This is a genomic window from Stenotrophomonas sp. STEN038 (assembly GCF_056759895.1).
In genome coordinates this window covers 1-47,080 of record NZ_JBRRDW010000037.1, presented here as the reverse complement: position 1 = coordinate 47,080, position 47,080 = coordinate 1, and the positions used below count along the sequence as shown (strand labels likewise).

Sequence of the window (47,080 nt, the reverse complement as noted above, 5' to 3'; positions counted from 1 at the left end):
ATTTGTAGGCTTGCCGGGTCTTGCTGGTGATCTTGCCTGCAGACATGACTGTCTCCCAATGCTACCCCCAACAGAGGCTAGCTCTGTCTAGGAAATCCTGGGAACTCCAGTCATGCACGTTGTGTAGCCCGGTTAAGCGCAGCGCACCCGGGAGGTTGGGTCTCTTGGTGTTTCAGGTTGCTTGCGGACGGCCCCGGGTGCGCTGTGCTTACCCGGGCTACGTTTATGCCGGGCTGCGGCAGTTGCCTGACTGTCTGCTTGGCCGGCCGTCTAAATGAACGGCTTTGCGCTTCAACCGGCTTTTCAACCGTTTCACTCCGCTTTCCGCGCCCGGCAGGCTATCTTTGCCGCGGGTCGCTGGCGACCCATTCATTTCGCGGTGGTTCCGGCCTGGCGCGGTGCGCTTCCGGGGCTGTTGGGTCTTTCAGGAGAGTGAAGTGGCAAAAGTAGGGAAGCGGCGTCTGGGCAGTGTTGTGCGTGGCGTCGGTCGGGTCCTGTTGGCGTTCTTGTGCCTGTGCATCGGTATCTGGGGCGGGTTTGCGCTGTGGTACCAGTTCCCCGGCAATGTGGTGGCCAAGGTCGTGGCGATCCTGGTGTGGTGCGTGCCCAGTATCTGGGCGATCCGCGCGGGCTTCGGCCCAGTGCGGCGCTGGCATTCGCTGGCGGTGTTCGGCGCGCTGTTCGCGGTAATGCTGATCTGGTGGGCGACGCTCGACCCGCAGCAGGACCGGGCCTGGGCCGATGACGTGGCGCAGCCGCTGCATGCGCGCATCGAGGGTGACCGCCTGATCATCGACAACGTGCGCAATTTCCATTGGCGTACCGAAACCGACTACGACGTACGCTGGGAAGCGCGTGAGTACGATCTGTCGCAGGTACAATCGGTGGACATGATCCTGTCCTATTGGATGGGCCCGGCGATTGCGCACACGCTGGTGTCGTTCGGTTTCGCCGATGGCCGCCAACTGGTGTTCTCGCTGGAGATCCGCAAGGAGCAGGGCGAGTCGTTCTCGGCGCTGGGTGGCTTCTTCCGCAAGTTCGAGTCGGTGCTGGTGGCCTCGGATGAGCGCGACATCGTGCTGACGCGCAGCAATGTGCGTGGCGAGGATGTCTATCTGTACCGCCTGCACGGGCTGAGCCGGGACAAGATGCGCGATCTGCTGCGCTTCTACGTCGACCGCGCGCAGCAGCTGGAACAGGCGCCGCGCTTCTACAACACGCTGACCAGCAACTGCACCACGGTGGTGTTCGAGCTGATGCGCCGCATCCAGCCCAACCTGCCGCTGGACTACCGCTTGCTGGCCTCCGGCTATCTGGCCGAGTACGCCGCCGACGTCGGTGGGCTGACCCCGGGCGTGCCGCTGGCGACTCTGCAACAATCAGGGCGTATAACGCTGCGTGCACGCGAAGCGGGCGATGTGGCTGATTTCTCTTCCCGGATACGCGCTGGCGTACCCGGCATTCCCGCACCAGGAACCAACCCATGACCCACACCCCGCAGACATGGATACGCCGGCTGCTGCCGGTGGTCGCGGTAATGGCGCTGCTGCTGTCCAGCGGCTGCGCCATGGTGAAGATGAAAGCGGTGAGCAACACCGATTATGTGATGCTCAAGCGTGGCGACATTCTCAGCACTGGCAAGCTCAGTGCCTTGTCGCAGGAGTCGTTGTCGGTCATTGGCTTGACCGAAAGTGATTGCAGCAAGGACCTGCCCACCTGCCGGCAGACGGTCACCACCAACGATGGCCTGCAGTCCGAGCAGCGCCTGTCCACGTTGGCCGAGCTGTGGATGCAGGAAGCCCTGGCGCTCACCCCAAAGGCCAAAGGCAATGAACCCATCGAGTTGCCGCCGGCAGCCTTGAATGCCTGGCTGGAAACCGCGCGCTACTCCTATTTGTACCTGTTCTTCAGCGGCCGCAGTCCGGCGCAACGCGCCCTGGAAGACCGGCTCACCCAGGTGCGGGATTACTACAACTACGCGACCGAGCAGGCCGCGTCGGTGGTGTTCCAGCGCACCCGCGCGCGGGCCTTGGAAGGCGAGGACATCAACCTGCCGGTGCGGGTGGACGAGTGGACCATCAGTGCGAAGTTCGACCAGCTCAAGCTCGAAGGCGTGCCCAGGCAGCTGGTGGCCGCATCCTCGGTGAGCTTTGCCGGGCTGCGCAGCTCCTACCGTCGCGATGGCTTTGGTGCCGAGCTGGTGGCGATGATGGAAGCGCCCACGCTGGCGCAGGCGATTGAAGTGGAGGAGCGCAAGCAGGATCTGCCGGTCTACAGCGAGATGCCTGCGGTCAACGTGACCGCCGTGCTGAACTTCAGCGGCAATACGCTGGAAGAAATACTGGCAACCCGGCAGGTGCAGTTGGAGGCCTATTCGCCCGACCTCAGCAGCATCCAGATGCGCGGCCAGGAAGTGCCGCTGGCAGCCAACTTCACCGCCGCCTATGGCCTGTGGCTGGCCCAGTCCGGGTTTGCCACCGAGTCACTGCGCACCTTGTTCGGCCGCGGCGAAGGCATCCGCGAGCCGCACATCTACTTGATGCAGCCCTACGATCCGAACAAGCGCATCATCTTCATGCTGCACGGCCTGGCCAGCAGCCCGGAGGCCTGGGTGAATCTTGCCAACGAGATCATGGGCGACGAGGAGATGCGCGAGCATTACCAGGTGTGGTCGGTGTATTACCCGACCAATGCGCCGATCGCCTTGAACCGTTACACCATCAGCAAGGCCTTCAACAGCACGCTGCATCACTTCGACCCGAAGGGCACCGCGCCGGCATCGCATGACATGGTGTTCATCGGCCACAGCATGGGCGGCGTGATTGCGCGCTTGATGCTCAGTGACTCGGGCGATGTGCTGTGGGAAAACACCCGCCAGCGCTACAACCTGCAGGGCGAGCGGCTGGCGCGGGTGGAAGCCAAGCTCGGGCCGGTGCTGCACTTCACCCCGCAGCCGAACGTGGAGCGGGCGATCTTCCTGGCTTCGCCGCACAAGGGCACGGATGCCGCTGGCAACCGGCTCGGCCGTTTGATCGGCAGACTGGTGCGCTTGCCGCTGACCATTCTTGGTGCCTTCGGTGATGCCTTCATGGCGCTGCAGGACCCGGGCGAAACCGATGGCAAGAAGCCCAAGGAGCCGGTGATCACCAACAGCATCGAGAACCTCAAGGCCAGCGATCCCTTCATCGAGGCGTCTTCGGCGCTGCCGATCCAGCCGGGCCTGAAGTACCACTCCATCATCGCCAAGCGCAAAGCCGATGTGCCGACCGCCCAGTCCGACGATGGGCTGGTGCCGTACTGGAGCGCGCATCTGGATGGTGCGCTGTCGGAGAAGGTGATCGAGTCCGGCCACAGCGTGCAGGAAACACCGGAAGCGGTGCTGGAAGTGCGCCGCATCCTGCGCAAGGACCTGCTGGAAGTGGAAGGCGTGGACGCCGCGCACTGAGCCTGCGCCGGGCTGCATGCAGCCCGGGCAAAGGATCAAGCCGGAGATCGTCGCGCAGAGTTGCGACGCAGGAGATTGTTGAGCTGCGTGATCGAACGCTGCTCAGCCGATGCGGCGACCAACCACGGTTGCCAATCCGGCCAACAGCAGCGTCACCGCGAAGCACAGCAGGTAGCCGCTGGTTTCATTGCCGCCAACGGTTGCGGCGAACAGCGAGCCGGAGATCGCCAGCGTCGAGGCGACGGCGATGCCTTCGCTCAGCTGCAGTGCAGAGCTGTTGGCACCTTGCTCGTGCGGCGCCGACAGCGACAAGGTCAGCACCGACAGGCTGGGGTAGATCAGGCCCATGCCCAGCCCGGTCAGCGCCCAGCCGGCAAGCGCCAGCATCAAGGGCACGCCCGGATACAGCGTGAGCACGGAAATCAGCAGGCCTGCCAGCATCAGCCAAGTGCCGGCCTGCAGCATGTGCGTACGCCGCCAGCCGAAGTGCTGGTGGCCTTGCATCCACGAGCCGGAGAACCAGCCCAGCGCACCCAGGCTGAGCGCTGCGCCGGCCCACAGCGGCGACAGGTCACGCTCGCGCTGCAGCAGCAGTGGCAGGAAGGCCTCGGCGCCAAAGAAGGCCGAGGCGGCAATGCCACGCAAGGCAATCACGCTGGGCAGGCCGCGGCGCAGCAGCAAGGTGCCGCTGGGCAGCAGATGACGCGCACAGAAGATCAGTGCAATCACTGCCGCCGTCATCACCGCCAGCGCCTGTGCGCCTTGCAGCTGTCCGCCGATATACAGCAACAGTGCGGCCAGCGCCGTGCCCATCGCCCAGCGCACCACTGGCCGCTGCTCGACATCGCGACGGATGCTGGTTTGGGTACTGCGCAAGGCCGGCAACAGCAGCCAGGCCGCCGGCAAGGCCAACACCGGCACGATGAGGAAGACCCAGCGCCAGCTCAGGTGCTGCACGATCAGGCCGCTCAGGCCGGGGCCGATCAGTGAAGGCACCACCCAGCCGGCGGAGAATGCGGCGAACACTTTCGGTCGCAGCACTTCCGGATAGGTGCGCGCGACCAGCACATACAGTGATACCGAAATCGCGCCGATGCCGACGCCTTGCAGCAGGCGGCCGACGATCAGTACATCCATGCGCGGCGCCAAACCGGCCAGCAACAGGCCAATCAGGAAGCTGCCCAGGCCCAGCCACAAAGGCCGTGCCGGGCCTTGCTGGTCACACATGCGGCCAGCCAGGGTCATGCCGATCACGCTGGTGGCCAGTGCGCCGCCGAAGGCCAGCGCGTACAGGCGCAGCCCGTCCAGAGCCTCGGCCACGCTGGGCATGGCGGCCGCCACGGCCAGCGCTTCGAAGGCGATCAGCGAGATCAGCGCGACCATGCCGAAGGTGGTGGCACGGTATTGCGGGGCGAGGATGGAGGTGCTGGCCGGTGGGGCCGAGGCGATGCTTTGGGAACTCATGATGCGGCGCTGCTGCTTGAGTTGCGGCTGGGGGGCGTGCAGCATCACACCTCAACCATGGTTGAGGTCAAGTGATGTCCACGCGGGAACTGAGTGTAGGTGAAGTGGCCCGGCGCAGCGGTGTTGCGGTGTCGGCCTTGCACTTCTATGAGCGCAAGGGACTGATCCACAGCCAGCGCACGGCCGGTAACCAGCGAAGATTCCAGAGTGATGTGCTGCGGCGACTGGCGCTGATCCAGGCCGCACAGCGGGTGGGCATGCCGCTGCAGGCGGTGGCCGAGCGCCTGGCGGAACTGCCGGAAGGGCGCGCGCCCACAAAGGCTGACTGGGCGAAGATGTCGGCGCGCTGGCGCAAGGAACTGGACGAGCGCATCGCAACGCTGCAGTTCATGCGTGACCAGCTCAGCGACTGCATCGGTTGCGGCTGTCTGTCGCTCAAACGCTGCGGTCTGCTGAATCCGCAGGACGTGCTGGGGCAGCGTGGCGAAGGCCCGCAACGCGTGGGCTAGCGTTGCAAGACGGTATCGGCAAGCTGCCGGGTATCGGACGACACACCAGCAGTGTCTGCTGCCCGGGCCACAGTGCGTGGCCCGGATGGATCAGATTTCCGCTTCGATCGCCGGCATCGCCAGACGCGAGCGGGTCAGTACCATGCCGAGGTTGGCGGTACGGCGGCAGACGAACACCATCACGTAGTCAGGGTAGCGCTTGCCGCGCATGAAGACGTGGATCAGGTTTTCGCTGTTGACGATGATTTCCTGGAAGTAGTGCGCGCCTTCCTGGTCTTCCAGACCGCGTGCGCGGCGGAACATCTGCTCGATGCTGCGGATGTTCGGACCTTGGTACAGATCGGCGGTAGCGGCGGCGACCAGATCCAGCACTTCGCGCGGATGTGAGTCGACGGTGCGTACCGACAGCAGCATGCCGGAGCTGATATCGACGTAGCCGGCGGCCACGCATTCGGGGATGGAGGCGACGGATTGCTGCAGGGTGGTGTCGAGCGACATGGGGGAATCCTTGCGGAAGGGGGAGAAAAAGGGAAAGCGATGCCCGCAGGCCGCAGTGCGGCCCGGCATCACTCAGGGGGTGATCAGTCGCAGGCGCGGATCAGCAGGTTTTCTTCCAGCGCATGCAGCAGGTCTTCCTGCTCCTGCGACTGCACGAAACCCGGATCCAGCGTGCGCAGGCGGCGCAGTGCCTCATTGGCGGTGAGCCCTTCGCGGATCAGCCACGCGGCCAACACCATGCCAGTTCGGCCTAGGCCGGCCAGGCAATGCACCGCGACGACTTCGCCTTCGCGCAGCATCACCTCGATCTTGGCCAGTAGCAGCTTGGCCCACAGCAAGGGTGGTGCACCGCGGTCAACGATGCCCAGGTGATAGCTGCGCAGCCCGTAGGGGGCCAGTCGCTCGGCCGACATCTCGCGTTCGGTCAGGTTGACCAGCACGGTCACGCCCATGCCACGCAGCAACGCCAGATCGTGATCGATGGCGAATACCACGCCGGGCATCGGGCAGCCGGCGAGTTTGCCCGGCACCAGCCAATGGAAGCCGTTTGGGCCGCGCCGTGACGGCGTGGCGGACAGACGGACCGGTGCAGGTGTCGGCATTGGCACTGGCATTGGCATTGGACGAGGCGCTTCCACTGCAGGCGCGGCAGGCGGGCTTGGGGCTTTCTCAGTGATGACAACGGGCGCAGGTGCGACAACGCCATCGGCCAGTTCTTCGGCACGCGCATCCGGCGCCGGCACATGGCAGCTGCCGGTGCGCAGGAACTGCGCCAGCACCGGGTGTTGCCCGCTATTGGCGAAGAAGGCATCCACCGGCGCATCAACCTGCACCTTGCCGCCGGCCAGCAGGATCACCCGCGAAGCCAGACGTCGGGCCTGACCTTGATGGTGCAGGCTGACCAGGCAGCAGTGGTTGGCAGACAGACGTTCAATCAGCGTGAGCACTGCTTGGGCATCAGCCGGCTCCAGCTCACTGGTCGGCTCGTCGATCAACAGCAGCGCGCTACCGCTGAAGGCGGCGCGCAGGATGGCGACCTGGCGGGCGAGTCCGCGCGGTAGATCGATCACCCTGTGCTGCAGATGTGCGGCCACCGCAGTGGCGCCCAGCGCTTGCAGGCGCGCGTCGATTTCTTCGCGCAATGACTGCGGCTTGTTACCCGATTGCGGGCGCAGCGCAGCGCTGAGGTTCTCCAGCACGCTGAAGCCAAGCTCGCGTGCATGCTGTTGCACCAGTACCGGCGGCTGCGTTGCAGCCTCCAGTGGCGCGCCCTGGAACAGCAGCGTGCCCCAGCGCTCGCCATGCGCGTTGCTCTGGCCGGACAAGGCCTGCAGCAATGAAGACTTGCCGGTGCCACCCGGGCCCATCAACACCACGATGCCGGGACCGCTGATGTTCAGATCAATGCAGGCCAACACGGTGCGTTGGCCACGGCTCATGCCCCAGCCTTGCAGCTGCAGCAACGGGGTAGGGGAGTTATGGACTGGCAAGGACGTCACTCTGCCCGTCGCAAGCCACGTTTCTGAGGCCTGCGCGGAATTGGAAAGGCGGTCAGTATGGTTTGTGTTAATTCCATGTCAATTTGACTTTGTGATGTGCGCGGGCAGGGCGCATCAGCCGTGCAGGCTGCGACGTGATCGCAGCTGCGGGGTCATATCAAATTGATTGGGAAAGGAAATGCGTGCTTTTCCAGCAGCATTTCCAACGAGATTTGCAACGGCGAATACGGCGCTGAAACAACAAACAAGACGATGCCTATTGTTTCGGCGGGATTCAGAAATTTCGCTCGAAGCGAACGTTTCCCGCACCTGCATCCGCGCTTATCTGCAGATCCACGCGCAGTTGATCGCGTGGATTCGCGTCGAGCACACCGATCAGATCGGTATAGGAACCGGTACGCACCGCACGCAAGTCAATCTGTTGGCGCTTGCCGGAAAGGTCTGTGGCGATGGCTTGTACCTTGCCTTCGGCTGGAAGTTCTTCGCCTTGTTCCAGTTGTCGTAGTGCAACCACCAACAGTGCGCGGTCGGCTTCGCGTTGCACCTGGTAGCTGCGGGCGACTGCGTCATTCATGGCCAGCGTTGGCAGCAGGTTGTAGTGCACGCGCAGCTTGCCGAGGTCAGCGTGGCTGGGTTGCGCTTGTTGGATGATGGCTGCGCGCGGGGAGGGTTCCGCGGAGCAGGCGGCAAGGGTGAGCAGCAGGGTGGAGGACAGCGTTAGGGCGAACCGGGGCATGGTGGAGCTCCTGGGCTGCGGTGTTTGTTGATGGATGAGGGCTTCAAGATTGCTTGAAAGCTACAAGGCTTCGCCTTGCTCCCCAACCCCCGCTCCGCGCCCCGGCACTTGCGCCAGCGCAAGGGCGTTCGATGGGCAGCGAACCGGTGGTTCGCAAGCTGCCCCTCTCACCCCACAAGGGGAGAGGGGCTTGGTATTGCTTGCGACTGGCAGCGTTCTTGCTGCTCAATCGTTCGCAGCAGAAAGCTCCTTGCCGCGCTTGGCTGCCGCATCAATGGCTTTCGCGGTCAGTGCTTCAAAGCCGCCGGCCTGGAAGGTTTCGATGGCCGCCTGGGTTGTGCCGCCCGGGGAAGTCACGCGGCGGCGCAGTTCGGCCGGGGCTTCGCCGGCTTCGGTCAGCATGCGTGCGGCACCGAGGACGGTATCCAGTACCAGCATGCGGGCCGCGTCCGCCGGCAGGCCTTGTTCCAGTGCTGCGGCTTCCATCGCTTCGGCGAGCAGGAATACATAAGCCGGGCCGCTGCCGGAGACAGCGGTTACAGCGTCCATCAGTCCCTCGCTCTCGATCCAGACGGTGCGGCCGGCGCTGGCAAGGACCTGCTCGGTCTGCGCGCGCTGGGCGGCGGAGACGCGTGGGTTGGCGAACAGGCCGGTGACGCCGGCACCGAGCAGGGCGGGGGTGTTGGGCATGGCGCGGACGATGGCCTGGTCGCCACCCAGCCAGCGTTCGAGCTGCGCAGCGGTGATGCCGGCGGCGATCGAGGCGACCACCGGCTGCTGTGCGGCGGCGACGGGACTCAAGGCCTCGCAGACGGTACGCATCACCTGCGGCTTGACCGCCATCAACCACAGCCCGGCATGAGCGGCGGCGGCTTCGGCCGCGTTGTAGGTATGCACGCCGAAGTCCTGCGCCAGTGCCTCGCGCAGGGCGGCGACCGGCTCGGCGACATGGATGCGGTTGGCGGCCATGCCGCGTCGCAGCAAACCGGCGATCAGGCTGCGCGCCATGTTGCCGCCGCCGATGAAGGCGATATCAGTGTCCGGGAGCTGGGTGTCGGGGAGGTCTGCGTACGGGCTGCTGGTCATCAATCCAATCTCGGTGCAATCAAGGGGAGGGGCGTTGGCCGAACAAGGCGGTGCCGACCCGGACCATGGTCGAGCCGGCGGCGATGGCTTCGGCAAAGTCACTGCTCATGCCCATCGAAAGTGTATCGACCTGCGGGTGTTGCGCGGCCAGGTCGGTAAACAAGGCCTGCATGCGTGCGAACGCGGCTTGCCGTTTAGCTGCTTCAGGGAAGGGGGCAGGGATCGCCATCAGCCCGCGCAGCCAGAGCCGTGGCTCATTGGCAATGGCATCGGCCAGCGCGGCGACCTGCGCCGGGGCGCAGCCATGCTTGCTGTCCTCATCGTCGATGTTGACCTGGATCAGCACGTTGAGGGGGGGCAAAGCGGCCGGGCGGTGCTTGGCCAGGGCGCTGACCAGCTTGGTCCGGTCCACCGTCTGCACCCAGTCGAAGACCTGGGCGGCCAGCTCGGCCTTGTTGGACTGCAGGTGGCCGATCAGGTGCCACTCCAGGCCCAGTTCGGCCAGTTCGGTGATCTTGGCGGCTGCCTCCTGCACATAGTTTTCACCAAAGGCGCGCTGTCCTTGGGCGGCCAGAGCGGCCACCGCAGCGGCCGGCTGCAGCTTGGACACGGCCAGCAGGCGGACTGCCCGGGAGGGGCTGGAAGCAGCGTCGATCTGCTGCCGGAGGGTGGCCAACGACACGGTTTGCAAAGCATCTACCTCTTACGTGGGAAGGCTTATACTGCCCGCTAGGGGAAACACCTTACATATACTCGCAACGCAGGGGACAGAGCGCGTATGGACATCGCTGAACTTTTGGCGTTCTCGGTCAAGAACAAGGCCTCGGACTTACATCTTTCCGCCGGCCTGCCGCCGATGATCCGTGTGGACGGTGACGTCCGCCGCATCAACATCCCGGCCCTGGACCACAAACAAGTGCACGCGCTGGTGTACGACATCATGTCGGACAAGCAGCGGCGTGATTACGAAGAGTTCCTCGAGGTCGACTTCTCGTTCGAGATTCCCTCGCTGGCGCGCTTCCGTGTCAATGCGTTCAACCAGAACCGTGGTGCCGGTGCGGTGTTCCGTACCATTCCCTCGGAAGTGCTGACGCTGGAAGACCTGGCCTGCCCGCCGATCTTCCGTGAGTTGATCGAGCAGCCGCAGGGGCTGATCCTGGTCACCGGCCCGACCGGTTCGGGCAAGTCGACCACGCTGGCGGCGATGATCGACCACATCAACAAGAACGAATACGGTCACATCCTCACCGTCGAGGACCCGATCGAATTCGTGCACACCTCGCAGAAGTGCCTGATCAACCAGCGCGAAGTGCACCGTGACACGCACGGCTTCAACGAGGCCCTGCGCTCGGCCTTGCGTGAAGACCCGGACATCATCCTGGTCGGCGAATTGCGTGATCTTGAGACCATCCGCCTGGCACTGACCGCGGCAGAAACCGGTCACCTGGTGTTCGGCACCCTGCATACCAGCTCGGCGGCCAAGACCATCGACCGTATCATCGACGTGTTCCCGGCTGGCGAAAAGCCGATGGTGCGCTCGATGCTGTCCGAGTCGCTGCGTGCGGTGATTTCGCAGGCACTGCTCAAGCGCGTCGGCGGCGGCCGCGTGGCCTCGCACGAAATCATGGTGGCAACACCGGCGATCCGTAACCTGATCCGCGAAGACAAGGTGGCGCAGATGTACTCGTCCATCCAGACCGGCCAGCAGGTGGGCATGCAGACGCTGGATCAGAACCTGCAGGATCTGGTCAAGCGCAGTCTGGTCACGCGCAACCAGGCCAAGGAATACGCCAAGGACAAGCGTCTGTTCGAGTAATTCCAGGTTTCGGGATTAGAGATTCGGAATTCGGGATTCGCAAAAGCCGGAATCGACGGGGCGCCGTGGAGTCATCCCACGCCCTGTCCCGGCTCTCCATCGGGAGCCAGACATGAGCACTATTGATTTCACCTCGTTCCTCAAACTGATGGCGCACCAGAAGGCGTCGGACCTTTTCATCACCGCCGGCATGCCGCCGTCGATGAAGGTCAACGGCAAGCTGTCGCCGATCACCCAGACACCGCTGACGGCGCAGCAAAGCCGCGACATGGTGCTCAACGTGATGACGCCGTCGCAGCGCGAGGAGTTTGAAAAGACCCACGAATGCAACTTCGCCATCGGCGTCTCCGGCGTGGGCCGTTTCCGTGTGAGCTGCTTCTACCAGCGCAACCAGGTGGGCATGGTGCTGCGTCGCATCGAGACGCGCATTCCCACCGTGGAAGAGCTGAACCTGCCGCCGGTGGTCAAGACGCTGGCCATGACCAAGCGCGGCATCATCCTGTTCGTCGGCGCCACCGGTACCGGCAAGTCGACTTCGCTGGCCGCAATGATCGGTTACCGAAACCAGAACTCGACCGGCCACATCATCACCATCGAAGACCCGATCGAATTCGTGCACAAGCACGAAGGCTGCATCGTCACCCAGCGCGAAGTCGGCATCGACACCGACAGCTGGGAAGCAGCACTGAAGAACACCCTGCGACAGGCGCCGGACGTGATCATGATCGGCGAAATCCGTACCCGCGAGGGCATGGACCACGCGGTGGCATTTGCAGAAACCGGCCACCTGGTGCTGGCCACGCTGCACGCCAACAACGCCAACCAGGCGATGGACCGCATCATCAACTTCTTCCCGGAAGATCGCCGCAATCAGCTGCTGATGGATTTGTCGCTGAACCTGAAAGGCGTGGTCGCACAGCAGCTGGTGCCGACCCCGGACGGCAAGAGCCGCCGGGTGGCGATGGAAATCCTGCTGGGCACGCCGCTGGTGCAGGACTACATCCGCGACGGCGAAGTGCACAAGCTCAAGGAAGTGATGAAGGATTCCGTGCAACTGGGCATGAAAACCTTCGATCAGAGCCTGTTCGAGCTGTACCAGGCCGGCGAGATCAGCTACGACGACGCCTTGCGTTACGCCGATTCGCAGAACGAAGTGCGCCTGCGCATCAAGCTGTCGCAGGGCGGCGACGCCAAGACTTTGTCGCAGGGTCTGGATGGCGTGGAGATTGCCGAGGTTCGCTGAGTCTGGCTGGTTTGGTTGTTTGAAAAGCCGCTCCTTTTGGGGGCGGCTTTTTTGTTGGGGGGAGGGGGGAAGATCAAGAGCACCCCTCCCGAACCCTCCCCTTCGCTACGCGAAAGGGAGGGGCCAAGGCCGAGCGAAAGCGAAAGCCGAAGCCGAAGCCGAAGCCGAAGCCGAAATCTTGGCGGAGGCCGCTCTTCTCCCTCCCTTTCGCGTAGCGAAGGGGAGGGCCGGGGAGGGGTGCTTTTGCTTTTGCTTACAGCTCGCGCTCAAACCATCACCATCCAGGCAAATTACCGCCCCATCCAAGCAGGCCCAATCGCCGTAATCTTCACCATCACCGGGCAATCCTCCCGGTGCGCGCCCGGCAGATACCCCAGGCTCATCAAAAATTCCCCGGTGATCTCGCCACCGGTAAACCGGAAGGTCTTCTTGAACAGCTTCACCCAGTCCGCCTTGGGCAACGGGTGATGCGCATCCAGCCACTCGGCGAAGCTGCCATGCGATGCACGCAGGCCCTGGATTACCTGCGCGTTGTGGATCGCCGCTGCCACCTTGAGCCGGTTACGGATGATGCTGGCATCGGCCAGCAGGCGGGCGATATCCGCCTCGCCATAGGCCGCCACCGCGTCCACGTCGAAGCCGCTGTAGGCGCTGCGGAAGCCTTCGCGCTTGCGCAGGATGGTTTCCCAGCTCAGGCCGGCCTGGTTGATTTCCAGTAGCAGGCGTTCGAAGAGCTCGCGTTCGTCGCGCTGCGGGAAGCCATACTCGTTCTCGTGGTACGGCCCGTGCACGGGGTGGCCCGGGGCGAAATCACAGTAGTAGGTCATGGGCGTCTCCGCGTTAAGGAAGCCCCGATTATCGCCCCTGCGAAGCGTCAGGCAGCCGCAGCCGGTAGAATGCAGACATGTCTGCGTTGTCGCCACCTCTTTCCAATCACCTGCTGGTGGCTTTGCCATCGCTGGTCGACCCCCAGTTCGCGCGTAGCGTGGCCTTGATCTGCCAGCACGACGAAAACGGCGCCATGGGCGTCGTGGTCAACCAGCTCTCCGATTTCACCCTGGGCGATGTGTTCGCGCAGATGGCGATCGATACCGACGATGGCGACCTGCGCGCCGTGCCGGTGCTCAATGGCGGGCCGGTGCACACCGAGCGCGGTTTCGTCATTCACGATGATGCCCGCGCGTGGGATTCCAGCCTGAAGGTGGGCGATGGCCTTTACCTGACCACGTCCCGCGACATCCTCGAAGCCATGGCCCGTGGCGAAGGCCCGCGCAATGCCCTGGTCACGCTCGGCTGTGCCGGCTGGAGTGAAGGCCAGCTGGAGCAGGAGCTGGCGGAGAACAGCTGGCTGACCGTGCCCGCCGACGCTGCCGTGCTGTTCGACACACCGCTGGACGAACGCTGGCAGTTGGCCGGCGCGCGCATCGGCGTTGATCTGTTCCTGGTCACCGGATACAGCGGCCGTGCTTGAGTCCAACACACTTTCCACCAGCAGCACGGTACTGGGCTTCGATGTCGGCTCGCGCCGCATCGGCGTTGCCATTGGCAGCTCGCTGGGCGTCGGCGCGCGTGCGATCGCGGTCGTCGATGTGCATGGCAATGGCCCGGACTGGAACGCACTGGACAAGCTGCACAAGGAATGGCGGCCGCAAGGCATGATCGTCGGCGATCCGCTCACCCTGGAAGGCGAAGACCAGCCCAACCGCAAGCGCGCGCACGCCTTTGCCAGGCAACTGCAGCAGCGCTACAAGGTGCCGGTATTGCTGGTGGATGAGCGTTCCAGCTCGGTCGAGGCCGCGCAGCGCTTCGCCGTGGAGCGCGCCGAAGGCCGCAAGCGTCGCCGCGATGCCGCCAACCTCGACGCCGTTGCCGCCGCCGTCATCATCGAGCGCTGGTTGTCGGCGCCGCACGAAGCCACCCCTATTTCCTGACTGTCGAAGACCCTGCCATGACCGCTTCGCAACTTGATGCCCAAGGACGCCTGCGCCACCTGCTGACCCTGGATGGGTTGCCGCGGGAAACCCTGCTGCAGCTGCTCGACCGTGCTGGCCAGATCCGCGATGCCGCGGTCGGCCGCATCAACAACAAGCGCGCGGTGCTCGCCGGTACCGGCGTCTGCACCCTGTTCTTCGAGCCCTCCACCCGCACCCGCAGCTCGTTCCAGCTGGCGGCGCAGCGGCTGGGTGCTGACGTATTGAATTTCGATGCGTCCACGTCATCCGCGCGCAAGGGCGAGACCGCCTGCGACACGCTGAAGAATCTGGAGGCGATGGGCGTGCGTGGTTTCATCGTGCGCCACCCGGACGATGGTGCGGTGGCCGAACTGGCTGGCGTGGCCGGCGAAGGCACCGCCCTGATCAATGCTGGCGACGGCCGCAGCGCGCATCCGACCCAGGGCCTGCTCGACATGCTGACCCTGCGCCAGGCCAAGGGCAGCGATTTCTCCAAGCTGAAAGTGGTGATCGTCGGCGACGTAAAGCACTCGCGTGTTGCGCGTACCGATCTGCAGGCGATGCGCACCCTGGGCGTCGGCGAGATCCGCGTCTGCGGCCCGCAATCGCTGCTGCCGGAGGATGGAATCCTTGATGGCTGCGTGGTCGGCCATGATTTCGACGCAATGCTGGAAGGCGTTGATGCGCTGATGATGCTGCGTCTGCAACGCGAGCGCATGGAAGAAGGCCTGGTGCCATCGCTGGAGCAGTACCACGCGCAGTACGGCCTCAACAGCGAGCGCCTGAAGCGCGCGGCCAAGGACGCAGCGGTGCTGCACCCGGGCCCGATCAACCGCGGCGTGGAAGTCACCGACGAAGTGGCCGATGGTCCGCAGTCGTGGGTGCTGCGCCAGGTCGCCAATGGCGTCGCGGTGCGCATGGCCGTGCTGGAAACCCTGTTGGGCTGAGTTGGCAGCGGCAGGGCATTGACCCTGCCGGTGCTGTTGACCTTGCGCTTGCAGGCAACACCGTGGAGCAACAAGTATGGATGCGAATGTGAAAGCTGGGCCGGTGCGCTGGGACCTGCTGACGATGTTGGTGTTGCTGGCGCTGGCCGTGGTGATCTGGTTGCCTGCGCTATGGACCCCGTTCTGGGGTGACGACTACGTGTTTCTGCATGCGGCGCGCTTGGCCAATCTGGCCAGCCAGCCGTGGTCGGAAACCTTCTGGCCAGTGCAGCCGGAACTGTTCTGGCGGCCACTGTCGCAGACGGCGTGGTGGCGTGTGGTTGAGAGTGTGATGGGCGGCAACGTGCTGGTCGCACACTCGGTCATGCTCGTGCTGCAGTTGCTGGCCGCGCTTGGCGTTGGCGTATTGGGACTGACCATCGCACGCGTTGCCGGCTGGCCGGCGCGCTGGGCGGTGGCGGGTTTGAGCGCGGGTTTCTATGGTGTGCTCGCCGTCAGTCTGCTGACGGTGCATTGGGTTGCCGCAGCCAACAGCCCGCTGTTGGTGCTGTTCACCACGCTGCTGCTCGCAGCATGGTTGGCAGCCTCCACTGCGACTGCACGCAAACGACTGTTGTTGCTGGCAGCGGTGCCGTGTCTGCTGGTTGTCGCCTTGCTCAGCAAGGAGTCGGCGATCCTGATGCCGGTGCTGATGCTGATCTGCAGCGTGTTCGCCGGCGCGCGTTTGCGCCGTGGCGAATGGTTGGTTCTGCTGTCATGCGTCGTGCTGGCTGGTATCTGGTTGTTGCTGCGGCAGAAAGCCACGCTGCCTCCTGCGCCGGAGTACGCCTACGGTTTTGGTGGCAACCTGATCAAGAACGGTGCGTCGTTCGGTGCGTGGTTGCTCAACGTGCCACGTGAGGCACTGCGCATGGTCGCCACCGGCGAGATGCTGAAGGGCGCCGCCTGGGCGCTGCTGGCAGCCTTGCCGGTTGTGCTCGGCTGGGTGCTGGCTGCATCCAAGGGTGGCTGGCGGCGTTTGGATCGTCGCCAATGGATGTTGCTGGTGGCGTTTGCCGTTGTCGCCTATGCGCCTTACTTCCCGCTGGTCTGGAACAGCTACGAGTACTACGCCGCGATCTCCGCGATCCTGCCGGCCATCGTGCTGGCGCGATTGCTGCAAGGGCGCCGGGTCGCTGTGCTGGTAGCGGTGCTGATGGCGCTGTCGTGCTGGATATCGGTGGCCGGAACGCGCTGGCTGGATCACCCGGGTCTTATCGGTCGCGCGCGCTGGGCGGAAGCATCCGTACAGCAGTTGGCCGCGCAGCAGCTGAAGGCCCCGTTGTGGGTGCATGTGGCTGATGACCAGCGTTTCTATGCGATTGGTCTGCATGGTCTGGCATGGCGGCTGGATGTGCCGTTGGAGCAGATCCACGCGGTGGATGCCTGCCCGTCGAGCGGATCGGGTACCTGTCTGGAAATGGATGCCAAAGGGCGTTGGAGCCATCATCCGGTAGCGCCTTGAGCCGCAGGTTCGGTGCAGCTTCTGCAAGCAGGTTGGGATTGCGTGATGCCCCACTGTAGAGCCGAGCCATGCTCGGCTGGGGTGTTACCGGGAAAGCCTCTGCCGAGCATTGCTCGGCACTACGCGGGGTTTGCTTGTAAGGCCTCTGCCGAGCATGGCTCGGCACTACGCTGCTACGGTTTTCCTGTCTGGCGCTTGCGTTGGTAGCAGGGCTTTGGCCTGGGCATGCTCGCCTTTCAGATTCAGGGCATTGGCCTCCTGTACGGAAGCACGCAATTCCTTGCCCAGCGCTGGCTCACCGGGCTGCGAGTAGATCTGTGTGGTGCTGAGCGTGACCGGATCGACGGGCTCGTCGGCAAGTACGTTGGCGCACGCCAACGCCAGGGCAATACAAAGCAGATAACGCATACGTCCCCCGCGCAGCGATGTGGAGGCCAGCGTAGCCGGAGCCGCGGCGAATCGGTAGGGGGCTGCGGTGCAGGCGCTCAGCTGCGCGGCGCCATTTCCAGGATTGCCAACTGCTGCTGTGCTTCTTCATTGCCAGCTGCGGCAGCGGCCTGCACCTGGGCCAGGTCCGGGTGTTGCACTACCAGCAACGGGTACTCGCATTCGGGGCAGGCGTATTCGGTCTGCTCGTCGTGCAGCTCCATTTCCATCTGCCGTGAGCTGCCTTTCCATTCGCAGGCGGGGCAGTTGTGCAGCTCTTCGCGCCAGCCGGTCTGGTAGTAGTCGTTTACGGTGATGGTCATGGGCAGGGCCTGAAACAAGGGCGGTAAATGTAGCCCGGGTAAGCGGAAGCGCACCCGGGAGTTCTTCGCGGAAAGCCCCGGGTGCGCTGGCGCTTACTCGGGCTACGGTTTTGCAGTCAGTGCAGCAGCACCAGCGTGGCCAGGCCGAGGAAGGTGAAGAAGCCCATCGAGTCGGTGACCGCGGTCAGGAAGATGCCGCTGGCCAAGGCCGGATCGAAACCCAGCCGCTTCAACGTCAACGGCACCAGTACGCCGGCCGATGCGGCAAACAACAGATTGAAGGTCAGCGCGATCGCGATAACCAGCGACAGCCCGGGCATGTGGAACCAGGCCAGTACGATCAGGCCAAGCACGGTCCCCAGCACCACGCCGTTGAGCAGGGCGACGCGCAGTTCTTTCCACAGCAGGGTGCGCGCATTGGAGGCGCCGACCTGACCCAGCGCGAGACCGCGGATCATCAGCGCCAGCACCTGCGTACCGGCGTTGCCGCCAAGGCCGGCGACGATTGGCATCAGCACTGCCAGCGCGACCAGCTTGTCAATGGTGCCTTCGAAATGACCGACCACGCTGGAGGCGAGGAAGGCGGTGCAGAGGTTCACCGACAGCCACATCAGGCGCCGGCGCATGGCGCGCCAGACCGGGCTGAACAGGTCTTCGTCCTCGTCCAGACCGGCCGCGCCCAAGGCCTGGTGATCGGCCTGGCCACGGATGATGTCGACCACGTCATCGATGGTGATGCGGCCGATCAGGATGTTGTTGTCATCCACTACCGGTGCCGAGACCCAGTCATGATCGGAGAACTGGCGGGCCACTTCGTCGGCGCTTTCACCCACGTCGATGGCCGGTTGTTCGTCGTCGATCAGGCGGTTGATCGGGGTGGTGTCTTCGTGGGTGACCAGCGAAGCCAGCGAGAGCCGGCCCAGATACTGGTGGCGACGGCTGACCACGAACAGATGATCGGTGTGGTCGGGCAGTTCGCCGCGCAGGCGCAGGTAGCGCAGCACCACGTCGACGTTGACGTCGGCACGCACGGTGACCACGTCCGGATTCATCAAGCGGCCGGCGGTGTCTTCCGGGTAGGACAGCACCTGCTCCAGCCGCTCGCGGTTCTCGCGGTCCATCGACTTGAGTACTTCGTCGATGACGGTATCGGGCAGGTCCTCGACCAGATCGGCAAGGTCGTCGATGTCCAGATCTTCGACGGCGGCGATGATTTCGTCCGCGTCCATGTCCGCCAGCAGGCTTTCGCGCACGTCTTCACCGACATGCACCAGCACCTCGCCGTCGTCCTCGGGGTCGACCAGCCCCCACACCACTTCGCGCTTGCCGGGCGGCAGCGATTCAAGCAGGTTGCCGATCTCGGCCGGCGACAAGGTGTTGACCAGGCGACGCACCGGGCCCAGACGGCCGCTGTCCAACGCATCGGAAAGCAGGCGCAGCTGGCGTGCGGTCTTGTCGTGGCGTACGGCTTCGGCCATGCGCAGCTCCCGGTATGGTGATGGCCGCTGTCCGTGGCGACTGGGCGCCAACGGCGGTGTTTAGCCCGCCATTATCACGCGCGACGCGCGGGCTTGCATACAACCGTTGCGCCCGGAATCAGTTTCCCGCGCTGCCGGTGATCCAGCGTTCAATGCCGCGGCGGTCGCGTGCAGCCAGCAATTGCGGGGCCTGCAGGCGCAGCTCGGCCAGGTTCACTTCGCGGATGGCGCGCCGCACTTCCAGCAAAGTGGCCGGGTGCAGACTGAACTCGGTCAGTCCCAAGGCCAGCAACAGGGCTGTCATGCGCGCGTCACCTGCCATTTCACCGCAGACCGCCACCGGCGTGTCATGCCGCCGCGCGGTTTCGATCACCTGGTACAGCAACCGCAGTACCGCCGGATGCAGGGGTGAATACAGCTCGGCCACGGCGTCATTGTTGCGGTCGGCGGCGAGCAGGTACTGGACCAGATCGTTGGTGCCGATCGACAGGAAGTCGACCTGGTCGATGAAGGTTTCCAGTGCGATTGCGGCGGCCGGCACTTCGATCATCGCACCGACCGGAATGTTCTCCGCCACCTCATGGCCGTCATTGCGCAGGATCGCGGCCAGCCGTGACAGGCGTCGCCGTACCGCCATGATTTCCTCACGGGTGGTCAGCATCGGTACCAGGATGCGCAGCGGGCCGTAGCCGGAGGCACGCAGGATCGCCCGCAGCTGGGTGTCGGAGACTTTGGGGCGGGCCAGTGACAGGCGTACGCCACGCAGGCCCAGGGCAGGGTTTTCTTCGCTGCTGAGTACCAGACCGGTGCGGTCGGCCTTGTCGGCGCCCAGGTCCAGGGTGCGGATGGTGACCGGACGGCCGCTCATGCCCAGCACGGTGTCGCGGTAAACGCGGAACTGTTCTTCTTCGTCAGGCAGCTGGTTGCGCTGCATGAACAGGAATTCGGTGCGGTACAGGCCCAGGCCACGGGCACCCAGCGCATGCGCCTGGGCCACGTCGTCATGCGACTCGGCATTGGCCAGCAGGGTGATTTCCGCGCCATCGAGGGTGCGGGTAGGCTTTGCCCGCAAACGGCCGAGCTCGCGTTGTTCACGGGCCAGTTCGCGTTGGCGCAGGCGGTACTGGCGCAGATCGTCCGGGGCTGGATCGACCACGATCTCGCCGCTGACGCCGTCCAGTATCAATACATCGCCATCGCTGACTTTCTGCAGCACCGCGGTCGCAGCCACCACCAGCGGCATGTGCAGGCTGCGGGCGAGGATGGCGCTGTGCGAAAGCACGCTGCCGGCACTGCTGACGATGCCGACCACGCCCTGTGCCTGCAGCTGCGCCAGTTCCGATGGAGCGACGTTCTCGCAGACCAGGATCTCGCCGGCCAGCCCTTTCATGGTGGTGGTGCGCTTGTGCAGGAAGGACTGGATGCGCCCGATCACATGGTCCAGGTCGTCCATCCGGCTTTTCAGGTAGGCATCTTCCATGCCCTCGAATACCTTGGCCAGGCGGTCGCGCTGGATGCGCAGGGCGTGGCTGGCGCTGTAGCGCTTGCTGCGCACCAGTTCGTCCAGCGCGGTCAGCAGTTCGGGGTCGTCCAGCAGCATGGCGTGCAGGTCGAGGAATTCGCCCACTTCCGCCGGCAGCGCGCCCTGCAGGCGGGTCCGCAGCTCGCGCATTTCCTGGCGCGCTGCATCGGTGGCACGGTGCAGCCGTTCCAGCTCGTGTTCCACCGCAGCGGCGGCGACGCGCTTTTCACCAATATCCTGCACGTGCGGCAGGCGTACGCGGGCACGGCCGAGCGCGCTGCCACGGGAAGCGGGCAGGCCCGATAAACGGGTCATTGCTGCCGGCTCCACACGATGGCTGCAGCTGCGCGCGCGGCCTGTGGCATCAGCTGTCCTCGTCGAAACGACGCTCGAACAGCGCAGCAACTGCCTCCAGTGCGGCCGCTTCGTCTTCGCCGTCCACGCGCACCGTTACCGGCGTGCCTTGGGCGGCGGCCAGCAACATCACGCCCATGATGCTCTTGGCGTTGACCTCGCGGCCCTTGGCCACGAGCGTGGCGTTGGAGCGGAAGGCGGACATAACCTGCACCAGTTTGGCGGTGGCCCGGGCATGCAGCCCCAGCCGGTTGGAAACCATGAGTTCTTGTTCAAGCATCGTCGGTGATGACTCCATTGCGAGCGCCCGCCGCCGCAGTGGCGGGCAGTTGGTCCAATCCCTGTTCCGGATAGTTCATTACCCGCAGCAACATCGCCAGACTCAATCCCGATACGCGCTTGGTGGGCGTGCCCAGGCGCGCCAGTTTGCCGGCAAGATTGCTCGGGCTGGCGCCATACAGATCGGTCAGTATCAACACGCCGCCGTCACCTTCCACCCGTCGCATCGCCGCCGAAGCGGCAGGCAGCAGGGCATCCAGGTCGGCGTCGAAAGGCACTTCAAACGCTTCTGTTTTCAGCGGCAATTGCCGCAACAAGGCAGTCGTCACTTCCAGCAGGGAAGTGCCGACACCGGTATGAGTAACTAGAAGAATGCCGCAGGTCATCCCTGAACGTTAACAGGTCAGGGTGAGTCCGCGATAGCGCTTAAAACTGTCTTCTGTGTGCCATTCAGGGCATGCGCAGTGAACGCGCATGCGCCCCGTCAATCCTGTTCGCGATGAAAGGTGGCCACGTCCTGCCAGCCCTGCTCACGGGCATGCCGGGCAAGGCGCTCGGCCAGGTAGACCGAGCGGTGTTTGCCGCCGGTGCAGCCGAAGGCGACGGTGACATAACTGCGGGTCTCGCTGCCCAGCTTGGGCAGCCAGGTGTCGAGCAGATCCTGCAGTTGGGTGACGTAGCGCACCACATCGGGTTGCTCGTCCAGATACTCGCGGACTTCACGGTCGCGTCCGGTCAGCGAACGCAGTTCCGGGTCCCAGTGCGGATTGGGCAGGACCCGCGCGTCGAAGACGAAGTCGGCTTCGGCCGGCACGCCGCGCTTGTAGGCGAACGACTCGAACAGCAACGACAGTTTGCTCTCGTGGCTGAGGGCGAACTCGGTGATCACCCGGCGGCGCAGCTGGTGTACGTTGAGCCGGGTGGTATCGATGATGGCATCGGCTTCGCGGCGCAGTGGCGCGGTCAGCTCGCGTTCGCGGCTGATGGCCTCCGGCAGCGACAGGCCGAGATGGCTCAGCGGATGGCGGCGACGGGTATCGGCATAGCGGGCAAGCAAGGTGTCGTCGTCGGCTTCGAAGAACAGCAGGCGCACGTCAATGCCGTAGTTCAGCGCGGTTTTGCGCCATGTGGATAGTTGGCTCAGGTCGCTGCGGCCACGCACGTCGATGCCAACCACCAGTCGCTGCGGACGGGCTTCCTCGCGTTCGCCGAGCACGCCGCGCACGAATTCCGGCAACAGGTTTACCGGGATATTGTCCGAGCAGTAGTAATCCAGGTCTTCAAAGGTCTTCAACGCCACCGACTTGCCCGAACCGGACAGGCCGCTGACGATGATCAGTACCGATGCGGGGTGCGCACTCATGAACTACGTTGCTCCAACAGATTGCTATGGCGGGCGATGAACATCGCCGCCGGGTCGATGCCCTTGGTGCGCAGGATATGCAGGCGGGTGGCAGCCTCGGTCAGCACGGCCAGGTTGCGCCCGGGCATCACCGGCAGGGTGATCAGCGGCACGTCCAGGTCCAGCACGTGGCGTTTGCCCGAATCGCCGGTCAGGCGCTCATAGCCATAGCTGCTGGGTTCGGTCATCGGCTTGGTCAGGTGGACGATGAGGCGAAGGTACTTGTTCTTCTTTACAGACGTGTCACCGAACATCTGGCGCACGTTCAGCACGCCCAGCCCGCGTACCTCCAGCAGGTCCTGCAGCAGCTCCGGGCAGGTGCCGTCGAGCACGTCGGGAGCGATCTGGGTGAATTCAGGGGCGTCGTCGGCGACCAGACGGTGGCCGCGTGACAGCAGTTCCAGCGCCAGCTCGCTCTTGCCCGAGCCTGCCTCACCGGTGATCAGTACGCCGATGGAATAGATCTCCATGAATACGCCATGCAGGATGACCCGCGGCGCCAGCGTGCGGGCCAGGTGGTAGCTGAGGTGGTTGAGCAGCTCGTGGCCACGGCGCGGTGACACCCACAACGGGGTCTGCGATTCATCGGCGGCCGAGCGCAGGTCTTCCGGGCAGCCGTGGCTTTTGGTGATCACCAGCGCCAGTGGCCGGGCCTGGATGATGCGCTCGATCACTTCCCAGCGCTGGCGGGCATCCAGCGAATCCAGCCAGGTCAGTTCCTCGGTGCCAAGGATCTGCACTTTGTTCGGGTAGATGGTGTTGAGGTAACCGGCCAGTGAGGGCCGTCGCGACACGGTATTGCCGGCTTCCAGCTCACGCTGCGCACCGGCATGGCCGGCTACCCAGCGCAGGTCGAGCTTCTCGCGCTGGTGGTCGAAGAGTTCCTGGGCGGTGATGCTGGTATTCATCCGCTACGCGCCTGCTGCGGGTTGATGATGATGTCTTTGAGGGTCTGCGCATCGGGGGCAATGCGCAGTGCCTGACGGATGTCCGGGTCGGAAAATATCTCCGCCAGCTCGGACAGCAGCATCAGGTGTTGGTGGGTGTAATGCGCCGGAACGGCCATCGCGAAGACCAGGTCGACCGGTTCGTCGCCGCCGAAATCAACGGGTTGTTGCAACCGTAGCAGGGCGCCGCGTGGCTCCTGCAGGGTTTCCGAACGTCCATGTGGAATGGCGATGCCGTGGCCAATGGCGGTGCTGCCGACGTTCTCGCGTTCGCGCAGGCTCAAAAACAGGCTGTCCGCGCCGGCCTCACGGCAGGCAAGCAGGCGGGAGGCGGCAATCAGGGTGCTGTCTCGATCAGCGACCGCGAGTACCTGGGTACTCACGGCCGCCATCAGGTCGGTCAACGGCATGTTGGCTTACGGCTGGGTATAAAGATCAGCCATTGTCGCGCAGAGCATGCGATGCGTGGGGAAGATGCTTTTCCTTGTGCTTTATGACCAGTCGGTCGAGCTTGTCGGCCAAAACGTCGATTGCGGCGTACATGGTGGGTTCGGCAGCATCGGCGTGCAGGGTGCGCCCGGGTAAATTCACCGTGGCGACGACGAGGTAGTCAGGCTTGCGGGTGGACAACTGGACTCGTACTTCGCAGTGCTGGTCGAAGTGCCGACCCAGCCGCTCCAGCTTTGTTTCCACGTACTCCTTCAGGGCAGGCGTGACTTCAACTTGCTGGCCATACGTCTCGATACGCATCGGATTCCTCCTGTGGTTCGGGGTTGCCTAGATGAACCCTGCGCTGCTCAACGAATGCTTCAGGCGATGCGGACGCGTTCGTGAGAGGCACAGATGTTCATGGCCTCACGATACTTCGCAACGGTGCGGCGCGCTACCGGTATGCCACTGGTTTTGAGCATTTCAGCCAGCTTGGCGTCAGAAAGCGGTTTGCGCGGGTTTTCCGCATCGATCAGGTTGCGGATCATCGATTGGATCGCAGTGCTGGAAGCCTCACCACCACCTTCGGTATCAATGCCGGAGGCGAAGAAGGCGCGCAGCGGCAGGGTGCCGCGCGGGGTACGCACGTACTTGCGGGCGATGGCACGCGAAATGGTGGATTCGTGCAGTTCCAGTTCGCCGGCGATTTCACGCAGCGTTAGCGGACGCAGTGCCTGTTCGCCGAATTCAAGGAAGCCGGCTTGGTGATGCAGCAGGCTGTTGACCACCCGCAGCAGGGTCTCGCCACGGGCTTGCAGGCTCTTCAGCAGCCAACGTGCCTCCTGCAGTTGTGCGCGCAGATAGCTGGCGTCGGCGTCGCCGCAGCGGCGGATCAGTTGCTCGTAGCTTTGATTGATGACCACCCTGGGGCCGGCGTGCCCGGCCAGCGCACAGCGCCAGATGCCACGCTGACGCCAGACCACACAGTCGGGCACGACGTAGGTGTCCGAGGTCATCTGCCCCAGTTGCTTGCCTGGGCGCGGGTCGAGCGAGCGCAGCAGTTGGACGGCTTCTTCGACGTCGGCAACCGGCTGTTTGAGTTCCTGTGCGATGCCGCTGATACCGGCGCGCGGCAGGCGCTCCAATGGGCCGTCGGCTATACGTCGCGCCAAGGCAAGGGCAGGGGTCTGGCAGGGCAGTACGTCCAGCTGCAGGCCCAGGCATTCGCCCAGGCTGCGTGCGCCCACGCCGGCCGGGTCGAAGCGTTGGATCTGCCGCAGCACCGCCACGATTTCATCTTCGTCGGCATGGATTTCGGGTAGCAGGGTCTGCGCGATCGCTGACAAGGGTTCGCGCAGGTAGCCGTCTTCGTCCAGCGCATCGATCAAGGCCACACCAATGGCGCGATCGCAGCGACCAAGATGGGTCAGGTGCAGCTGCCACAGCAGGTGATCGGCGAGGGTGTCGCCGTCTTCGGCCTGTTCGCGTTCGTCGTCTTCGTCGCCATCGAAGGAACCGGAGCGGCCACTGCTCCAGTCTTCATCGCCGCCATCCCAGTCTTCGCCGTCGGCGTTGATGTCACCTTGTGCGGGATCGATCGGGGCATCATCGCCGGCGCTGCTCGCGGGAGCTTCGTCGCCGTCGGTGCCTTCGGAATTCTCGGCCCATTCCAGCAGTGGATTGGTTTCCACCGCCTCGGTCAGTTCCAGTTCGAGCTCGGTGCTGGACATCTGCAGAAGACGGATGGCCTGACGCAACTGCGGCGTCATGACCAGATTCTGTCCCATCGATGTCTGCAGCCGAGCTTTCATGCCTGATCCGTTCGGGAAGGGGCCCGACGTGGCGCTGCGACTCAGAGGGTGAAAGCGTCCCCGAGGTAAACACGGCGTACGTCGGTATTGGCAAGCAGATCTTCCGGTGCCCCCTGCGCCAGTACGCTGCCTTCAGCGAGGATATACGCCCGGTCGCAGATTCCCAAGGTTTCGCGCACATTGTGGTCGGTAATCAACACGCCGATGCCGCGTTGCTTGAGGTGGGTCACGATGCGCTGGATCTCGCCGACCGAGATCGGGTCGACACCGGCAAACGGTTCGTCGAGCAGGATCAGGCGCGGCTTTGCGGCCAGTGCGCGCGCGATCTCGCAGCGGCGACGTTCACCACCGGACAGGCTGGCGCCGGTCTGGTCGGCCACGTGGCTGATCTGCAGTTCTTCCAGCAGCGAAGACAGTTCGCGCTCGCGGCCGGCGTTGTCCAGGTCGGTACGCAGTTCCAGCACCAGGCGGATGTTGTCGGCCACGCTGAGCTTGCGGAACACCGATGGCTCCTGCGGCAGATAACCCACGCCCAGCTTGGCGCGCTCGTACATTGGCTCGGAGGTGATGTCCTTGCCATCGAGCACGATGCTGCCGGCATCGGCGGCGACCAGGCCGACGATCATGTAGAAGCAGGTGGTCTTGCCGGCACCGTTGGGACCAAGCACACCGACCACTTCGCCGGCATCCAGGGTCAGCCCGAAGTCCTTGACGACTTCGCGGTTCTTGTAGCGTTTGCGCAGGCCTTGGGCAACGAGCATTACTTGGCCTCTCCCGCCGCTGCCGGCGCCTTGTTCTTGGGCTGGATCACCGTACGCACGCGGGTGCCGTCGCCGCCGCTCTGCATCGAGCCGCTGCGGGTGTTGTAAACCATCCGCTGGCCGGCGTTGGTGCCGCGCTCAGACTCGACTTTGTAGTTGCCGGTCAGGATGATGACTTCGCTGTTGATGTTGTAGTCCATGTTGTCGGCACGGGCATTCATCCAGGTGTTGTCATCCATCTGCTGCTTCAGCGTGGCTTGTTTCCCAGTGAGGATCACGCGCTCGGTTTCGCCGTTCTTGCGGATCACATCAGCGGTATCGGCATGGATCTCCATCGAGCCCTGGGTGATGACTACGTTGCCACTGAACTGGCACTTGCCGTTGTCGCTGAAATTGCAGTCATTGTTGTTGGAGTCGATGGTCATCGGCTGGTTGCGGTCCGATGCCTTGGACCACGCCAGGCCAGGTGCGAGCAGGGCGGCGAGCAGCGTGATCGACGCGAGCTTAGCGGGCAGCTTTGGGTTCATAGCGGGTCTTGACCTGGGAAAGGAGTGAATATTGCTGGGATTTGAGGTTGGCGCGGAAGCCCACGCCAGTCTGCGACAGGCCCGGTCGGGTCAGTGTCACCTGTCCATCGGTGCGCGCCAGATCCTGCTCGGCGAACACATCCAGCGCATCGGTGCGGAAGGTGGTTGGTGGGGTCTTGCCATCGGTGGGACTGTCGCCGGCGACATTGCCGCGCAGGCGCAGCTCCTCACCCTTGGGGCTGACCCAGCCGGTATCGGCGCTCAGCCGCCAGTGCTGCCCTGCCGTGTCGGGCAGCAGGAACAGAGGTTTGGTTATGTTGGACGTCTGGTCGGCGCGGTTGCGCGCCATCGACGGTGCACGCAGGGTCATCGACTCGCGGCCATCCTTGTCCAGGGAGACGATCTCGAAGTCGGTCAGGGTGAAGTCGGTACTGCCTTGCTCAATAGCCGTTGGCGCGGTGTTGGCGCGGTTGCGCCATGCCGACCAGCCGCTGATCAGGGCGGCCAGCAGCAGGCCGATGCCAAGAACCGAACGCCAACTCATCAGGAAAACCTCGCCAGGACTGCACCCAGTTTGCCTTGTGCGGCCAGCAGGACGTCGCAAAGCTCGCGCGCTGCGCCGCGCCCGCCTTGGGCACGGGTCTGCCAGTGCACGCGTTCGGCGATCCAGGGATGCGCGTCGGCCGGTGCTACCGCAAGGCCGACCGCGCCCAACGGCGCCAGATCGGGCAGGTCATCGCCCATGAAGGCCACCTGGTCCAGGCCGATGCCGTGCTGTTCGCACAGGGCACGCACACTGGCCAGCTTGTCGCCGACCGCGATCTGGGTGTCGATGCCCAGATCGGCGCCGCGGCGCTGCGCCGACAGGCTGTTGCGGGCGGTGATCAGCACCGGGTGGATGCCGTGTTGCTGCAGCAGCTTCAGGCCCAGCCCGTCCTGCACGTAATAGGCCTTGCTCTCGTTGCCGGCGTGGTCGTAGAACAGCCGTCCGTCGGTCAGGGTGCCGTCCACGTCAAAGCAGGCCAGGCGGATGGCGCTGGCGGTGGCATGCAGATTGGCGGGGAAAAGATCGAGCGGCGAGTAGGGCATGGGCAGGCAGTATCCGTTGCGGCAGGTCGGGTGTTTGGCCCGAGGTCGTTGATTGTGCGGGGTTTAGACGACTTTTGCCCGCAACAGGTCATGAATGTTCAGGGCGCCGACGGGGTGATTGTCGCCGTCGACCACGATCAAGCCATTGATCTTGTGGGTTTCCAGCAGCCGCGCGGCCTCTGCGGCGAGCTGGTCGGCGCCGATGGTGCGCGGGTTGCGGGTCATCACCTGGGCGATGCTGGCGGTGCGCACGTCCAGATCGGTATCCAGGGCGCGGCGCAGGTCGCCGTCGGTGAACAGACCGACCAGCTTGCCCTGGGCATCGACCACGGCGGTCATGCCCAGCCGCTTGCGGCTCATTTCCATCAGTGCCTGGCTGAGGCTGGCGTCGTCACTGACGCTGGGCAGGTCGTCACCGGCATGCATCACATCGGTGATATGCAGCAGCAGGCGCCGGCCGAGGCTGCCGGCCGGGTGTGAACGGGCGAAGTCGTCGGCGGTGAAGCCGCGCGCGTCCAGCAGGGCCACGGCCAGCGCATCGCCCATTGCCAGCGAGGCGGTGGTGCTGGAGGTCGGGGCCAGTGCCAACGGGCAGGCCTCGTGGTCCACGTTCACGTCCAGATGCACGTCTGCGGCCAACGCCAGGCTCGATTGCGGCCTGCCAGTCATGGAAATCAGTGGATTGCCCTGGCGCTTGAACACCGGCAGCAAGGTCAGTACTTCGTCCGACTCGCCCGAATAAGACAGCGCCAATACCACGTCATCTTCGGTGATCATGCCCAGATCGCCGTGTCCGGCTTCACCTGGATGCACATAGAACGAAGGCGTGCCAGTCGAGGCCAGGGTAGCGGCGATCTTGCGCGCGATATGCCCGGATTTGCCCATGCCGGTGGTGACCACGCGGCCGCGCGAAGCCAGTACCAGGCGGCAGGCCGCGGCGAATTCGGCGCCGATGCGACCGCCTACCCGGTCCAGTTCGTCGCGCTCGATCTCGAACACACGGTGACCACTGGCCACCAGATCGGTGTCGCGCAATGTATCCAGGGAAAGCGGTGAAGCAGCCATACGGATGCCACTCGGAGAGTAGAATGGGGGTTCATTTTATTAGGAAAGCGCTTTGGACGCCGAGACCATCCGAAATCTGATCGAAGCCGGCCTGCCGGGCGCCCGCGCCGACGTGCAGGGCGACGACGGGGTGCACTTCGAGGCCACGGTTGTCTGCGAAGCATTTGCCGGCAAGATGCCGTTGGCGCGCCACCGCATGGTGTATGCGACGCTGGGCGACCTGATGGGCGGTGCGATCCATGCGCTGGCGCTGAAAACCATCACTCCGGGTGAAGCCGGCTGAGCCGGCGCACTCTCTTCTCCTTATATCGGCCTTAAATCCATGGCAAAAATCGTAGTCACCGGCGGCAATGCGCTGAACGGTGAGGTTCATATCTCCGGCGCCAAGAACGCCGTCCTGCCGATCCTGTGCGCCACCTTGCTGGCCGATGCGCCGGTGGAGATCACCAACGTGCCGCACCTGCACGACGTGATCACCACCGTCAAGCTGCTCGGTGAGCTGGGCGCCAAGGTCACCATCGACCAGGGCACGCTGTCGCGCGGCAGCGCGGTGGTGGTCGACCCGCGTACCGTCGATCAGCACGTGGCACCGTATGAGCTGGTCAAGACCATGCGCGCCTCGATCCTGGTGCTGGGCCCGTTGCTGGCCAAGTTCGGCAAGGCCGAAGTGTCGCTGCCGGGCGGTTGCGCCATCGGCTCGCGTCCGGTTGATCAGCACATCAAGGGCCTGCAGGCGCTGGGTGCGGAAATCAGTGTTGAGAACGGCTTCATCAAGGCTCATGTCGATGGGCGTTTGAAGGGCGGCCGGTACACCTTCGACATGGTCAGCGTCACCGGTACCGAGAATGTGCTGATGGCTGCTGTACTGGCTGACGGTACCTCGGTGCTGGAAAACGCCGCGATGGAGCCGGAAGTGGCCGATCTGGCGCATTGCCTGATCGCACTGGGCGCGAAGATTGAAGGCATCGGCACCGCACGTCTGGTCGTGGAAGGCGTCGAGCGCCTGCATGGCGGCCGCCATGCGGTGCTGCCGGATCGCATCGAAACCGGCACCTTCCTGGTGGCTGCGGCGATGAGCGGTGGTCGTGTCACGGTGCGCAATGCACGCCCGGACACCATGGACGCGGTGCTGCACAAGCTGACCGAAGCCGGCGCTGAGATCAGCACCACCGACGACAGCATCACCCTGGACATGCACGGCAAGCGGCCGAAGTCGGTGAACATCACCACCGCGCCGCATCCGGCCTTCCCGACCGATATGCAGGCCCAGTTCATGGCGATGAACTGCGTAGCCGATGGCGTGGGTGTGATCACCGAGACCATCTTTGAAAACCGCTTCATGCACGTCAACGAGCTGCTGCGCCTGGGTGCTGACATCCAGATCGAAGGCCATACCGCGATTGTGCGCGGCGTGGCCAAGCTCAGTGGTGCGCCGGTGATGGCGACCGATCTGCGCGCCTCGGCCTGCCTGATCCTGGCGGGTCTGGTGGCTGCTGACGAGACCAGCATCGACCGCATCTACCACCTTGATCGTGGCTACGAAAACATCGAGGAAAAGCTCAGTGGGCTCGGTGCCAATGTACGGCGGATCGCATGATTCTCAAGGGCCGCTTCAGTCCGCGTCGCAGGGCTCTGTTGGCCCTGGTGCTGCTGGCCCTGGCCTGGTTGGGCTGGGGTTGGTACAGCGGCGTGGCCATCACCCAAGGTGTTGAAAAGGAACAGATGGACTGGAATGGCGATGGCCAGGTCAGTAGCGACGAGCTCCTGCAGGCCTTCTACGCGGTGCAGGTGAAGGACAGCGAAGAAGGCGAGCGCCAGTGCCGCAGTTTCATCTGGCGTAGCAGCGGCGAAGAGTTCCGCCGCGATTGCCGCACGGTGTTCAAGAAGGCCGCCGCCGAATAGAGCAGGTCTGCGCCGCAGCACTGCGGCGCTTCTCGTTACCAGGGAAGTAGCCCGGGTAAATGCGGTGTACGCGGGTTGATGTGGCTCAGGCAGGGCGCAGCTCCCGCTTGAGCCCTGTCGTTACCGATTGCAACTGTTGCCAGGTCCCGGGTTCGCTGTCGCTTGCCCGGGCTGGGCCTGGTTGTCGTGCGTTGTGCTCAGCGCGACCAGGAATTCATCTGCAGGCTGATCGTGGTGGCGCCGTTTTCGCGCTGAACGATACGCACCGGTGCCGGGATACCGGCCACGATCCAGGCAATGGTCTGTTTTTCGGCACCGCCCTGGGCAACCTTGGTGGCGTCGTAGGTGCGGCCAGCGATAGTGACCTGCTCGCGACCGATCACCCGGTAGTTCATCGGCCGCGCGCGCCCGTTCTCGACCATGCGATAGGACAGGGGGCGCCCGGCGGGTACGTCGCGTGCCAATGCCAGATTGATCAGCAACGCGTCCATGTCGCCATTCTGCAGGGCCACCGGTCCAGCGCGGGTAGGCTTGACGTCGCCGCTCCAGCGCGCCTGGCCGGCTGCCCAGTTGTAACTGGTAATGACGCCGCGCTGGACCGAGGCATAGCTGGTCCGGTCGCTGCCACCCAGTGGCCGGTACTGCGTTCCCATGTCCTGGAAAACGGTGGCTTGGCTCAGTTTTGCGACCATGTGATCCAAGGTCAGCAGGTACATCCAGGAACCATTGCGGGCCGGGGTGAGGGTCATCCGCGCGGTTGCGCTGAGGCCTTTGTAGCTGGCTGTGTAACGTCCATCGAAGCGCTCTACGGCGGCGTCCGCCGCTGGGGCCAGCGATACAAGCAGGGCGGCTGCAAGTGGGAGAAGGACGGATTTACGAATAAGGGTCACAGTGGCTCATCCATGAAAACGCCCGGCATCAGGCCGGGCGCGTCGGGGTCGGGGATAGGATCAGTTGATCGAACGGATGGTCAGGTCCAGTGCGTCCTGGCCATTCTCGCGCTGCAGCAGGCGTGCCGGTACCGGCATGCCGGGGACGATCCAGGCGATCTGTTCCTTGTTGCCATCCACGCGCGAAACCTTGGTGGCTTCCTGCTGCTTGCCGGCGATGGTCAGGTTTTCCTTGCCGATCACCCGGTAGGTCATCGGCTTGATGCGGCCATCGTCAACCATGCGATAGGTCAGGGGCTTGCCGGCGGTGACATCGCGGGCAATGGCCAGGTTGATCAGCAGTGCATCCATGTCGCCGCTCTGCAAGCGGATCGGGCCGCTGCGCTCGGGCTTCACATCGCCGGTCCAGGTGGCTTGGCCGCTGGTCCAGTCATAGCGTGCATCCACCTGCTTGCGCTTGATCAGCACCACCGAGCGATCATGGCTGCTGAGCGGGCGCAGCTTGCCGCCGTGTTCGTCGAACACGGTTGCCTGGCTCAGTTCCGCCATCGGGTTCTTGATCTGCAGGCTGTAGCGCCATTGGTTGTTGCCGGCAGGAGCTACCGACATCACGCCGTTGGCTTGCATGCCCATGTAGCTGGCCTGGTAATTGGCGGTGAACGGCTCAAATGCCAACGCCGGCAAACTGGCCGTGACCAGTGCAGCGGCAGCGAGGTAACGCAGGGGGCTACGGGTAAGCTTCATGCTCAGGCTCCTTGGTATTCGATCAAGCGCAGGTCTATTTCGTCCTGCCCGTCTTTGCGTTGCAGGATGCGCACCGGCGTGGGCACGCCATTGGCAATCCACAGGATGGTTTCATCATTGCCGCCATTGGTGCGATACACTCGCAAGGCGTCATAGCTGAGATCACCCACCTGTACATTCTCGGTGGTGTCGGCGGCACGATACTCATACTGGCGCACCCGGCCGACATCGACGTAGCGATACTGCAGTGCCTGTCCTGGCCGCGCATCGCGCATCAGCGACAGGTTCAGCACCAAGGCGCTCTGGTCGCCCCGCTGCAGCGTTATGGGGCGCTGCCGTTCTTTCTTCAGGTCGCCGTGCCACTGCGCGGTACCGGCCTGCCAGTCATAGACGCCGGTAACCTGCTTGCTCATGAACAAGGCTTTCTTGACCGTGCTCTGGCTCAGCGGCGTGTAGACGCTGCCTTCGTTGTTGAACACGTTGCTCTGTTCGATGTTCAGCCCGAGGACACTGGCAAAGCCGCGCTTGCCGCGTACTGCCATGTCCACCCGCCACTGACTGTCGCGGTTGTGGACGACCCGCATCGTGGCATCGCCGGCTTCCTTGCCCTTGTAGAGGGCTTGGTAGGTGGCGACAAAAGGCTCCAGTGCCGGCGGACTCCACTCCAACGCTGGCGGCGGCAGGACAACCGGTGCCTGCGGAGCAGCCGCGGGTGCGGGCGCTTCCTGGGCCGGGCTGACGGCTGATACCAGCAGAGCGGTCAAAACCAATGGTTTGAAAAGCGCTATGGCCATGTGAGGACGAAGGCGGAAGAGAGGAGGGATCTTGCCAAACCACACGTCAGCAGCCCGTGCGGATCAGCGGCGGAGGGTTCCGGCGGAATCTAGGCGCAAAGGACTAAACAGGGACTGACCGTCGCATTGGACCACGCCTTCCTGTTCAGCCACGCGCCCGGCAACCAACAACTGGACGCTGGCCAGCAGCAGCGGGTGTTCGACTGCCAGCACGCGTTTGGCCAGGGATTCCGCACTGTCCCCGGCCAGCACCGGGACCCTCGCCTGCGCGATCACCGCGCCAGCATCAAGTTCAGGTACGACGAAGTGCACGCTGGCACCGTGCTCGGCATGGCCGGCCTCGATGGCGCGGGCATGGGTATGCAGGCCCTTGTGCAAGGGCAGCAGCGAGGGGTGGATGTTCACCAGATGGCCGCTGAAGCGCTGCACGAAGCCAGCGCCGAGGATGCGCATGTAGCCGGCGCAGATGATCCAGTCCGGCTGGCTTGCAGCCACTGCGTCGCCCAGCGCGGCATCAAACGCCTCGCGGTCAGCGAAATCCCTGGGTGAGCGCGCCCAGCGCTGCACGGGTGCCACTTTCTCCAGTGCGGCGGCGGCTGGCTTGTCGGAGAACACGCCAACGATCTGCGCATCCAGTTGGCCTGCGGCGATCGCGTCCTGCAGGCATTGCAGGTTGCTGCCGCGCCCGGAGGCAAGCACGGCGAGACGGGGCAGGGGGCTGCTCATGCCCGCGTCTTCCGCAGCAGCGGCCACAGCGCCAGGCTGCCGAGGGTGGCCAGCAACATGTCCGCATGCGCGTCCCAGATGTCGCCCTGCTGGCCGTTGTAGGCTTCGGCAGCTTCTGGTGACAGCGCAAGCGCGATGCCCCATTCCAGCCATTCGTAGGCCAGGCTGGTGCACATGATGGTCATCACCGCCAAGGTGAAGGCCTGGCCAACGCGTAGCGCCGGCCAGGTGCGGCGGGCCAACTGGGTCAGCGCCGGGGTGAAGCAGATGCCGTACAGCAGGTGGATCAGCCGATCGAAATGATTGCGCTCCCAGCCGAACGCAGCATTCGGCGACCAGCCGAACCAGGCCTGCGCCCATTGGTCATATGGGATGTTGGAATACAGCCAACGGGCGCCGATGCAGTGCAGGAGGATGAAGCCGCAGATGGCCGCGAACGCGCCGTTGCCCAAGGGCCAGCGGCGGTCCGCCCACCACAGCGCCAGCAGGCCGAGCACGGTCAGCGAGCTGTGCAGGGCCTGTTCTACAGGCCATAGCGGTTTGATCCAGGTGAGCGCGAATACAACAAGCACGCCGATGAAGGCGGCCTTCTTGGCGGCTGTCATGTAGGCGTTGGCTCAGCCGATGTGGACGCGTTCAGCGCCGTTTTCAGCCACCACTTCACCAATCTGCCAGTGCGCCAGCTCCAACGAGTCCAGCGTGGCGTTGATGGCGGCGACCTGGTCGGCCGGCACCAGCAGCACGAAACCGATGCCGCAGTTGAAGGTGCGCCACATCTCGCTGTTGGCGACATTGCCTTCGCGCTGCAGCCACTGGAATACCGGCGGCAGGGTCCAGCTGCTGGCGTCGATGGTCAGGCCCAGGCCTTCCGGCACCACGCGGATGATGTTCTCGGTCAGGCCGCCGCCGGTGACGTGGGCCATGCCGTGCACGGCGGCGCCGTGGGTCTTGAGCAGCGACAGGATCGGCTTGACGTACAGGCGGGTCGGCGCCATCAGCGCATCGACCAGCTTGACGCCGTCTTCCAGCACCAGCTCGGCCGGGCTGCCGGCGCGCTCATAAATGCGGCGCACCAGCGAGTAACCGTTGGAGTGCGGGCCGGAGGAGGCAATGCCGATCAGCACGTCGCCGAGGGCAACGGCCGAGCCGTCCTTCAGCTCGCTCTTTTCGACACCGGCGACGGTGAAGCCGGCAAGGTCGTACTCGCCCGGGGCGTACATGTCGGGCATTTCGGCGGTTTCGCCGCCGATCAGCGCGCAACCGGCCTCGGTGCAGCCATTGGCGATGCCGCCGACCACGGCCGCGGCGGTGTCGATGTCGAGCTTGCCAGTGGCGAAATAATCCAGGAAGAACAAGGGCTCAGCGCCCTGTACCAGCACGTCGTTGACGCACATGGCGACCAGATCGATGCCGATCGTGTCGTGGCGGCCGAGCTGTTGTGCCAGCTTCAGCTTGGTGCCGACGCCGTCGGTACCGGACACCAGTACCGGCTCGCGGTACTTGTTGGAGAGGTCGAACAGGGCGCCAAAGCCACCCAGTCCGCCCATCACCTCCGGGCGGAAGCTGCGCTTTACCAGCGGCTTGATACGCTCGACCAGTTCGTTGCCCGCGTCGATGTCGACACCGGCGTCACGGTAGGTCAGGGGGGAGTTGGCAGAGGTCGAGGGGCTGGTCACTGGCGGCTGCACTGGCGGGGTGAACGGTCGATTTTAACAGGCCACGTTGGCGTGAAGGCCCCATTCGGGCAACAATTCCCTCCGGAATCGTCGAGCAATGGAAATTTCAATGCGCCGCAGCCTGGTCACAATCCTGTTTCTGGCGCTCTGCCTGCCAATTTCGTTGGCGCAGGCACAGTCGTCCAGCATGCGTACCGAAGGGGACGTGGCTGGCGCCAGCAGTGCCTATGAGGCCGAGGTGCCGGTCAACAGCCAAAGCGAGGCCGATCGCAACGGTGGGCTGGCGCGCGCGCTGGGCGCGGTGCTGGCCAAGCTGTCCGGCGACCGCAGCGTGCTGGCGCGGCCGGGCGTGGCGCAGGCCCTGCGCAGCGCCAAGGACATGGCCGAGGGTTACGACTACCGCCAGGATCAAAGCGTCAGCGCCAGTGGCGCACCCAGCTTCCGCACCATGCTGGTGGCGCGCTTCCGCCAGGATGACGTCGACGGGCTGGTGGCGGCGCTGGGGCTGCCGGTGTGGCCGCAGCCACGGCCCAAGCCGGTGGTGTGGCTGGCGATTGATGATGGCAGCGGTCCGCGCCTGGTCGGTGTGCCGCAGTCCAATGCGGCGCGGCCATTGCTGGACCGTGCGGTTGAACGTGGCTTCAAGCTGGGCCTGCCTGCCGGCGGCGCGGCTGAACAAGCCCTGGTCGGTGCGATCTGGCGCCAGGACACCGCTGCGGTGGCGCGGGCCTCATCGCGCTATTCGCCGCCGATGCAGCTGATCGGCAAGTTGTACCGCGGCAAGGGCGGCGGCTGGGTCGCCGACTGGGTGTTTGTCGACAATGGCCGTGAACTGTCCAAATGGACCACCAACGACGCCGATGCCCGGCGGGCGATGATGGCCGGTGCCGATGGTGCCGCCGATGCGCTGGTGCGTCGCTATGCCAAGGCGCCGGTTGGTGGTGCTGCCGGCGTTTATCGGATCGTGGTCAGCGGTATCCGCAGTGCGGATGACTATCTGCGCCTGGCGGCTACCTTGCAGAGTGTGGCGGTGGTGAAGGCCATCACGCCAATCCAGGCCTCGGGCGACCGGCTGGAGCTGGATGTCGAGCTGATGAGCGGTCTGCCCGGCTTCAACCGCATGCTTGGGCGCGATGCCGCCCTGCAGCCGGTGGGTGCGGTGGACGATGGTGATGCGGATGCATCGACGGATCAGAACAGCGGCAGCCGCCGCGCGGAGTACCGCATTCGATGAGTACTGACACAGCGGAAATGGAAATCGCGCTGTTCCTGCGCCGCCTCAAGTGGGTGGTGCTCAGTGCCTTCGGGCTATGGGTGATGTGGCTGCTGGCACCGGTGCTGACCCCGTTCGTGGTCGCCTTGATGCTGGCCTGGCTGGGTGACCCGCTGGTGGACCGGCTGGAAGCCCGGGGCCGTTCGCGCAACACCGCGGTGGTGCTGGTGTTCGTGCTGATGATCCTGCTGCTGGCCTTGGCGCTGCTGATCCTGGTGCCTTTGATCCAGCGCCAGATCATTACCCTGATTGCCGCCTTGCCCCAAGGGCAGGACTGGCTGATGAACACCGCGATACCGTGGCTCGAGCAGAAGACCGGCCTGGAAATCATGGCCTGGCTGGACCCGGGTCGTCTGTTCGAGTGGGTGCGCAGCCATTGGCAGCAGGCCGGTGGCGTTGCGACCACGTTCTTTGGCTACGTGTCGCGCTCGGGTTTTGCGATGGTGGCCTGGGTGATCAATCTGGCGTTGTTGCCGATCCTGGCCTATTACTTCCTGCGTGACTGGGACAAGTTGGTCGAGCGGGTTGCATCGATGATCCCGCGCAACCATATCGAGGTGGTCTCGCGCTTGGCACGTGAGTCCAATGACGTGCTGGGCGCCTTCATCCGTGGCCAGATCGCGGTGATGATCGCGTTGGGCGTGGTGTATGCGGCCGGCCTGACCCTGGTCGGTCTGAACCTGGGCCTGTTGATCGGCCTGGTTGCTGGCTTGATCAGCTTCATTCCCTATCTGGGGGCCACCACCGGCGTGGTGATGGCGGTGCTGGCGGCCTTGGTGCAATCGCAGGGCGTGGACCTGCAGCTGCTGGTATTGGTGGGTGTGGTCTTCACCGTTGGCCAGCTGCTGGAAAGCTATGTGCTGACGCCGCGTATCGTCGGTGACAAAATTGGCCTGCACCCGGTTGCGGTGATTTTTGCGGTGATGGCCGGTGGTCAGTTGTTCGGTTTTCTTGGAATGCTGTTGGCTCTGCCAGCGGCGGCGGTGATCAACGTGTTGTTGCGCTATGCGCACCAGCGTTATCGCCAAAGTGAGTTGTATGCCGGCCACGGGCCGACGATTGTGTTGGACCCGCGCAACGTTCAAGTGCCGGCGGATCTGAGCATCGTGTCGAAGGATGTAGAACCTAAGTGAGTGTGCCGCAGTTACCACTGGCCTTGCGTTACCCGCCAGACCAGCGCTTTGAAACGTTCATCGGTGCGCCGGAAGGTGCACTGCCGCAGTTGCGTGCCGTTGCCAATGGCAGCAGCCAGGACTGGATCTATCTGGTTGGCTCCGGTGCCACCGGCAAAACGCACTTGGCACTGGCCACCTGCGCTGCTGCATTGCAGGCCGGGCGCCGACCGGCCTACCTGCCATTGCAGGCCGCGGGCACGCGCCTGCAGGACGCCTTGGAAGCGCTGGAAGGGCACGATGTGTTGGCGCTGGACGGGCTGGAATATGTCGCCGGGCGACGCGAGCAGGAAATTACCCTGTTCGAATTCCACAACCGCGCGCGTGCCGCCGATGTGACCGTGATCTATACCTCGCGCCTGCCGCCGGATGGCCTGGGGCTGGTGTTGCCGGACCTGCGCTCGCGTCTGTCACAGTGCAGCCGCATCACCCTAGAGCCGCTGGATGCCGAAGGCCGTGGTGCGGTGCTGCGTGAGCGTTCGGTGCGCCGTGGATTGGTGATGGATGAGGCCACACTGGATTGGTTGTTGACCCGCACCGGCCGCGACCTCAGCGGGCTGGTGACCTTGCTGGAGCGGCTGGACCGCGAATCGCTTGCGGCAAAGAAGCGGATTACCGTGCCGTTCCTGAAGCGGGTGCTGGAGAACGGACCGGGTTGAGGGGGCATTCTGTTTTTTGTGGGAGCGGTGTGAGCCGCGAAGCAGATGTCTTATCCAAAAAAAAAGATGCCCGCGATTGCAGGCATTTTTGTATCTGAGCTTTCAGCGGCTTCGCGGTTTACACCGCTCCCACAACGGATGCGACAGCGCGGCTTTTGTAGGGGCGGCGTCAGCCGCGAAGCCGGTGCCGCATCTGCAAAAAATGCCTGCAATTGCAGGCATCTTTGCATCTGAAGCTTCGGTTGCTTCGCGGCTTACGCTGCTCCTACGAGAGCTGGTCTTCCAGCTGCTGCAGGCGCTCGGGGGTGCCTACGTCGGTCCAGCGGCCTAGGTGATGCTGGCCGCTGACGCTGTTGCTTGCCATCGCCGCGCGCAGCAAGGGGGCCAGCTTGAAGCGCGGTGGGGTTTCCGCGCTGCCATCGGCATTGCCAATCACTGCCTGCCAGTCCTGCAACAGCTGCGGCCGATACACGCCGATGCCGGCAAAGGTCAGCCGCGCTTGTTCGCCGTTGTCGTGCAGCAGACCATCGGCATCCATAATGAAATCGCCACGCGGGTGCTGCACTGGATTGTCGACCATGACCAGATGCGCGCTGCCCTTCGGTTCCAACGGCAAGGTAGCGAAATCAAAGTCGCTCCAGATATCGCCATTGACCGCCAGGAACGGCGCATCGCCGAGCAGCGGCAGCGCGTTATGCATGCCGCCGCCGGTTTCCAGCGGCACCGGTCCTTCGTACAGATAGTGCAGGCGCAGGTTCCAGCGACTGCCATCGCCCAGTTTTTCCGGGAATTGCGCTGCCAACCAACTGGTGTTGACCACCACATCGCTGACGCCCAGCGCAGCCAGGCGCTGCAGATGCCATTCGATCAAGGGCACGCCTGCGACAGCGAGCAGCGGCTTGGGCGTGTGATCGGTAAGTGGGCGCATGCGTTCGCCCAGCCCGGCAGCGAAGATCAGGGCCTTCATGCGGAAGCCTTGGCAGCCATTGCCGGCTTGAAGCGGCGCTCGAACAGATCCTGCAGCGGTGCCAGTTCCGGATAGCGCGGCAACACCTCATCCAGGTAGCGGATGAAACGCGGTGCGTCGTCGAAGTAATGGCCCTTGCCATCGCGATCACGCAGACGCACGAAGATGCCGAGGATCTTCAGGTGACGCTGTACGCCCATCCAGTCGGCATCGCGCAGGAACTGCGGCCACGGCCGCACCGGCAGGCCAGCGGCCAGTGCCCGTGCGTGGTAGCGGGCCAGCCAGGTATCCACTTTTTCCAGTGGCCAGCTCAGGAAGGCGTCCTTGAACAGGCTGGCCGGATCGTAGGCGATCGGTCCACTGACCAGATCCTGGAAGTCCAGCACTGCCGGGCCGCCTTCGACCGGCATCAGGTTGCGCGGCATGAAGTCACGATGGGTCAGCACTTGTGGCTGGTTCAAGGCGTTGTCCATCAGGCGCCGTTGCACCAGTTGCAACTGCTCGCTCTCGCCGCAGTCCAAGCTCAGGCCGAGGTGGCGCTGCACGAACCATTCTTCAAACAGGCCAGCATCACGTTGCAGCAGCGCCTCGCCGAACGCGCCCATGCCTTCGGGTACCGGAATCGACTGCAGGCGGATCAGCTGCGCGAAGCTCGCATCGAACCAGGCATTGGCGTTGTCGTCGTTGATGAAGCGGGCCAGGGTTGGCCCGCCCAGGTCTTCCAGCAGCAGGAAACCGTTGTCGACATCACGCGCCAGCACCTGCGGTACGCGCACGTTGTTGGTTTCCAGCAGGTCGTGCATGCGCAGCCAGGGGCGTACATCTTCCAAGCCCGGCGGTGAGTCCATCACGATGTGGCTGCCGCGCGCGCTGGTGCTGCGCCAATAACTGCGGAAGCCGGCATCGACCGATGCGCGCTCAAGAGTGGTTGCGGGGTCGCCAAGTGCGGCGGCGGCCCACTGTAGGCGTTGTTCGGTGCGCAGCGGATCGGAAGCGGGATCGTTCATGGACACTACAAAGTAGCGGCGCCCGCAGGCGCCGTTGGAGAAGGAATCAGCGCTTCTTGCCGCCGCTGATCAGGCGCAGCAGCACCAGCAGCACGATCGCACCGAGGATGGCACCGACGAAACCGGCCGGCTGGCCTGCCGAATACCAGCCCATCTCACGGCCGAACCAACCGGCAAACACTGCACCAGCGACGCCGAGCACGATGGTCAGCAGGCAGCCCATGCGGTTGTTGCCAGGCATGAAGAAGCGCCCCAACAGGCCTACCAAGAAGCCGATCAGGATGATGTACAGCCAGCTGTCGCTGCCAAACAGTCCGCTCATGTTCTTGTCCGTGGCAAAGAAAAGCGCAGCCTAGCAAGGCCAGGCTGCGTTCGTCATCAAACCATCAACATCCGACCAACCGCGTCGGACCGATCAGCAGCAACCGTGGCCGCCGTGACGGGTGCCGCTGTCGGCGGCAACCGGCGAGCCGCTGGTCTCGCCACGCAGGCTGGCGGCGTGGTGGTCGAACAGCACCTTGGACACGCAGGAGGTGACGCGCTTGCCCATCGGGATGTGCAGGAACTCGTTCGGGCCGTGTGCGTTGGAATGCGGGCCGAGCACGCCGGTGATCATGAACTGCGCACCGGGGAACTTCTCACCCAGCATGCCCATGAACGGGATCGAGCCGCCTTCGCCCATGTACATCGCCGGCTTGCCGAAGAAGGCCTGGCTGGCGGCGTCGATGGACTGCTCCAGCCACGGTGCCATCGCCGGGGCGTTCCAACCGGTGGAGGCCTTTTCCAGGTCCAGGCTGACGTGGGCGCCGTTCGGCGGATCACGCAGCAGGGCTTCCTTCAGCAGCTCGCCGCAGACCTTGCCATTGGCGGTCGGCGGCAGGCGCAGCGACAGCTTCACCGAGGTTTCCGGACGCAGCACGTTGCCGGCCGATTCCAGCGGCGGCATGCCGCCGATGCCGGTGACCGACAGGGCCGGGCGCCAGGTGCGGTTGAGGACCAGTTCGGTGAGCTCATCGCTCATCGGCTTGAGGCCGTCGACCAGCGGGAACTTGTCGAAGATGGCGGTATCGACCACGTCGGCAGCACGCTTGGCCTGCTCCAGGCGCTCGGCAGGCACTTCCACGTGCAGACCATCGAGCAGGATGCGGCCGGTCTTCTCGTCTTCGATGCGCGACAGCAGCTGGCGCAGCAGGCGGAAGCTGGACGGCACCACGCCGGAAGCATCGCCGGAGTGCACGCCTTCGTTGAGCACCTTGACGGTGAAGTTGCCGCCGGTCAGGCCGCGCAGCGAAGTGGTGCACCAGAGCTGGTCGTAGTTGGCGCAGCCCGAATCCAGGCACACCACCAACGACGGCTGGCCGATGCGATCGGCCAAATGGTCGACGTAGGCCGGCAGATCGTAGGAACCAGACTCTTCGCAGGCTTCGATCAGGATCACGCAGCGGGCGTGCGGCAGGCCTTGTTCCTGCAGCGCCAGCACCGCGGCCAGCGAGCCGAAGATGGCGTAGCCGTCATCGGCGCCACCGCGGCCGTACAGCTTGTCGCCGCGCAGCACCGGAATCCACGGGCCGAGGTCGTCGTCCCAGCCGGTCATTTCCGGCTGCTTGTCCAGATGGCCGTAAAGCAGGACGGTGTCGTCGCCGGTTTCCGGGCCGGTGGCCGGGATTTCCAGGAACAGCAGCGGGGTACGGCCTTCCAGACGAACCACCTCGACCTGCAGGCCGGGGATGGTCTGCGCCTTGGCCCAGCTCTCCATCAGGGTGACGGCCTGTTCCATGTAACCGTTGGCGACCCAGTTGGCGTCGAACATCGGCGACTTGTTGGGGATACGGATGTAATCGACCAATTGCGGGACGATGTCGTTGTCCCACTTGTCGCTGAGAAATTGGCCGATCTTGGCGCTGTCCATCTGGATCTCCGGTAGCAATGTCAGGTGTAACCATTCTACGCCGCTCCTTTGTTTATCGGGCTTGCGGCGGTTTCATCAGTGAAATTTGTAGGACTTTCCCTACAAGGGGTCGGGTTGTTGGCTGGCTGTTTGCTGAACCCGCCCCGGATATTCTGGATTCATGTGGCGCGGAACACTGATCTGACCGGCGGGATAGCCAGCCGATCAATGACCAAGCCACAAGGAGTACAGCGATGAAGCTTTTTACCGTAACGCTGCAGTCTCTGATTCTCGCATTGTTGTTGACGCTTACGGCGCAAGCCATGGACAAGGTCGATATCAATACCGCCTCTGCGGCGGAGCTGAATCAGGTGTTGGTGAATGTCGGCCCTTCCAAGGCGCAGGCGATCATTGAACACAGACAGGCCAACGGGCCCTTCAAAAGTGTCGAGGAACTGGCACTGGTGAAAGGAATCGGATTGAAGACGGTCGAACGGAATCGTGACCTGATCGAAGCAAGGGCCGGAGCTGCCCCTGCCAAGAGTGCTACCGGGACGGTAGCTGCGCAGCCGGTTGAGAGGCGCTGAGCGGAAGGAATCGAATAGTGAGCCGTCAGGATGACGGATCACCAGGAACCCGAAAAGGGCAGGACGCTGGGGGCTGGCAGGATGCCAACAAGGATGTGAGGTCGTCCGGTGTTGCACAGTGACGTGCAGCCGGGCGATTTTTCTGTCTCTGCTCCAAAGAACAAGGCCCGGGTCTTCCCGGGCCTTGTTCTTTTCTGGGGACTCGGGATTGGGGATTTGCACGAGCCGGTACAAGCTCCGGGTTTGCGCACGCGGCGCCATCGGTTTGGTACGCATGTAGCCCGGGTAAGCGCAGCGCACCCGGGAGCACTTCGCAAAGAAACCCGGGTGCGCTGCGCTTACCCGGGCTACAAGGGCGGTGCCTGCCCTGCAACCTGCGTGTTGCCAACCGCCGCCTTGGCCCGGACCAGGTCAGGTGACTGCTTAAACCAACCCGGTGGCGTAGTACACGCCGATGATCGCGAACACCGCCAGGGTCTTGATGATCGTGATGGCGAAGATGTCCTTGTAGGACTGGCGGTGGGTGAGGCCGGTGACGGCCAGCACAGTGATCACCGCGCCGTTGTGCGGCAAGGTATCCATGCCGCCGGAGGCCATGGCCGCCACACGGTGCAGCACTTCCATCGGAATGCCTGCAGCCTGCGCGTTGGCGATGAAGCTGTCGGCCATTGCTGCCAGCGCGATACTCATGCCGCCTGACGCCGAGCCGGTGATGCCGGCCATGGCGGTGACTGAAACCGCTTCATTGACCAGCGGGTTGGGGATCGAGCCCAGCGCATTGGCCACCACCAGGAAGCCGGGCAGGGCGGCAATGACTGCGCCGAAGCCGTATTCGGAGGCGGTATTCATCGACGCCAGCATGGCGCCGCCGATGGCCGACTTGGTGCCCTCGGCAAACGAAGCGATAACCGGCTTCCAGGCAAAGGCGATGACGCTGAGGATGCCCAGCAGCAGTGCGCCCTGCACGGCCCAGATCGCGCCCAGTTTGGAGACTTCCTGCACCACCGGTGCCGGGTTGCCGATCACGGCGGGGATGAAGGACTGGGTCTCACCGTAGAAGCCGGGAATCCAGCGGGTGAACAGGAAGTTGGCCACGCCGACCAGGATCAGCGGGGTAATGGCCACCAGCGGATGTGCCAGATTCTGGCCGTGGAAGGGTTCGGGTTCATTGCGCAGCTCGTCGTTGGCGCCGGCATAGCCCTCGCCATTGCGCACGGCGACACGGCGGCGCCATTCCAGATAGCTCATGCCCAGGATCAGGATCACCACGGTGCCAATCACGCCCAGCCATGGAGCGGCCCAGCTGTTGGTGCCAAAGAACGCAGAGGGAATGATGTTCTGGATCTGCGGCGTGCCCGGCAGCGCGTCCATGGTGAAGGTGAAGGCGCCCAGCGCGATGGTGCCGGGGATCAAACGCTTGGGGATGTTGCTTTGGCGGAAGAGTTCTGCGGCGAACGGATACACCGCGAATACCACCACGAACAGCGACACGCCGCCGTACGTAAGTAACGCGCAGACCAGCACGATCGACAGCATCGCGCGCTTGGCCCCGACCAGCTTGATGGTGGCGCTGACGATGGACTTGGAGAAACCCGAGACCTCGATCAGCTTGCCAAACACCGCGCCCAGCACGAACACCGGGAAGTACAGCTTGAGGAAGCCGACCATCTTGTCCATGAACAGGCCGGTGAACATCGGCTGCACCAGGCTGGGATCGGTCAGCAGCACTGCGCCCAGCGCCGCCACCGGCGCGAACAGGATCACGCTGTAGCCACGGTAGGCGACAAACATCAGGAAGCACAGGGCCGCCAATACGATCAGAAACGACATTCACAGCTCCCCGGCCAATACATTGCCGGCGAGTATCAGGATCGGGGGCCGCCTGGCCCACTGTACGAAGGGACTATACGCGGCCGGCTAACGCTCCATTAACGTGCGCTCCATGGCGACATTCGTGTGTCGCAACGTCATACCCGGGAGGAGGGAGACCAATGAAGCGCAAGTATCTGAGTATCGCCATCGGTGGCATTCTGTTGGCACCGGCCGCCTTCGTGCAGGCGCAGGAGCAGCAGGCTGCAGGGAGTCAGGCCACCACGCTGGATTCGATCAAGGTCACCGCGCGCAAGCGTGAGGAAACCTTGCAGGACGTGCCGGTTGCGGTGACGGCGTTTACGCCGGAGACGCTGGACAAGCTGAACATCAAGGACCTGAGTGATCTGGGGGCACAGGTCCCGAATTTGACCATCTACGCTGCGCGTGGCTCGACCAGCACTGCGACGGTCTATATCCGCGGCGTAGGCCAGGCCGATCCGCTGTGGGGCGTGGATCCGGGCGTTGGCATCTACCTGGACGACGTCTATATCGCCCGCCCGCAGGGTGCGCTGCTGGATGTCTTCGACGTGGAGCGCATCGAGGTGCTGCGCGGTCCGCAGGGCACGCTGTACGGCAAGAACACCATTGGTGGCGCGATCAAGTACATCTCGCGCGGCCTGCCGCAGGAAACCTCCGGCTTCGCCTCGGTCACGGTTGGCAACTACAACCAGCTGGACGTGAAGGCAGGCATCGGCGGCGAGATCGGCGGCAAGGACAGCGGTCTGCGTGCACGCGTGGCCGTGGCCAGCATGAACCGCGACGGTTTTGGCAAGAACACCTATACCGGCCAGGATGTCAGCGACAAGGAAATCAACGCAGCGCGCCTGCAGATCGGTGCGTACTCGCAGGATGATTTCGACGTACAGTTTGCCTTCGACTACATGGATGACCAGTCCGGCGTGCGCGGTGCGCAGATGTTGGCACCCAATCCGCTGGCGCCAGCATGGCAGCCGACTTCGGACCGCTACGACATCCGCAGTGGCATGAAGAACGTCAACGACACCGAGATGAAGGGGGCCTCGGCAACCGTCAACTGGCGCCCGAGCGAGAACTGGGCGTTCAAGTACGTGCTGGCCAAGCGCGAGTCCGATACCGAGACCAACATCGACTTCGATACCACCCCGCTGCAGCTGGTGGATGTGCGCGCGTTCTACTCAGACAGCCAGGTCAGCCAGGAGCTGCAGGCCAATTTCGACGGCGGCGGTCGTGCGCGCGGTGTGATGGGCCTGTACTGGTTCAATGGCGATGCCGGTGGTCAGGTACTGAACCATTTCTGGAATCCGACCTTGCCGAACAGTATTGCCAATCCGCTGTATGGCGATACCCAGGGCGTGGTCAACACCAAGAGTATCGCTGTCTATGCAGATTGGACGTTCGATCTGACCGACAAGCTGAAGCTGGACGTGGGTGCCCGCTATACCGATGAAGACAAGAACGCGCTGGCACTGAATCGCTTCTACACCAGTGACCAGTACGGGACGTCATGGGGCACGGCGGCGAACTTCGACAAGACCGTCAACTTCAAGAATGTCTCACCGAAGTTGTCGCTGGACTACCAGATCACGTCCGACATCATGGCGTACATCTCCGGCTCGCGTGGTTTCAAGTCCGGTGGTTACAACATTCGTGCCAACACCACGTCCATTCCGCGTTCGGGTGAACCGTTCCAGGACGAAGTGGTCGACAGCTACGAGATCGGCAGGGCGTGTCCGATTTTTTGTGTGTGAGGCGGTTTAGTCCGGAAGTCTCTTTCAGCGAGCCAGCGTGAATCGGTCTTCGTAGATTATCGCGAACTGGTTCATCGCCGCCTT

At 64.1% G+C, this 47,080-nt stretch carries 51 protein-coding genes; 17 read left to right on the top strand and 34 right to left on the bottom strand.

Annotation, left to right across the window (positions count from 1 at the left end):
- Positions 1 to 473: 473 nt before the first annotated feature.
- On the top strand, positions 474 to 1,487 hold the full coding sequence (locus ACVOLS_RS15080) for an Lnb N-terminal periplasmic domain-containing protein (RefSeq protein ID WP_481546272.1): 1,014 nt from the start codon (positions 474 to 476) through the stop codon (positions 1,485 to 1,487).
- Positions 1,484 to 3,445: an esterase/lipase family protein gene (locus ACVOLS_RS15075; RefSeq protein WP_481546270.1), complete on the top strand. Its 1,962-nt coding sequence runs from the start codon at positions 1,484 to 1,486 to the stop codon at positions 3,443 to 3,445. Before ACVOLS_RS15080 ends, ACVOLS_RS15075 begins: the two co-directional genes overlap by 4 nt.
- 102 nt (positions 3,446 to 3,547) lie before the next feature.
- On the opposite strand, the gene ACVOLS_RS15070 is transcribed toward ACVOLS_RS15075, so the two are convergent.
- Entirely contained in the window at positions 3,548 to 4,909 is a 1,362-nt protein-coding gene (locus ACVOLS_RS15070) for an MFS transporter (RefSeq protein ID WP_481546269.1), read from the bottom strand.
- A 74-nt stretch (positions 4,910 to 4,983) separates the two neighbouring features.
- Here ACVOLS_RS15070 and soxR point away from each other — a divergent pair, with 74 nt between their 5' ends.
- A complete protein-coding gene (gene soxR / locus ACVOLS_RS15065) occupies positions 4,984 to 5,418 on the top strand; it encodes a redox-sensitive transcriptional activator SoxR (protein ID WP_282268518.1) in 435 nt (144 codons plus the stop codon).
- 90 nt (positions 5,419 to 5,508) lie between these two features.
- On the opposite strand, the gene ACVOLS_RS15060 is transcribed toward soxR, so the two are convergent.
- The 5 genes from ACVOLS_RS15060 to ACVOLS_RS15040 all read right to left on the bottom strand — a co-directional run bounded on the left by ACVOLS_RS15060 (position 5,509) and on the right by ACVOLS_RS15040 (position 9,919).
- The gene (locus ACVOLS_RS15060) at positions 5,509 to 5,916 is read right to left on the bottom strand and encodes a hypothetical protein (RefSeq protein WP_303749129.1); all 408 of its coding nucleotides are present in this window, start codon (positions 5,914 to 5,916) and stop codon (positions 5,509 to 5,511) included.
- Between the two features lie 83 nt (positions 5,917 to 5,999).
- Positions 6,000 to 7,355 carry a phosphatase domain-containing putative toxin gene (locus ACVOLS_RS15055; protein WP_481546268.1) on the bottom strand — a complete coding sequence of 452 codons (1,356 nt, stop codon included), beginning with the start codon at positions 7,353 to 7,355 and terminating at the stop codon, positions 6,000 to 6,002.
- A gap of 334 nt (positions 7,356 to 7,689) precedes the next feature.
- Positions 7,690 to 8,151 carry a DUF4426 domain-containing protein gene (locus ACVOLS_RS15050; RefSeq protein WP_481546267.1) on the bottom strand — a complete coding sequence of 154 codons (462 nt, stop codon included), beginning with the start codon at positions 8,149 to 8,151 and terminating at the stop codon, positions 7,690 to 7,692.
- Between the two features lie 225 nt (positions 8,152 to 8,376).
- Positions 8,377 to 9,237 (bottom strand): pyrroline-5-carboxylate reductase, encoded by an 861-nt coding sequence (gene proC / locus ACVOLS_RS15045; protein WP_481546266.1) that lies wholly within the window; start codon positions 9,235 to 9,237, stop codon positions 8,377 to 8,379.
- Positions 9,238 to 9,256: 19 nt separating this feature from the next.
- On the bottom strand, positions 9,257 to 9,919 hold the full coding sequence (locus ACVOLS_RS15040) for a YggS family pyridoxal phosphate-dependent enzyme (protein ID WP_481546271.1): 663 nt from the start codon (positions 9,917 to 9,919) through the stop codon (positions 9,257 to 9,259).
- A 96-nt stretch (positions 9,920 to 10,015) separates the two neighbouring features.
- Here ACVOLS_RS15040 and ACVOLS_RS15035 point away from each other — a divergent pair, with 96 nt between their 5' ends.
- Complete coding sequence (locus ACVOLS_RS15035) at positions 10,016 to 11,053, top strand: type IV pilus twitching motility protein PilT (protein ID WP_296251652.1); 1,038 nt, start codon at positions 10,016 to 10,018, stop codon at positions 11,051 to 11,053.
- A 112-nt stretch (positions 11,054 to 11,165) separates the two neighbouring features.
- Positions 11,166 to 12,296, top strand: coding sequence for a PilT/PilU family type 4a pilus ATPase (locus tag ACVOLS_RS15030; protein ID WP_481546265.1), 1,131 nt, complete (start codon positions 11,166 to 11,168; stop codon positions 12,294 to 12,296).
- 290 nt (positions 12,297 to 12,586) lie between these two features.
- Here ACVOLS_RS15030 and ACVOLS_RS15025 read toward each other — a convergent pair whose 3' ends face one another.
- Entirely contained in the window at positions 12,587 to 13,123 is a 537-nt protein-coding gene (locus ACVOLS_RS15025; protein ID WP_481546264.1) for a DNA-3-methyladenine glycosylase I, read from the bottom strand.
- A gap of 77 nt (positions 13,124 to 13,200) precedes the next feature.
- Between ACVOLS_RS15025 and ACVOLS_RS15020 the strand changes: the two genes are divergently transcribed.
- The 4 genes from ACVOLS_RS15020 (at position 13,201) to ACVOLS_RS15005 (ending at position 16,699) form a co-directional block, all read left to right on the top strand.
- On the top strand, positions 13,201 to 13,767 hold the full coding sequence (locus ACVOLS_RS15020; protein WP_481546263.1) for a YqgE/AlgH family protein: 567 nt from the start codon (positions 13,201 to 13,203) through the stop codon (positions 13,765 to 13,767).
- Positions 13,760 to 14,227, top strand: coding sequence for a Holliday junction resolvase RuvX (ruvX, locus tag ACVOLS_RS15015; RefSeq protein WP_296251643.1), 468 nt, complete (start codon positions 13,760 to 13,762; stop codon positions 14,225 to 14,227). Before ACVOLS_RS15020 ends, ruvX begins: the two co-directional genes overlap by 8 nt.
- A gap of 17 nt (positions 14,228 to 14,244) precedes the next feature.
- Positions 14,245 to 15,195 (top strand): aspartate carbamoyltransferase catalytic subunit, encoded by a 951-nt coding sequence (locus ACVOLS_RS15010; protein ID WP_481546262.1) that lies wholly within the window; start codon positions 14,245 to 14,247, stop codon positions 15,193 to 15,195.
- A gap of 88 nt (positions 15,196 to 15,283) precedes the next feature.
- Positions 15,284 to 16,699: a hypothetical protein gene (locus ACVOLS_RS15005; RefSeq protein WP_481546261.1), complete on the top strand. Its 1,416-nt coding sequence runs from the start codon at positions 15,284 to 15,286 to the stop codon at positions 16,697 to 16,699.
- A 165-nt stretch (positions 16,700 to 16,864) separates the two neighbouring features.
- Here the strand turns inward: ACVOLS_RS15005 and ACVOLS_RS15000 are convergent, their stop codons facing one another.
- The 16 genes from ACVOLS_RS15000 to ACVOLS_RS14925 form a co-directional block, all read right to left on the bottom strand.
- A complete protein-coding gene (locus ACVOLS_RS15000; protein ID WP_481546260.1) occupies positions 16,865 to 17,107 on the bottom strand; it encodes a hypothetical protein in 243 nt (80 codons plus the stop codon).
- Positions 17,108 to 17,184: 77 nt separating this feature from the next.
- Entirely contained in the window at positions 17,185 to 17,448 is a 264-nt protein-coding gene (locus ACVOLS_RS14995; protein WP_481546259.1) for a hypothetical protein, read from the bottom strand.
- 116 nt (positions 17,449 to 17,564) lie between these two features.
- On the bottom strand, positions 17,565 to 18,926 hold the full coding sequence (mgtE, locus tag ACVOLS_RS14990; protein WP_282267877.1) for a magnesium transporter: 1,362 nt from the start codon (positions 18,924 to 18,926) through the stop codon (positions 17,565 to 17,567).
- A gap of 118 nt (positions 18,927 to 19,044) precedes the next feature.
- The gene (gene ptsP, locus ACVOLS_RS14985; RefSeq protein WP_481546258.1) at positions 19,045 to 20,763 is read right to left on the bottom strand and encodes a phosphoenolpyruvate--protein phosphotransferase; all 1,719 of its coding nucleotides are present in this window, start codon (positions 20,761 to 20,763) and stop codon (positions 19,045 to 19,047) included.
- A gap of 49 nt (positions 20,764 to 20,812) precedes the next feature.
- Positions 20,813 to 21,082 (bottom strand): HPr family phosphocarrier protein, encoded by a 270-nt coding sequence (locus tag ACVOLS_RS14980; protein ID WP_481546257.1) that lies wholly within the window; start codon positions 21,080 to 21,082, stop codon positions 20,813 to 20,815.
- Positions 21,075 to 21,467, bottom strand: coding sequence for a PTS sugar transporter subunit IIA (locus tag ACVOLS_RS14975; protein WP_481546256.1), 393 nt, complete (start codon positions 21,465 to 21,467; stop codon positions 21,075 to 21,077). Before ACVOLS_RS14975 ends, ACVOLS_RS14980 begins: the two co-directional genes overlap by 8 nt.
- Positions 21,468 to 21,565: 98 nt before the next feature.
- Positions 21,566 to 22,444, bottom strand: coding sequence for an RNase adapter RapZ (gene rapZ / locus ACVOLS_RS14970; protein ID WP_481546255.1), 879 nt, complete (start codon positions 22,442 to 22,444; stop codon positions 21,566 to 21,568).
- On the bottom strand, positions 22,441 to 23,391 hold the full coding sequence (gene hprK / locus ACVOLS_RS14965; protein WP_481546254.1) for an HPr(Ser) kinase/phosphatase: 951 nt from the start codon (positions 23,389 to 23,391) through the stop codon (positions 22,441 to 22,443). The genes rapZ and hprK overlap by 4 nt, the downstream gene beginning before the upstream one ends.
- Positions 23,388 to 23,840 carry a PTS sugar transporter subunit IIA gene (locus ACVOLS_RS14960; protein WP_481546253.1) on the bottom strand — a complete coding sequence of 151 codons (453 nt, stop codon included), beginning with the start codon at positions 23,838 to 23,840 and terminating at the stop codon, positions 23,388 to 23,390. Before ACVOLS_RS14960 ends, hprK begins: the two co-directional genes overlap by 4 nt.
- A gap of 25 nt (positions 23,841 to 23,865) precedes the next feature.
- Entirely contained in the window at positions 23,866 to 24,180 is a 315-nt protein-coding gene (gene hpf / locus ACVOLS_RS14955; RefSeq protein WP_282267862.1) for a ribosome hibernation-promoting factor, HPF/YfiA family, read from the bottom strand.
- Between the two features lie 59 nt (positions 24,181 to 24,239).
- Positions 24,240 to 25,670, bottom strand: coding sequence for an RNA polymerase factor sigma-54 (locus ACVOLS_RS14950; protein WP_481546252.1), 1,431 nt, complete (start codon positions 25,668 to 25,670; stop codon positions 24,240 to 24,242).
- Between the two features lie 41 nt (positions 25,671 to 25,711).
- On the bottom strand, positions 25,712 to 26,431 hold the full coding sequence (gene lptB / locus ACVOLS_RS14945) for an LPS export ABC transporter ATP-binding protein (RefSeq protein ID WP_481546251.1): 720 nt from the start codon (positions 26,429 to 26,431) through the stop codon (positions 25,712 to 25,714).
- Positions 26,431 to 26,958 carry a lipopolysaccharide transport periplasmic protein LptA gene (gene lptA, locus ACVOLS_RS14940; RefSeq protein ID WP_481546250.1) on the bottom strand — a complete coding sequence of 176 codons (528 nt, stop codon included), beginning with the start codon at positions 26,956 to 26,958 and terminating at the stop codon, positions 26,431 to 26,433. Before lptA ends, lptB begins: the two co-directional genes overlap by 1 nt.
- A complete protein-coding gene (lptC, locus tag ACVOLS_RS14935) occupies positions 26,936 to 27,502 on the bottom strand; it encodes an LPS export ABC transporter periplasmic protein LptC (RefSeq protein WP_481546249.1) in 567 nt (188 codons plus the stop codon). The genes lptA and lptC overlap by 23 nt, the downstream gene beginning before the upstream one ends.
- Positions 27,502 to 28,047 carry a KdsC family phosphatase gene (locus ACVOLS_RS14930; protein WP_481546248.1) on the bottom strand — a complete coding sequence of 182 codons (546 nt, stop codon included), beginning with the start codon at positions 28,045 to 28,047 and terminating at the stop codon, positions 27,502 to 27,504. Before ACVOLS_RS14930 ends, lptC begins: the two co-directional genes overlap by 1 nt.
- A gap of 63 nt (positions 28,048 to 28,110) precedes the next feature.
- Positions 28,111 to 29,112 carry a KpsF/GutQ family sugar-phosphate isomerase gene (locus ACVOLS_RS14925; RefSeq protein ID WP_481546247.1) on the bottom strand — a complete coding sequence of 334 codons (1,002 nt, stop codon included), beginning with the start codon at positions 29,110 to 29,112 and terminating at the stop codon, positions 28,111 to 28,113.
- A 52-nt stretch (positions 29,113 to 29,164) separates the two neighbouring features.
- Between ACVOLS_RS14925 and ACVOLS_RS14920 the strand changes: the two genes are divergently transcribed.
- Genes ACVOLS_RS14920 through ACVOLS_RS14910 form a run of 3 tightly spaced genes read left to right on the top strand, consistent with a single transcriptional unit; the run spans position 29,165 to position 31,014 of the window.
- On the top strand, positions 29,165 to 29,395 hold the full coding sequence (locus ACVOLS_RS14920; protein WP_296251001.1) for a BolA family protein: 231 nt from the start codon (positions 29,165 to 29,167) through the stop codon (positions 29,393 to 29,395).
- Between the two features lie 39 nt (positions 29,396 to 29,434).
- Positions 29,435 to 30,709, top strand: a complete 1,275-nt coding sequence (murA, locus tag ACVOLS_RS14915; protein WP_481546246.1) for a UDP-N-acetylglucosamine 1-carboxyvinyltransferase — start codon at positions 29,435 to 29,437, stop codon at positions 30,707 to 30,709.
- A complete protein-coding gene (locus tag ACVOLS_RS14910) occupies positions 30,706 to 31,014 on the top strand; it encodes an EF-hand domain-containing protein (protein ID WP_481546245.1) in 309 nt (102 codons plus the stop codon). Before murA ends, ACVOLS_RS14910 begins: the two co-directional genes overlap by 4 nt.
- Before the next feature lie 197 nt (positions 31,015 to 31,211).
- Here ACVOLS_RS14910 and ACVOLS_RS14905 read toward each other — a convergent pair whose 3' ends face one another.
- From ACVOLS_RS14905 to purM, 6 genes are all read right to left on the bottom strand, one after another.
- Positions 31,212 to 31,904, bottom strand: a complete 693-nt coding sequence (locus tag ACVOLS_RS14905; RefSeq protein WP_481546244.1) for a DUF3108 domain-containing protein — start codon at positions 31,902 to 31,904, stop codon at positions 31,212 to 31,214.
- A gap of 60 nt (positions 31,905 to 31,964) precedes the next feature.
- On the bottom strand, positions 31,965 to 32,648 hold the full coding sequence (locus ACVOLS_RS14900) for a DUF3108 domain-containing protein (RefSeq protein ID WP_481546243.1): 684 nt from the start codon (positions 32,646 to 32,648) through the stop codon (positions 31,965 to 31,967).
- 2 nt (positions 32,649 to 32,650) lie between these two features.
- The gene (locus ACVOLS_RS14895; RefSeq protein WP_481546242.1) at positions 32,651 to 33,442 is read right to left on the bottom strand and encodes a DUF3108 domain-containing protein; all 792 of its coding nucleotides are present in this window, start codon (positions 33,440 to 33,442) and stop codon (positions 32,651 to 32,653) included.
- A gap of 63 nt (positions 33,443 to 33,505) precedes the next feature.
- Positions 33,506 to 34,168, bottom strand: a complete 663-nt coding sequence (gene purN, locus ACVOLS_RS14890) for a phosphoribosylglycinamide formyltransferase (protein WP_481546241.1) — start codon at positions 34,166 to 34,168, stop codon at positions 33,506 to 33,508.
- Positions 34,165 to 34,773 (bottom strand): DUF2238 domain-containing protein, encoded by a 609-nt coding sequence (locus tag ACVOLS_RS14885; RefSeq protein WP_481546240.1) that lies wholly within the window; start codon positions 34,771 to 34,773, stop codon positions 34,165 to 34,167. The genes purN and ACVOLS_RS14885 overlap by 4 nt, the downstream gene beginning before the upstream one ends.
- Before the next feature lie 12 nt (positions 34,774 to 34,785).
- A complete protein-coding gene (purM, locus tag ACVOLS_RS14880; RefSeq protein ID WP_481546239.1) occupies positions 34,786 to 35,844 on the bottom strand; it encodes a phosphoribosylformylglycinamidine cyclo-ligase in 1,059 nt (352 codons plus the stop codon).
- A gap of 97 nt (positions 35,845 to 35,941) precedes the next feature.
- On the opposite strand from purM, the gene ACVOLS_RS14875 reads away from it, so the two are divergent.
- From ACVOLS_RS14875 to hda, 3 genes are read left to right on the top strand one after another with little or no spacing between them, the layout of a single operon-like run.
- Positions 35,942 to 37,078, top strand: coding sequence for a DUF2066 domain-containing protein (locus tag ACVOLS_RS14875; RefSeq protein WP_481546238.1), 1,137 nt, complete (start codon positions 35,942 to 35,944; stop codon positions 37,076 to 37,078).
- Positions 37,075 to 38,250 carry an AI-2E family transporter gene (locus tag ACVOLS_RS14870; protein WP_481546237.1) on the top strand — a complete coding sequence of 392 codons (1,176 nt, stop codon included), beginning with the start codon at positions 37,075 to 37,077 and terminating at the stop codon, positions 38,248 to 38,250. The genes ACVOLS_RS14875 and ACVOLS_RS14870 overlap by 4 nt, the downstream gene beginning before the upstream one ends.
- On the top strand, positions 38,247 to 38,948 hold the full coding sequence (gene hda / locus ACVOLS_RS14865) for a DnaA regulatory inactivator Hda (RefSeq protein ID WP_481546236.1): 702 nt from the start codon (positions 38,247 to 38,249) through the stop codon (positions 38,946 to 38,948). The genes ACVOLS_RS14870 and hda overlap by 4 nt, the downstream gene beginning before the upstream one ends.
- 265 nt (positions 38,949 to 39,213) lie before the next feature.
- On the opposite strand, the gene murU is transcribed toward hda, so the two are convergent.
- The 4 genes from murU to ACVOLS_RS14845 all read right to left on the bottom strand — a co-directional run bounded on the left by murU (position 39,214) and on the right by ACVOLS_RS14845 (position 42,831).
- Positions 39,214 to 39,915, bottom strand: a complete 702-nt coding sequence (gene murU, locus ACVOLS_RS14860; protein WP_481546235.1) for an N-acetylmuramate alpha-1-phosphate uridylyltransferase MurU — start codon at positions 39,913 to 39,915, stop codon at positions 39,214 to 39,216.
- The gene (locus ACVOLS_RS14855; RefSeq protein WP_481546234.1) at positions 39,912 to 40,922 is read right to left on the bottom strand and encodes an aminoglycoside phosphotransferase family protein; all 1,011 of its coding nucleotides are present in this window, start codon (positions 40,920 to 40,922) and stop codon (positions 39,912 to 39,914) included. The genes murU and ACVOLS_RS14855 overlap by 4 nt, the downstream gene beginning before the upstream one ends.
- A 46-nt stretch (positions 40,923 to 40,968) precedes the next feature.
- Positions 40,969 to 41,244: a GlsB/YeaQ/YmgE family stress response membrane protein gene (locus ACVOLS_RS14850; RefSeq protein WP_481546233.1), complete on the bottom strand. Its 276-nt coding sequence runs from the start codon at positions 41,242 to 41,244 to the stop codon at positions 40,969 to 40,971.
- Between the two features lie 93 nt (positions 41,245 to 41,337).
- Complete coding sequence (locus ACVOLS_RS14845; protein ID WP_481546232.1) at positions 41,338 to 42,831, bottom strand: M20 family metallopeptidase; 1,494 nt, start codon at positions 42,829 to 42,831, stop codon at positions 41,338 to 41,340.
- A 233-nt stretch (positions 42,832 to 43,064) separates the two neighbouring features.
- Here ACVOLS_RS14845 and ACVOLS_RS14840 point away from each other — a divergent pair, with 233 nt between their 5' ends.
- On the top strand, positions 43,065 to 43,397 hold the full coding sequence (locus ACVOLS_RS14840) for a ComEA family DNA-binding protein (protein WP_481546231.1): 333 nt from the start codon (positions 43,065 to 43,067) through the stop codon (positions 43,395 to 43,397).
- A 423-nt stretch (positions 43,398 to 43,820) separates the two neighbouring features.
- On the opposite strand, the gene ACVOLS_RS14835 is transcribed toward ACVOLS_RS14840, so the two are convergent.
- Positions 43,821 to 45,227 (bottom strand): GntP family permease, encoded by a 1,407-nt coding sequence (locus tag ACVOLS_RS14835; protein ID WP_481546230.1) that lies wholly within the window; start codon positions 45,225 to 45,227, stop codon positions 43,821 to 43,823.
- Positions 45,228 to 45,388: 161 nt separating this feature from the next.
- On the opposite strand from ACVOLS_RS14835, the gene ACVOLS_RS14830 reads away from it, so the two are divergent.
- Positions 45,389 to 46,996, top strand: a complete 1,608-nt coding sequence (locus ACVOLS_RS14830; RefSeq protein ID WP_481546229.1) for a TonB-dependent receptor — start codon at positions 45,389 to 45,391, stop codon at positions 46,994 to 46,996.
- Positions 46,997 to 47,080 lie beyond the last annotated feature (84 nt).

What these genes read in the sequence shown, in the direction of transcription:
- hprK (WP_481546254.1), bottom strand. Translation starts at nt 23,391, where the DNA reads ATGAATACCAGCATCACCGCCCAGGAACTCTTCGACCACCAGCGCGAG.
- lptB (WP_481546251.1), bottom strand. Translation starts at nt 26,431, where the DNA reads ATGCTCGTTGCCCAAGGCCTGCGCAAACGCTACAAGAACCGCGAAGTC.
- ACVOLS_RS14995 (WP_481546259.1), bottom strand. Translation starts at nt 17,448, where the DNA reads ATGACCATCACCGTAAACGACTACTACCAGACCGGCTGGCGCGAAGAG.
- ACVOLS_RS14960 (WP_481546253.1), bottom strand. Translation starts at nt 23,840, where the DNA reads ATGCCGTTGACCGACCTGATGGCGGCCGTGAGTACCCAGGTACTCGCG.
- ACVOLS_RS14870 (WP_481546237.1), top strand. Translation starts at nt 37,075, where the DNA reads ATGAGTACTGACACAGCGGAAATGGAAATCGCGCTGTTCCTGCGCCGC.
- ACVOLS_RS14975 (WP_481546256.1), bottom strand. Translation starts at nt 21,467, where the DNA reads ATGACCTGCGGCATTCTTCTAGTTACTCATACCGGTGTCGGCACTTCC.
- murA (WP_481546246.1), top strand. Translation starts at nt 29,435, where the DNA reads ATGGCAAAAATCGTAGTCACCGGCGGCAATGCGCTGAACGGTGAGGTT.
- ACVOLS_RS14850 (WP_481546233.1), bottom strand. Translation starts at nt 41,244, where the DNA reads ATGAGCGGACTGTTTGGCAGCGACAGCTGGCTGTACATCATCCTGATC.
- murU (WP_481546235.1), bottom strand. Translation starts at nt 39,915, where the DNA reads ATGAAGGCCCTGATCTTCGCTGCCGGGCTGGGCGAACGCATGCGCCCA.
- lptA (WP_481546250.1), bottom strand. Translation starts at nt 26,958, where the DNA reads ATGAACCCAAAGCTGCCCGCTAAGCTCGCGTCGATCACGCTGCTCGCC.
- ACVOLS_RS14900 (WP_481546243.1), bottom strand. Translation starts at nt 32,648, where the DNA reads ATGAAGCTTACCCGTAGCCCCCTGCGTTACCTCGCTGCCGCTGCACTG.
- ACVOLS_RS14950 (WP_481546252.1), bottom strand. Translation starts at nt 25,670, where the DNA reads ATGAAAGCTCGGCTGCAGACATCGATGGGACAGAATCTGGTCATGACG.
- ACVOLS_RS15055 (WP_481546268.1), bottom strand. Translation starts at nt 7,355, where the DNA reads ATGAGCCGTGGCCAACGCACCGTGTTGGCCTGCATTGATCTGAACATC.
- ACVOLS_RS14925 (WP_481546247.1), bottom strand. Translation starts at nt 29,112, where the DNA reads ATGGCTGCTTCACCGCTTTCCCTGGATACATTGCGCGACACCGATCTG.
- lptC (WP_481546249.1), bottom strand. Translation starts at nt 27,502, where the DNA reads ATGAGTTGGCGTTCGGTTCTTGGCATCGGCCTGCTGCTGGCCGCCCTG.
- ACVOLS_RS15025 (WP_481546264.1), bottom strand. Translation starts at nt 13,123, where the DNA reads ATGACCTACTACTGTGATTTCGCCCCGGGCCACCCCGTGCACGGGCCG.
- ACVOLS_RS14895 (WP_481546242.1), bottom strand. Translation starts at nt 33,442, where the DNA reads ATGGCCATAGCGCTTTTCAAACCATTGGTTTTGACCGCTCTGCTGGTA.
- ACVOLS_RS15050 (WP_481546267.1), bottom strand. Translation starts at nt 8,151, where the DNA reads ATGCCCCGGTTCGCCCTAACGCTGTCCTCCACCCTGCTGCTCACCCTT.
- soxR (WP_282268518.1), top strand. Translation starts at nt 4,984, where the DNA reads ATGTCCACGCGGGAACTGAGTGTAGGTGAAGTGGCCCGGCGCAGCGGT.
- ACVOLS_RS15060 (WP_303749129.1), bottom strand. Translation starts at nt 5,916, where the DNA reads ATGTCGCTCGACACCACCCTGCAGCAATCCGTCGCCTCCATCCCCGAA.
- ACVOLS_RS15000 (WP_481546260.1), bottom strand. Translation starts at nt 17,107, where the DNA reads ATGCGTTATCTGCTTTGTATTGCCCTGGCGTTGGCGTGCGCCAACGTA.
- ACVOLS_RS14840 (WP_481546231.1), top strand. Translation starts at nt 43,065, where the DNA reads ATGAAGCTTTTTACCGTAACGCTGCAGTCTCTGATTCTCGCATTGTTG.
- ACVOLS_RS15010 (WP_481546262.1), top strand. Translation starts at nt 14,245, where the DNA reads ATGACCGCTTCGCAACTTGATGCCCAAGGACGCCTGCGCCACCTGCTG.
- mgtE (WP_282267877.1), bottom strand. Translation starts at nt 18,926, where the DNA reads ATGGCCGAAGCCGTACGCCACGACAAGACCGCACGCCAGCTGCGCCTG.
- ptsP (WP_481546258.1), bottom strand. Translation starts at nt 20,763, where the DNA reads ATGACCCGTTTATCGGGCCTGCCCGCTTCCCGTGGCAGCGCGCTCGGC.
- ACVOLS_RS14930 (WP_481546248.1), bottom strand. Translation starts at nt 28,047, where the DNA reads ATGCCCTACTCGCCGCTCGATCTTTTCCCCGCCAATCTGCATGCCACC.
- ACVOLS_RS14845 (WP_481546232.1), bottom strand. Translation starts at nt 42,831, where the DNA reads ATGGACAGCGCCAAGATCGGCCAATTTCTCAGCGACAAGTGGGACAAC.
- hpf (WP_282267862.1), bottom strand. Translation starts at nt 24,180, where the DNA reads ATGCGTATCGAGACGTATGGCCAGCAAGTTGAAGTCACGCCTGCCCTG.
- ACVOLS_RS14835 (WP_481546230.1), bottom strand. Translation starts at nt 45,227, where the DNA reads ATGTCGTTTCTGATCGTATTGGCGGCCCTGTGCTTCCTGATGTTTGTC.
- ACVOLS_RS15020 (WP_481546263.1), top strand. Translation starts at nt 13,201, where the DNA reads ATGTCTGCGTTGTCGCCACCTCTTTCCAATCACCTGCTGGTGGCTTTG.
- ACVOLS_RS14885 (WP_481546240.1), bottom strand. Translation starts at nt 34,773, where the DNA reads ATGACAGCCGCCAAGAAGGCCGCCTTCATCGGCGTGCTTGTTGTATTC.
- ACVOLS_RS15070 (WP_481546269.1), bottom strand. Translation starts at nt 4,909, where the DNA reads ATGAGTTCCCAAAGCATCGCCTCGGCCCCACCGGCCAGCACCTCCATC.
- ACVOLS_RS15035 (WP_296251652.1), top strand. Translation starts at nt 10,016, where the DNA reads ATGGACATCGCTGAACTTTTGGCGTTCTCGGTCAAGAACAAGGCCTCG.
- ACVOLS_RS14830 (WP_481546229.1), top strand. Translation starts at nt 45,389, where the DNA reads ATGAAGCGCAAGTATCTGAGTATCGCCATCGGTGGCATTCTGTTGGCA.
- ACVOLS_RS14875 (WP_481546238.1), top strand. Translation starts at nt 35,942, where the DNA reads ATGGAAATTTCAATGCGCCGCAGCCTGGTCACAATCCTGTTTCTGGCG.
- ACVOLS_RS14980 (WP_481546257.1), bottom strand. Translation starts at nt 21,082, where the DNA reads ATGCTTGAACAAGAACTCATGGTTTCCAACCGGCTGGGGCTGCATGCC.
- proC (WP_481546266.1), bottom strand. Translation starts at nt 9,237, where the DNA reads ATGACCAGCAGCCCGTACGCAGACCTCCCCGACACCCAGCTCCCGGAC.
- ACVOLS_RS14855 (WP_481546234.1), bottom strand. Translation starts at nt 40,922, where the DNA reads ATGAACGATCCCGCTTCCGATCCGCTGCGCACCGAACAACGCCTACAG.
- purN (WP_481546241.1), bottom strand. Translation starts at nt 34,168, where the DNA reads ATGAGCAGCCCCCTGCCCCGTCTCGCCGTGCTTGCCTCCGGGCGCGGC.
- ACVOLS_RS15030 (WP_481546265.1), top strand. Translation starts at nt 11,166, where the DNA reads ATGAGCACTATTGATTTCACCTCGTTCCTCAAACTGATGGCGCACCAG.
- ACVOLS_RS15075 (WP_481546270.1), top strand. Translation starts at nt 1,484, where the DNA reads ATGACCCACACCCCGCAGACATGGATACGCCGGCTGCTGCCGGTGGTC.
- ACVOLS_RS14910 (WP_481546245.1), top strand. Translation starts at nt 30,706, where the DNA reads ATGATTCTCAAGGGCCGCTTCAGTCCGCGTCGCAGGGCTCTGTTGGCC.
- rapZ (WP_481546255.1), bottom strand. Translation starts at nt 22,444, where the DNA reads ATGAGTGCGCACCCCGCATCGGTACTGATCATCGTCAGCGGCCTGTCC.